This is a genomic window from Roseibium sp. MMSF_3544 (genome assembly GCF_030732845.1).
Lineage (GTDB): Bacteria > Pseudomonadota > Alphaproteobacteria > Rhizobiales > Stappiaceae > Roseibium.
In genome coordinates, this window is record NZ_JASHKA010000003.1 from 345,461 (window position 1) to 403,131 (window position 57,671).

The 57,671-nt window shown below is 57.3% G+C and carries 48 protein-coding genes and 1 tRNA gene (2 of these 49 running past the window's edge); 28 read left to right on the forward strand and 21 right to left on the reverse strand.

The annotated features are described in order from the left end of the window. Together RBB47_RS06325 and RBB47_RS06330 are read left to right on the forward strand one after the other, a co-directional pair. On the forward strand, positions 1-42 hold the 3' portion of the coding sequence (locus tag RBB47_RS06325; RefSeq protein WP_305984903.1) for a pitrilysin family protein. The gene continues 1,626 nt to the left of window position 1, outside the view; only the last 42 of its 1,668 coding nucleotides appear in the window; the start codon falls outside the window, past its left edge; it ends in the stop codon at positions 40-42. 1 nt (position 43) lies between these two features. Continuing rightward, positions 44-1,423, forward strand: a complete 1,380-nt coding sequence (locus RBB47_RS06330; RefSeq protein ID WP_305984904.1) for a hypothetical protein — start codon at positions 44-46, stop codon at positions 1,421-1,423. Positions 1,424-1,725: 302 nt separating this feature from the next. Here the strand turns inward: RBB47_RS06330 and RBB47_RS06335 are convergent, their stop codons facing one another. The 3 genes from RBB47_RS06335 to RBB47_RS06345 form a co-directional block, all read right to left on the reverse strand. Beyond that, a complete protein-coding gene (locus tag RBB47_RS06335) occupies positions 1,726-2,793 on the reverse strand; it encodes a metal-dependent hydrolase (protein WP_305984905.1) in 1,068 nt (355 codons plus the stop codon). Positions 2,794-3,166: 373 nt separating this feature from the next. Beyond that, positions 3,167-4,591, reverse strand: coding sequence for an adenylate/guanylate cyclase domain-containing protein (locus RBB47_RS06340; protein WP_305984906.1), 1,425 nt, complete (start codon positions 4,589-4,591; stop codon positions 3,167-3,169). Between the two features lie 108 nt (positions 4,592-4,699). Continuing rightward, complete coding sequence (locus RBB47_RS06345) at positions 4,700-5,623, reverse strand: DUF4437 domain-containing protein (protein ID WP_305984907.1); 924 nt, start codon at positions 5,621-5,623, stop codon at positions 4,700-4,702. 71 nt (positions 5,624-5,694) lie between these two features. Between RBB47_RS06345 and RBB47_RS06350 the strand changes: the two genes are divergently transcribed. Further along, positions 5,695-6,600, forward strand: coding sequence for a LysR family transcriptional regulator (locus RBB47_RS06350; RefSeq protein WP_305984908.1), 906 nt, complete (start codon positions 5,695-5,697; stop codon positions 6,598-6,600). Positions 6,601-6,610: 10 nt separating this feature from the next. Here RBB47_RS06350 and RBB47_RS06355 read toward each other — a convergent pair whose 3' ends face one another. The 3 genes from RBB47_RS06355 to RBB47_RS06365 form a co-directional block, all read right to left on the reverse strand. Next, the gene (locus RBB47_RS06355; RefSeq protein ID WP_305984909.1) at positions 6,611-8,182 is read right to left on the reverse strand and encodes a sulfatase; all 1,572 of its coding nucleotides are present in this window, start codon (positions 8,180-8,182) and stop codon (positions 6,611-6,613) included. After that, positions 8,179-10,077 (reverse strand): TRAP transporter fused permease subunit, encoded by a 1,899-nt coding sequence (locus RBB47_RS06360; protein WP_305984910.1) that lies wholly within the window; start codon positions 10,075-10,077, stop codon positions 8,179-8,181. Before RBB47_RS06360 ends, RBB47_RS06355 begins: the two co-directional genes overlap by 4 nt. A 78-nt stretch (positions 10,078-10,155) precedes the next feature. Then, positions 10,156-11,163, reverse strand: a complete 1,008-nt coding sequence (locus RBB47_RS06365) for a TAXI family TRAP transporter solute-binding subunit (RefSeq protein ID WP_305984911.1) — start codon at positions 11,161-11,163, stop codon at positions 10,156-10,158. A gap of 89 nt (positions 11,164-11,252) precedes the next feature. Here RBB47_RS06365 and RBB47_RS06370 point away from each other — a divergent pair, with 89 nt between their 5' ends. Continuing rightward, a complete protein-coding gene (locus RBB47_RS06370) occupies positions 11,253-12,164 on the forward strand; it encodes a LysR family transcriptional regulator (protein WP_305984912.1) in 912 nt (303 codons plus the stop codon). 25 nt (positions 12,165-12,189) lie between these two features. Here RBB47_RS06370 and RBB47_RS06375 read toward each other — a convergent pair whose 3' ends face one another. From RBB47_RS06375 to RBB47_RS06390, 4 genes are all read right to left on the reverse strand, one after another. Then, positions 12,190-13,674, reverse strand: coding sequence for a cytochrome-c peroxidase (locus RBB47_RS06375; RefSeq protein ID WP_305984913.1), 1,485 nt, complete (start codon positions 13,672-13,674; stop codon positions 12,190-12,192). A 21-nt stretch (positions 13,675-13,695) separates the two neighbouring features. Beyond that, complete coding sequence (locus tag RBB47_RS06380) at positions 13,696-13,818, reverse strand: hypothetical protein (RefSeq protein WP_305984914.1); 123 nt, start codon at positions 13,816-13,818, stop codon at positions 13,696-13,698. Between the two features lie 33 nt (positions 13,819-13,851). After that, entirely contained in the window at positions 13,852-14,460 is a 609-nt protein-coding gene (locus tag RBB47_RS06385) for an N-acetyltransferase (RefSeq protein WP_305984915.1), read from the reverse strand. 68 nt (positions 14,461-14,528) lie between these two features. Next, the gene (locus tag RBB47_RS06390) at positions 14,529-15,206 is read right to left on the reverse strand and encodes a hypothetical protein (RefSeq protein ID WP_305984916.1); all 678 of its coding nucleotides are present in this window, start codon (positions 15,204-15,206) and stop codon (positions 14,529-14,531) included. 404 nt (positions 15,207-15,610) lie between these two features. Here RBB47_RS06390 and RBB47_RS06395 point away from each other — a divergent pair, with 404 nt between their 5' ends. The 8 genes from RBB47_RS06395 to dgoD all read left to right on the forward strand — a co-directional run bounded on the left by RBB47_RS06395 (position 15,611) and on the right by dgoD (position 23,903). Continuing rightward, positions 15,611-16,234, forward strand: coding sequence for a TetR/AcrR family transcriptional regulator (locus tag RBB47_RS06395; protein ID WP_305984917.1), 624 nt, complete (start codon positions 15,611-15,613; stop codon positions 16,232-16,234). Positions 16,235-16,506: 272 nt separating this feature from the next. Further along, positions 16,507-17,535, forward strand: a complete 1,029-nt coding sequence (locus RBB47_RS06400; RefSeq protein WP_305984918.1) for a LacI family DNA-binding transcriptional regulator — start codon at positions 16,507-16,509, stop codon at positions 17,533-17,535. Between the two features lie 226 nt (positions 17,536-17,761). Then, on the forward strand, positions 17,762-19,015 hold the full coding sequence (locus tag RBB47_RS06405; protein ID WP_305984919.1) for an ABC transporter substrate-binding protein: 1,254 nt from the start codon (positions 17,762-17,764) through the stop codon (positions 19,013-19,015). A gap of 67 nt (positions 19,016-19,082) precedes the next feature. Further along, the gene (locus tag RBB47_RS06410; RefSeq protein WP_305984920.1) at positions 19,083-20,042 is read left to right on the forward strand and encodes a carbohydrate ABC transporter permease; all 960 of its coding nucleotides are present in this window, start codon (positions 19,083-19,085) and stop codon (positions 20,040-20,042) included. Next, entirely contained in the window at positions 20,042-20,863 is an 822-nt protein-coding gene (locus tag RBB47_RS06415) for a carbohydrate ABC transporter permease (RefSeq protein WP_305984921.1), read from the forward strand. Before RBB47_RS06410 ends, RBB47_RS06415 begins: the two co-directional genes overlap by 1 nt. A 2-nt stretch (positions 20,864-20,865) precedes the next feature. Then, complete coding sequence (locus tag RBB47_RS06420; protein ID WP_305984922.1) at positions 20,866-21,870, forward strand: ABC transporter ATP-binding protein; 1,005 nt, start codon at positions 20,866-20,868, stop codon at positions 21,868-21,870. An 18-nt stretch (positions 21,871-21,888) separates the two neighbouring features. Further along, the gene (locus tag RBB47_RS06425) at positions 21,889-22,773 is read left to right on the forward strand and encodes an NAD(P)-dependent oxidoreductase (RefSeq protein WP_305984923.1); all 885 of its coding nucleotides are present in this window, start codon (positions 21,889-21,891) and stop codon (positions 22,771-22,773) included. Continuing rightward, the gene (gene dgoD, locus RBB47_RS06430) at positions 22,770-23,903 is read left to right on the forward strand and encodes a galactonate dehydratase (RefSeq protein ID WP_305984924.1); all 1,134 of its coding nucleotides are present in this window, start codon (positions 22,770-22,772) and stop codon (positions 23,901-23,903) included. The genes RBB47_RS06425 and dgoD overlap by 4 nt, the downstream gene beginning before the upstream one ends. Positions 23,904-24,025: 122 nt before the next feature. On the opposite strand, the gene RBB47_RS06435 is transcribed toward dgoD, so the two are convergent. Continuing rightward, positions 24,026-26,113, reverse strand: a complete 2,088-nt coding sequence (locus RBB47_RS06435) for a bifunctional diguanylate cyclase/phosphodiesterase (RefSeq protein ID WP_305984925.1) — start codon at positions 26,111-26,113, stop codon at positions 24,026-24,028. A 327-nt stretch (positions 26,114-26,440) separates the two neighbouring features. Between RBB47_RS06435 and RBB47_RS06440 the strand changes: the two genes are divergently transcribed. Further along, complete coding sequence (locus RBB47_RS06440) at positions 26,441-26,857, forward strand: septal ring lytic transglycosylase RlpA family protein (protein WP_305984926.1); 417 nt, start codon at positions 26,441-26,443, stop codon at positions 26,855-26,857. Positions 26,858-27,223: 366 nt separating this feature from the next. Here RBB47_RS06440 and RBB47_RS06445 read toward each other — a convergent pair whose 3' ends face one another. Next, complete coding sequence (locus RBB47_RS06445) at positions 27,224-28,780, reverse strand: cryptochrome/photolyase family protein (protein ID WP_305984927.1); 1,557 nt, start codon at positions 28,778-28,780, stop codon at positions 27,224-27,226. 297 nt (positions 28,781-29,077) lie between these two features. Between RBB47_RS06445 and RBB47_RS06450 the strand changes: the two genes are divergently transcribed. The 7 genes from RBB47_RS06450 (at position 29,078) to RBB47_RS06480 (ending at position 37,708) form a co-directional block, all read left to right on the forward strand. Continuing rightward, positions 29,078-29,154, forward strand: a tRNA-Arg gene (locus RBB47_RS06450). Between the two features lie 354 nt (positions 29,155-29,508). After that, entirely contained in the window at positions 29,509-30,423 is a 915-nt protein-coding gene (locus tag RBB47_RS06455; RefSeq protein ID WP_305984928.1) for a hypothetical protein, read from the forward strand. 94 nt (positions 30,424-30,517) lie between these two features. After that, the gene (locus tag RBB47_RS06460) at positions 30,518-33,601 is read left to right on the forward strand and encodes a DUF2169 domain-containing protein (RefSeq protein WP_305984929.1); all 3,084 of its coding nucleotides are present in this window, start codon (positions 30,518-30,520) and stop codon (positions 33,599-33,601) included. Beyond that, on the forward strand, positions 33,594-34,715 hold the full coding sequence (locus tag RBB47_RS06465) for a pentapeptide repeat-containing protein (protein ID WP_305984930.1): 1,122 nt from the start codon (positions 33,594-33,596) through the stop codon (positions 34,713-34,715). Before RBB47_RS06460 ends, RBB47_RS06465 begins: the two co-directional genes overlap by 8 nt. After that, on the forward strand, positions 34,715-35,119 hold the full coding sequence (locus RBB47_RS06470) for a PAAR-like domain-containing protein (RefSeq protein ID WP_305984931.1): 405 nt from the start codon (positions 34,715-34,717) through the stop codon (positions 35,117-35,119). Before RBB47_RS06465 ends, RBB47_RS06470 begins: the two co-directional genes overlap by 1 nt. Positions 35,120-35,195: 76 nt before the next feature. Beyond that, a complete protein-coding gene (locus tag RBB47_RS06475) occupies positions 35,196-35,837 on the forward strand; it encodes a DUF3540 domain-containing protein (RefSeq protein WP_305984932.1) in 642 nt (213 codons plus the stop codon). A gap of 11 nt (positions 35,838-35,848) precedes the next feature. Next, positions 35,849-37,708 (forward strand): tetratricopeptide repeat protein, encoded by a 1,860-nt coding sequence (locus RBB47_RS06480; RefSeq protein ID WP_305984933.1) that lies wholly within the window; start codon positions 35,849-35,851, stop codon positions 37,706-37,708. Positions 37,709-37,726: 18 nt separating this feature from the next. Here the strand turns inward: RBB47_RS06480 and RBB47_RS06485 are convergent, their stop codons facing one another. Further along, positions 37,727-40,510, reverse strand: coding sequence for a VWA domain-containing protein (locus tag RBB47_RS06485; RefSeq protein ID WP_305984934.1), 2,784 nt, complete (start codon positions 40,508-40,510; stop codon positions 37,727-37,729). A 378-nt stretch (positions 40,511-40,888) separates the two neighbouring features. Here RBB47_RS06485 and RBB47_RS06490 point away from each other — a divergent pair, with 378 nt between their 5' ends. Further along, complete coding sequence (locus RBB47_RS06490) at positions 40,889-43,213, forward strand: hypothetical protein (protein ID WP_305984935.1); 2,325 nt, start codon at positions 40,889-40,891, stop codon at positions 43,211-43,213. Between the two features lie 64 nt (positions 43,214-43,277). Here RBB47_RS06490 and RBB47_RS06495 read toward each other — a convergent pair whose 3' ends face one another. The 6 genes from RBB47_RS06495 to RBB47_RS06520 all read right to left on the reverse strand — a co-directional run bounded on the left by RBB47_RS06495 (position 43,278) and on the right by RBB47_RS06520 (position 48,754). Continuing rightward, on the reverse strand, positions 43,278-43,670 hold the full coding sequence (locus RBB47_RS06495) for a hypothetical protein (RefSeq protein ID WP_305984936.1): 393 nt from the start codon (positions 43,668-43,670) through the stop codon (positions 43,278-43,280). Between the two features lie 72 nt (positions 43,671-43,742). Next, positions 43,743-44,081, reverse strand: a complete 339-nt coding sequence (locus tag RBB47_RS06500; RefSeq protein WP_305984937.1) for a hypothetical protein — start codon at positions 44,079-44,081, stop codon at positions 43,743-43,745. Between the two features lie 31 nt (positions 44,082-44,112). After that, positions 44,113-44,658 (reverse strand): ATP-binding protein, encoded by a 546-nt coding sequence (locus RBB47_RS06505; RefSeq protein ID WP_305984938.1) that lies wholly within the window; start codon positions 44,656-44,658, stop codon positions 44,113-44,115. Positions 44,659-44,661: 3 nt separating this feature from the next. Then, positions 44,662-47,061, reverse strand: coding sequence for a SpoIIE family protein phosphatase (locus RBB47_RS06510; RefSeq protein WP_305984939.1), 2,400 nt, complete (start codon positions 47,059-47,061; stop codon positions 44,662-44,664). Next, the gene (locus RBB47_RS06515; RefSeq protein ID WP_305984940.1) at positions 47,058-48,236 is read right to left on the reverse strand and encodes a class I SAM-dependent methyltransferase; all 1,179 of its coding nucleotides are present in this window, start codon (positions 48,234-48,236) and stop codon (positions 47,058-47,060) included. Before RBB47_RS06515 ends, RBB47_RS06510 begins: the two co-directional genes overlap by 4 nt. Next, positions 48,233-48,754 (reverse strand): ubiquinone biosynthesis methyltransferase UbiE, encoded by a 522-nt coding sequence (locus RBB47_RS06520; protein WP_305984941.1) that lies wholly within the window; start codon positions 48,752-48,754, stop codon positions 48,233-48,235. Before RBB47_RS06520 ends, RBB47_RS06515 begins: the two co-directional genes overlap by 4 nt. Before the next feature lie 249 nt (positions 48,755-49,003). Between RBB47_RS06520 and RBB47_RS06525 the strand changes: the two genes are divergently transcribed. Continuing rightward, on the forward strand, positions 49,004-49,924 hold the full coding sequence (locus RBB47_RS06525) for a PP2C family protein-serine/threonine phosphatase (RefSeq protein WP_305984942.1): 921 nt from the start codon (positions 49,004-49,006) through the stop codon (positions 49,922-49,924). 26 nt (positions 49,925-49,950) lie between these two features. On the opposite strand, the gene RBB47_RS06530 is transcribed toward RBB47_RS06525, so the two are convergent. Then, positions 49,951-50,379, reverse strand: a complete 429-nt coding sequence (locus RBB47_RS06530; RefSeq protein ID WP_305984943.1) for an ATP-binding protein — start codon at positions 50,377-50,379, stop codon at positions 49,951-49,953. A gap of 46 nt (positions 50,380-50,425) precedes the next feature. Further along, positions 50,426-50,791 (reverse strand): STAS domain-containing protein, encoded by a 366-nt coding sequence (locus RBB47_RS06535; RefSeq protein ID WP_305984944.1) that lies wholly within the window; start codon positions 50,789-50,791, stop codon positions 50,426-50,428. A gap of 212 nt (positions 50,792-51,003) precedes the next feature. Here RBB47_RS06535 and tssA point away from each other — a divergent pair, with 212 nt between their 5' ends. The 6 genes from tssA to tssG form a co-directional block, all read left to right on the forward strand. Next, the gene (gene tssA, locus RBB47_RS06540; RefSeq protein WP_305984945.1) at positions 51,004-52,719 is read left to right on the forward strand and encodes a type VI secretion system protein TssA; all 1,716 of its coding nucleotides are present in this window, start codon (positions 51,004-51,006) and stop codon (positions 52,717-52,719) included. A 151-nt stretch (positions 52,720-52,870) separates the two neighbouring features. Beyond that, positions 52,871-53,395, forward strand: a complete 525-nt coding sequence (tssB, locus tag RBB47_RS06545; protein WP_305984946.1) for a type VI secretion system contractile sheath small subunit — start codon at positions 52,871-52,873, stop codon at positions 53,393-53,395. A 71-nt stretch (positions 53,396-53,466) separates the two neighbouring features. Then, positions 53,467-54,948, forward strand: a complete 1,482-nt coding sequence (gene tssC, locus RBB47_RS06550) for a type VI secretion system contractile sheath large subunit (protein ID WP_305984948.1) — start codon at positions 53,467-53,469, stop codon at positions 54,946-54,948. An 87-nt stretch (positions 54,949-55,035) separates the two neighbouring features. Further along, positions 55,036-55,449 (forward strand): type VI secretion system baseplate subunit TssE, encoded by a 414-nt coding sequence (gene tssE / locus RBB47_RS06555; RefSeq protein WP_305984950.1) that lies wholly within the window; start codon positions 55,036-55,038, stop codon positions 55,447-55,449. A gap of 24 nt (positions 55,450-55,473) precedes the next feature. Beyond that, positions 55,474-57,222 carry a type VI secretion system baseplate subunit TssF gene (gene tssF / locus RBB47_RS06560; protein ID WP_305984951.1) on the forward strand — a complete coding sequence of 583 codons (1,749 nt, stop codon included), beginning with the start codon at positions 55,474-55,476 and terminating at the stop codon, positions 57,220-57,222. After that, positions 57,219-57,671: the 5' portion of a type VI secretion system baseplate subunit TssG gene (tssG, locus tag RBB47_RS06565; RefSeq protein ID WP_305984952.1), read on the forward strand. Its footprint extends 576 nt past the window's final position; 453 of the gene's 1,029 nt are visible here — the first part of the coding sequence; its start codon is at positions 57,219-57,221; its stop codon lies off the right edge, out of view. The genes tssF and tssG overlap by 4 nt, the downstream gene beginning before the upstream one ends.

Consider the following 57,671-nt stretch of genomic DNA (forward strand, 5'->3'; position numbering starts at 1 on the left):
CCATCAGCGACTTCGGTCGTTTTGGCCAAAAAAGTAGACTAAAATGCAATCAGTCAATCGCAAACTTTTCTCCTTCGTTTTGGTGTTTGCTTGCTTGATTTCGGTGCAGCAAGTACGCGCGGAGCTCGTTGCGTCGGCCACCGGCACGAAGTTTGTTTCGCTTACACCGCTTCGCAACGGCATTTCCGCGATTACCCTTGTATGGCCGATAGATCCTCCAACGCACGATCGTGTAACCGAGATGAAGGCCGGTCTCACAAGCGTCATGTCAGGAGGTACGAAAAGCCGCTCGCCTTACGAGATTGATGCCCAATTGCGCCTAAAGGGCATCGAGCAGAACGCCACGATGAACGGGCAGAACATTTTGCTGACAATTGCTTCGCCAAATGAGGCTTTTCCCGAAGCACTTGAACACCTCGAGGAAGTCTTGCTTCAGGCTGCATACGCAAGAGGCTGGTATCAGAGAGAACTTCAGCAAAACAGCCTTAAACTAGCAAGCAAAACCGGAAGACCGTCAGATGTTCTAAACGAAATTGCGCATTTCCTGATGTTCAAATCGGGAGCTCAAACCAAGGCTGGAAGCGACGGCGAGTTTCGTTTTGGCCGCCCCAGTCAGGTGATCCTGAGATCCGGCGATGAAAAACTGGAGCGCAGCGTCTTTGAACTGCTCAAGAAACTTCCCGAAGAAAGGTGGAACATTCGTTTGGCGAAATGGGCCACCGCGATCACCGACACAGATGAGCGGCCCTTTGCCTTGCCGACTGGTGCGATTCATTTCGAGGACCCCGACTCCAGCGAAATGCTGATCCTCTTCGTCAAGGCAGAAGAGTATAAGGACGAAGCTGGCCAGATCGGTGCGAACCTGTTGACAGACTATATCGGCGGCAACTCAGGCTCCGAAATGTTTCGGATTATTCGACAGGAATTGCGTGCAGCTTATGCCCCACAGTCCACGTTCAGTGTCATGGACAAGAATAGGGCAATTGCTTCGTTCAGTGCGACGGTTGCGGCAGATAATTGGCCCGAAATACATGGTAAAATCACGGAAATTTACAAAGCTACGCGGGCTGGCAAAATCGACCTAGAAGGATTGAAGATACAGCATGATCAAATGAAACGACGTTTTGCAGATCAGTTCTTCAGCAATCCCATCTCGGGTGCACGTCACTACTTAAATGAATACCCTGACGGAGCTAAGGGGGCTATTAATCTTCCGATTTTTGAAGCGCTCGAAACGGCATCTCCCGAAAAAATCATTTCTGACTCGGAAGAGTATTTGCCGCCGTTGGAAGAATATCTACTCATTTTAATTGGCGGAGGCACCGCACCGAGCGAAGCACAGAATTCAAACGGTTATTGCGCCTTGCCAAAGAACACCCCCCTTAGTTTTTGCCTCGATGAATTGTCGAATGTTTCCAACTAAGAGAACCGACCGATAGCTGGTAGAGCCTGAGTTGGCTGTCTGGTAGCCGAAAACGCCAGCAAGCCCAAAGTCATCTTCCGCCTTGGTCGGTTGATGCGCAAACTCCTTTGCCAAGATCTCCAGGCACAATCTGGACGCTGGCAGAGTATTCCAGCACAGCGGGTGACGGAGACTGCTCGGCAATCTGAGTTCGCGGGCTCGCTCCGCTAGAACGCTAAACGTCAACAACGACCGGCGCCTTGTGGTTGAACCTGTGCGACAGGTTCTAGACTGGCGGTGTTGCTGAATTGATCAACGAGGTCCTAGCATCCGGCACTGTCATCAGCTGCAACATTTTCGAGAAGTTTTTGTTCGGATGCCCTGGTCATTGGCCGCCCCAGGATACGGTTACCCAGCCAGCTCAATTCGGTGCCCGCATTCGATATGCCGGGAGCGATGAGATCAGGTGCGATCTTATTGGACTTGCCGTCGGCATATTCGGCTAGTGCAAATCGGAATATGTAGGTTGGTGTCAGGCCCAGGCGATAATCAGAGGCAACAATTCTGCCATCGATCAGGTCGGTCCTGACAAAGCCATCACTGAACCAGACCATCTTTTTGTATTCAGGGTCATCGACAACACACGTGACAAGCGAAGAATCAAATTCATGCGTATAGATGACGGCATCTTCATCACGGTCGAAAAGCGACACATACAGGTTATGATATTTGCCGTCACCTTGACCAATTACACGCCAGAGTATGGTGTTAAAGGGTGAAACCACGGTCTGAATCTTTTTTGTTTCAATGCCTCTGTCTGCGAAAATGGCTTGTCCTCGATCATGGATATGCTTTTGGACGATGAGGCCAAATGCCAGATAGCCGGCACTGAAAACGAGTGACGACAATAGTATCTTTTTCAAGCCTTTAGACCAGTTTGCGCTGGCGAGCGCCCAAGCGACGGCGACAAGCAATGGAACAGTGAAAACGGGATCAATGATGAAAATGGACCCCGTCCCGACGGGATCGGGATAGAAGGGCCAGAAAACCCTTGCGCCATAGGCATTCATTGAATCAATCAACGCATGGGTTGTGAGACACAGGAAAACGGTTAGCCAGACAAGTTTTCTTTGCTGCCTAAGGGTTTTAATCGAACGGACAATCCCTTCACCTATTACGGGCGTTAAAACCAAGTGAATGAAAAACGAGTGTGACCAGCCACGGTGATATACAAATTGATCGACTTTCGTCTCGAAAGGGATCAGGACATCCAAGTCGGGCAAGGTCCCCAATAGCCCCCCAAGCAGCACTGCCTTTCTTGGGCCCATTTTCGATCCCAGGCAAGCAGCAGAAACTGCTGCGCCAAGGGTAAATTGTGTAAGTGAGTCCACTAGCTACATACTCTTTGAATTTGGATCTTTGTCGGGTGCGGGTGCAATCGACACGCGATACGGCTCATGCGCCGTTTAAGGCGACAGGTTCCGCCGTAGATCTCTCGTTGCGGGGAAACATCCACTATTGACCACCACGGAATTCCAACCAGCGCACCGACTTGGTGGCGTGCTGATCGATTGGAGAGCGGCCAAGCAAAGAAGCGATTTTTCCAAATCGCGCGTGGAGAATGGCGTTGAACGAAATTTGCTTTGGGGACAACGGATTTCTGGCCCGCTCATCCGGTCGGGCCGTCCGCTCGCTTCGAAGATGCCGTGATTTGCAGGCCTGGTTTTGACATAACTTTTCCTTTGTCTTTCACCGGCGTCCATTTCAGTCGTGCCCACCAATCTGTTTAGCGGGCTGTTCAATCGTCGATTTGCGAGAAGCTGCAGCCATGGATCGCATCGTCCAGACATCTACAGCCTCTCGACGCCCGCGGATTTCAAACTGTCCCGCTCTGTAAAGACCTGGCACAACGTCAACCGGATCCGCCGAGCTCGCCTTGACCGCCTCAACAAGCTCGTTGCTGACGACGACCTCCGTGCCGATTTTGCGGGTCAGCTTTTCCAGGCGGCTCGCGACGTTCACTGTGTCGCCGAGCACGGTGTATTCCAGCTTGTGTTCATCACCGATGTTGCCGACGACCGCTGGCCCGTAGTGCAAGCCAATCCCCACGCCGACCGGCGGTTCGCCTGCCATTTCCCTTTCCGCGTTCCAATCTCGGATCGTTTCGGCCATCCGCGTCGCGCATCTCAGGGCCCGCACAGGATCATCCGGCCGGGCGCGTGGGGTGCCGAAATGAACCATCACGGCATCACCGATGAACTTGTCGATCGTTCCATCCTGCTCGAAGGCAACCTTTGCGAGACGTCCGTGAAAGGTGCGCAATAGTGCGATCAAGTCCTGCGGCGGCAATCTCTCCGAGATCGATGTGAAATCGACCATGTCGGCAAAAAGAACCGCCACCGGACGGTTCCCAGGCTTGTCGGGCTCCCAGCGGCCCTCTGCGAATTCGCGCACGATATTGGGCGAAAAATAACGGGACAGGATCGCCCGCTGTGCTTCCGCCTCGACCTGGCGGCGAACCAGCTCTCGCGAGCGGACCACCACGATTGTCAGAATGAGGGAAATCAGCACCAGAAACACGACCTGGTTGGAGAGCCGGGCAAGGCCAACGGCGTTCGGGTCGAGAACCTTGGCAAGAGCCATCTCCGCGCCCATGCCCTCGTCAAGCACATCGCCCGATGTGAACGGGATGGCGTTTGGACGTGTGGCTACCCAAAGATAACCCATGCTCCAGAATGCCGCGGCTGCAAGCCCGGTCCAGATCACCAGTGCGGGTTTGTAGCTGAGTGCCATGCTGACGACGAACACGCCGATATAAAGGAAGGCGGGTGTCCGCAGGTTCATCTGCTGCGTCCACCCTTCAAAATCAAAGGGGGTCGGTACAATCAGAACAAAACTGAGCGCTGCTGCATCCAGGAAAACGAACCCCATCACCAGACCGGTATTCACCGTATACCGATGCCGGAACGCGTATGGCACGATCCCAACGAGCGCAAACGCGAGGATCGCGCTCACGTAAAGAGACGAGCGTTCAAACGGAAGCGTAAGCGACACCCAGATCGCCAGAATGAGAAGCACCGCATTGCGGCTCCAGAAGACATAGGCAAGTCCCGATGCCTCCTCACGCGCGATCGCTTCATTCACGGATCGGGAGATCATTGGCCGGCGAACGACCTGAGAAAAAAACATCTGCCTGTCCCTTCACGGCCCCGCTTCAAAGCCGGCAGTACAAATGAAACGAGGCGCTTCAACCAGGGCCACGTCTCGTTTCAACGATTTCGGATACGCATTGGTCCTTCAGGAACGCGAGATGTCGTATTTGCCGATGGCACTCATGTAGAAGATGCAGGCATCCGTGCCAGTGCATGTAACCTCGTGGACTGTCGATGAGTCTGAGCCGAAATAGCTGCCCGGATCGAGTGGTGTGGCCTCAGTAGCGCCGGGTGCCTTATGGGTTGCGTTTCCTCTTATGACGACAGCGCGCAGCCAGGCATCTCCTCCCGTAATCGTTCCCTCGAAACCGGATGGTAGCTTCAGGAATGTTCCGTTCTTGCTGGCCTCGGCAGGCTCACCCCAAAGAAACGCCATCTTGGGTTCATCCGCTCCGGCGCCTGCCCCGGGCGCATCGACCCAGGACACATCGGCTGCTTCGATCCAGACAATGTTGCCAGCCTCGACATTCACAGGGAACTCGCCATTGGCGAACGCACGCTCCTTTGGTTGAACGAGGTAAGGCCCTTCCTGGATTTCGAGAAAGGCAGTCGAAAGCCCCGCATCGGCACGTGCGGCGGTTATGTGCGTTGCTCCGGCCGGTTGGGTCCAGAACGACCCCGGCCCCATCCACATGGGTTCTGCTGTGGGATCGTCATTGTGAACCGCGCCGCTGATGACCACGGCCCGATAAGTGATGTTGTGAATGTGCGGCGGAGAGCTGAACCCGGGTTTGAATTGGATGATCGTCCCAGTCGGAACGTCTTCACGTATGTCACCCCACAGGACACCCGCTTGCGGGCCCGCATCGCCGCGCGCAGGGTTCAAGGGTTGAAACGCGACCGCACTGCTTGGCACCACCTCCACCACTCCAGACGACGCTAGGTTCTCGGACGCAGCCAAAGGTGAGACGAGCGCAAGGACGACGGACGAGGCGGCTGCAAGGATGGAGAAGCGCATCTTGAAAATCCCGAATTCGAATGCGGCGCTATCGCCGCCGTGATGTCTCATGCTTTAAATAAGCTGCAGTTTTCGCTAATAATCCGCTGGAAATAAAAATTACTATTTGGAAAAAGCAAATAATGTCCCTCGACCTCAAATCACTCGAGCTGTTTGTTCGCGTGGCAACACTGGGCGCGATCGGCAAGGCCGGAGCAGAATTCGGCTTGTCTGCGACCGCCGCGACGCAGCGTCTTCAAGCCCTCGAGGCAACCGTTGGCACGCAGCTTTTTCATCGGACCACCCGCGCAGTATCGCTGTCGACCGATGGAGAGATTTTCCTTGCGCATGCAAAGCGTATTCTAGGCGATGTTGAAGACGCTCTTGCGGACATTCAGCCCGACCCGAGGGACTTGAAGGGAGAGCTGCGGGTCGCCTGTTCCGCATCTTTCGGCCGCCTGCACATCGCGCCATACGTGACCGAATTTCTCGAAAATCATCCCGGCGTCTCGCTCCAGCTCGTCATGAGTGACTCTGTCATAGACATCGTTGAACAAGGTCTCGACATGGCGATCCGCATAGGTGCGCTGGCACCGTCAACACTCAAGGCACGCAAGCTGGCTGTGAGCCCAAGATGCCTCGTTGCCGCGCCTCACTATCTGGACAAGTTCGGTGCACCCTCCACGCTGGACGACCTCAAAACCCACAACTGCCTCGCGCGGGAAGATATGCGAACCTGGTCCCTTGCAGCACCCGGCGGCGTAGTTCACGATGTAAAGATCAACGGCAATTTCTCAAGCACAAGCGCAGAAGCGATTACTGAGGCCGCGCTTTCCGGTCTCGGGATTGCACGCAAATGCACCTGGGAAATTGCCGACCAGTTGTCCGCAGGAACGCTAAAGCCGGTTTTGGCGGATTATTCCGTCTCGCCCTTCTGGAACGTGTTTGCAGTCCGACCTCCCTCGAAACTGCCCTCCGGGCGCGTGCGCGCCTTCACTGACTTTCTCGAAGCCAAGCTCAAGAAGATCCCAGCGCTGTGCGACGACTAGGGTCAGGACCCTAGGCGCGATAAGCCGGCAAAGGGGCCCGGTCCTGCAGCTCGATCATTCTGCGCAGCATCGTTTCCGTCACGGTTTGGCGGACATTGCTTGCGTGCGGTGCGTCGAACAGGTTGGTGAGTTCGTCCGGATCGTTCTGAAGGTCATAGAGCTCGTTCCAGTCCTCTCCCTGCCGCAGCGACATCCGGTAACGGTCGGTCACGACCGTTCGGACACGTTGCGGGCGATCAAAGCCGGTCATGGTGCGTTGGCTGTCTTCTTCCACAACGATGGCGTCTGGGGGTTCCGTGGTGAGCAGATCGCGGCCCTGAATACCGTTGAAGGGCTGGATCCCGGCCCGGGCGAGGATGGTGGCAGCTATGTCGATGGAAGACCCCAGGCCCTGATCGACGTTATGTTGGGGGGCAGTTGCGGGATCGCTCCAGATGAACGGCACCCGGATGATCCCCTGGTAGTGCAGCAGCAGTTTCAACATAAGGCCATGATCGCCCATGTAGTCGCCGTGATCCGACGTGAAGACGACAATCGTGTTGTCCGCCAGACCGAGCGTTTCCAGACGGTTCAGGACCCGGCCGATGGCATCATCGATCATGGTGATCATTCCGTAGGTCAGGGCGATAATGGCCCGGGCCTCGTCTTCGGTCACGGCGAACGGGTTCTGGTTGTCTCTAGGGTCCGTTCCCTTCTCCATCGCGTCCTTCATCGCCCTGATAGGTGGCAAGTCGCCCTGACCGAATGATGCCGGCAAAACCATGTCGGCGGGATCATACATCTCCCAATAACGCCCCGGTGGCGTAAACGGGTGGTGCGGATCCGGGAAAGACATTTGCAGGAAGAACGGGGCGTCCCGGTCCGCCTGATCAGCGAGCCAGGTTTCCGAACGGTCGGCGATCCATGACGTGGAATAGAGCTCCTCCGGCACAGCGGTACGCCAGGCCTGGGGCGCCTTGATGCGATTGTCGGGCAACGCGTTTTCAGGGCCAGTCAGCGCATCAAAATCCGGGCACTGGCCACGGGCCCACAAAAGGTAGTCCCCTGACGCCTGATCGCCGTGGTCGGCGGCGACTTCGACATGATCGAAACCGTAAAAGCTCCCCTTCAGCCGGTCGGCCAACGGCCTGTCCCAATTGGGTACGACCTCAAGATCGTATTCGGTCGAATGACGGTTGTTCTTGTAGGCATCGCGCAGGTGCGCCGATGGCGTGGTCAAACCGTCCCTGGCCTCGAACCGGTTGGTCGCGGGCAGGCCAGTAAAGCTTTGCAGGTGCGATTTTCCGATCAGGCCGGTGCTGTATCCGGCATCGCGCAGCAGTTCGACAAAGGTGGTGTGGTCCTTCGAAAGGGGAATACCGTTATGGCGAGCCCCATGCACCGAGCACATGCGCCCGGTCATGATCGAGGCCCTGTTGGGCATGCAGATCGGGTTGGCGACGTAAAAGCGTTCCCACCGTGTGCCGCCTGCCGCGATCCGGTCGATGTTTGGTGTCTTCACCACCTTGTTGCCGTAACAGCCCAGATGATCGGCCCTGTGTTGATCGGTGATGATGAACAGGAAGTTCGGTTTTTTGGTCATTGGGAAGCCTCGGCTTTGGGCCGGCCCGCACGGGCATCGAATGCAATGAGCGCGAGTCCGACTGCTATGGCGGGCAAGTGGATCATCGGATCGGTGGCGAGGCACGTGAAGGCGGCCGCGAAGCGGACCACGATCTCGGGCACGGTCAGCTTGCGGCGGTCAAAGCCGGACAAGGCTGACGAGAACAGCCAAATGCAGAAGCACGTGCGCGCCACGATCCAGAGGAAGGGCAGCAGGCTGAATTCCTCAATGATCAGGATCGTTGGGTAGAAGGCAAAGATGAAGGGAATGATAAATTTCGCCATGCCCAGGCGGAAGGACATGAATGCGGTCATCAACGGGTTGGCCTGGGCGATGGGTGCTGCTGCATAGGCGGCAATCGCGACCGGCGGCGTCAGCGAGGAGGCCACGCCGTAATAGAAGACAAACATGTGCGCAGTCAGCATCGAGACGCCAAGTTGCTGAATGGCCGGTCCCATCACCAGGATGATGATCAGATAAGCAGGCAACGTGGGCATCCCCATCCCGAGGACCAGGGCTCCGACCATGGCGACAAGAAGCGCCGAGAACAGGCTTTCACCCCGGATTGCGGCGATCACATTGGCCAGTTTGAGACCGAGGCCGGTGCTGTCGAGTGACCCTACAAGAATACCGATGGCGGCGATGGCGATCAGCAGCGTTGCTCCCGATTCAGCGCCCTTCAGGAAGGAGCGCCAGATACGGATCGGATCGGCCCGTACCTCCGGGTTTATGGTCGAAAGGACCAGCAGAACCACGACGGCGTAGAACCCGGCTGCGGACGTGGAGAGCCCGGCGAGAAGCGACCCGACAACCACGAGGATCGGTCCGACGAAGAGCACCGAATTGATCAGGTCGGTCCGGGTAATCTGATCATCGACGGTCATCTCCTGCACGTCGATGCCCTGGCGGCGGGCTTCGACCGTGACAGCCGCGAACAGGCTGAAATAGTAGAACAGTGCCGGCAACAGGGCGGCCACGATGATGTTGAGATACCCGACACCGGTCAGATCGGCCATGACCAGGGCAGCGGCTCCCATGATGGGCGGCATGATTTGCCCGCCGGATGAGGCAGTTGCTTCGATCCCCGCCGCGAAGGTGGGCGAGAACCCGCGTTTCTTGATCATGGGGATGGTGAAAGTCCCGGTGCCGACAATGTTCGCCACCGTCGAGCCCGACATGGTGCCGAACATCGAGGAGGCCAGGATGGCGGCGTGGGCTGGCCCGCCCCGCGTGCGGCGGGTCGCCAGGAACGCAAATTTCAGCAAGGTGTCGCCCGCGCCGGTGCCTTCGAGCAACACACCGAATATGATGAAGATGAAGACCGTGCTGAGCACGATGTTGGTGATCGAGCCAAACACACCCTTGTTGGTGTTGTACCAAAGCGCCTCGGCGACCTCCTTCAGCGAAAAGCCGGAATGGGCCAGGATGCCAGGCAGGTCCTGCCCAAAGAGAAGGTAGACCACCCCGAAGGTTCCGACGCCAAAAAGGCCCCAACCCCAGAGGCGACGGCAGAGTTCCAGGAACACGACAAGACCGGCCAATGCGGGCCAGGCGTCGCGATTGGTCACATCATAAAGCGCCGTCTCCATCTCGGTCTGAACGTAAAAGAACGACCAGATCGACCAGAGCCCCGCAAGGACCAGAACGACATCAATAGCGAGGTGCAGAGGCGTTGTTCCGCCTCGCCGCTTCTGCGAAACCGCCACCGCGACGATCAGGGCAAGCCCGAACCCGGCGGCCCGGTGCAGCTTGGGGTCGATCAGGCCAATGCCTGAACTGTAGAGCGTGATCAGACCCAGGGCGAGGCAGGCGACGGTTGCTGCAAGGCCGAACAGACGGGTCGTGACGCTGGCAGGGGAAGCCGCATCGGTCATGGCATGTCATCACTATCAATAGAGAGCAGAGAAGGTGCCGGGTGGCGGCGGGACCCGCCGCCCGGACATCACGAAGAACTAGGGACGAAGCGCGTCCGGTATCGTGATGCCTGCCTCGTCATAGTAACGCACGGCACCTGGATGCAGCGGCACATTGACCGACGTGAAAGCGGTGTCCCTGGTCACATCCTTGAGGAAGAAGGCGGTGGCGTGGACCTCGTCCAGGTTCTCCCAAAACGCCTTGGTGGCGTTGTAGACCACATCTTCAGAAACATCGGCATGGGTGCCAACGAACTGTGTGAAGCCAAGCGCCGTGATCTGGCCTTCGGTCAATTGACCCTTGTAGACGTCACCGTCAAACTGGATCATCCCGCGGCCAGGCCGGCCAAACAAGGCCTGCAGTTCCTCGTTTTCGATCTTGTCTTGCGGGATCGAAAGCACCCTGAACTCGCCGCTGAGCCCGAAGCGTTCCACATTGGCCGAACCGATTTCGGCCGGGCGCACCATCATGTCGATCTTGCCGTCCGCCAGGGCGGCGTAACCTTCTCCCCAGCTCAACCGAACGGCGGTGTAGTCTTCCCCGGCGACATAGCCCGTGAGGATCTTGATCAGAGCTTCCGACGTGGCTGAGGCCGATCCGGCGGGTGGGCCGGTGAAAACGGTCTTGCCCTTGATATCCTCCCAGCCTTCGATGCCGGATCCGGCAAGTGTCACCGGATGGTAGGCGCCGGCCTTGAAGCCGAGAATGGCGCGGATGTTCTTGGCCAGTTCCGGCGCCGCTTCTATCTTCTCGTACATCCGTTTTTGACCGGCCATCAGATTGACCAGCGACGGCACCGTCGAAAAGAAGTCGATGTCACCCTTGGCACCCTTGAGCATGGATTTGGTCAGGGTCTGGCCCGCATTGACCTGAATTTCCACGCCCGCCTTCCCGGCCTGGTTGGCGAAAGCCACGAACATGGTGTGCACCGGGTCACCGACACCCGCGGTTTCCCCCTTGAAGATTTCAGCAGAAGCTGCGCCGGGCAGCGCCAGCGTGATGGCGGCGGCCAAAGCTGCGCGACCCAAAAACTTGAAGTGAAACATGCTATCCTCCCATAGACGTTTCGACGACGTTACCAACTCCGATTGATGTGGAATAATCAAACTTTTGGCTGTATACATATCAATTAAGCATGAAACTTGATCCCAAACATCTGGCCCAACTCTCGGTCGTCGTTGAAGCTGGCTCCTTCCAGTCCGCCGCCAGTCGGCTGGGCACGACCCAACCTGCGCTGAGCAGGAACATGAAAGCGCTGGAGGAACGACTGGGGACGCCGCTGTTTCAAAGGGAAGGCCGCCGGTCGATCCCCAACAACCTCGCGCTGCGGCTGGCCCGCAACGGGCTGGCCATCCGATTAGCCGAGGAACAGGCAGGTATCGTTGCAGACCAGTCGGCAAAGGGCTCTGTGGGAGAGTTGCGCATCGGTGCTCCGCCAATTGTGTCGGGCCGGTTTCTGAGCAACGCCCTGACGCGGTTCATCAAGGCCAACCCGAATTGCAGCGTCGAAATTCGCACCGGCCTGGTTCACGAATTGCGCACCATGCTGGAGCGTGGGCAGGTCGATATTGTCTTCGGGCCAGAAAGTCTTGCCGAACCGGTCGACGGGCTGGAGTTCGAGGCGCTGATCGACGACGGTGTCGGCGTGATGTGCAGAGCAGGCCATCCATTGGCCTCGCGCAAACGGATCATGGCCTCGGATCTGGAAGCCCAGGTCTGGCTCGCCCATTCAAGGGGCAGCCTGCTGCGTCAGCAGACGGAAGCGGCCATGATCGCGTCCGGTGTCCGGTCGATGCAAATCGGCTGCGAGACGGATTCCATCCGCTCGGTCCTGGAGATCGTCGCGGAAACCGACCTGATTACCACAATGCCGAAGGCCACAACCGCTTCCTACCTGGAAGATCGTTTGGTGTTTCTACCGTTCGATCACCCCCAGTTTCACCGTCCCCTGGGCGCCATCCGGCGCGCGAAAGCGATGTCCAGCCGGATTGAGGACCGTTTTTTGAAACTGTTGAAGCAGAGGCTTGAACGCGAACAGCACCTTTGAAAGAGAAAGACGCGGCCGCCCCCTTTCAGTCTTTTCTTTTTGGCTGTGGCGGCAGTCCTGAAGGCACGTCGGCAGGGATCATCTCGCTTCGGTGCAGAACCGACAGGTCGGTAAGTGCATGAAGAAAGGCGACGAGATTTTCAATGTCTTCCTCTGAGAGTGAAACAGGCTCCAGACTGTTGGCATCGGCAATGCGCTGACGAAGTTCGGGTGTTGCCAGTACCCACGAATCCCGCAAATCAAAGGCATCGCGTCGATCAGGTTCCAACGGTTCGAAGCGCAATTGGGATCCGCGCGCCGCAAGGCGCTGAACATGTTTCAGGGAAGGCAGACTGACGTCCGAGGGATCGAAGACCGAAAGCCCTGCCAACGGATCAAGGTGGTGACGCACAACGTCCTCCAGAGAGGTGAAGGCTCCGCTATGACCCCAGGGGCCGGTTAAGGCGACGTTGCGCAGGGAGGGGGTGCGGAAAGCAAACATGTCTGCCGGATCGTTTGTGATGCGGTAACGCCCCTCATCTTCGGTTCGGCCCGGTAATCCGGTTCGCTGCAAATAGCCCATGTCGCCCCCGTGTCCTTTACCTGGGCCAATCTGAGGCACCGCTATGGCATGGAACTGATGGTCGGTCAGCAAAGGTCCACTGTGGCAACGCGCACAGCCGGCATCGCCATAGAAGAGGTTGAGGCCAGCCTGCGCCTCCGGGGACAACACAGACTTGTCACCGGTGCGCAACACGGTATCAAAAGGGCTTCTATCTGATCGGAACGCCGTGGTCTGGAAGGCGGCAAGTGCCTCGGCGACATGGTGGTAGGTCACATCCTTAGCCGCCTCAATATCGGCAAACCCGGCGCGCAGCTGGTCCAGATACTCGGGCACCGCCGCAACACGGCGAGCCACAATTGTCCAAACCTCGCGCCTGTTTTCGTGATGCGCAGCGTTGGCAATCGGGTTCTCACCGTACTGCCCCGCCATTTCAATCGGAGAGGTGACCGGAAAGAATGCCTGCGCAGCTAGTACGTTGGAAACACCGGCAGGCAAGTCTGACCCTGCCGGATTGCGGATCGCACCTGAGGCGTCATCCGGCTCCAAAACTTCGACACGCCCATCATGAAAGAGGGAGGTATAGCTGCGCGCACCTATGTTCCAAAGTGGCTGCGCGTTTCGTGGCACCCGGCCGGTTACCGGATCGACGGTCACGCGACCCGGTCCAGCACCGGCGCCACCTTCGCCGATACCCAGCGCAAGACCGTCGCCCGATCCGAACTCGGGATCATGGCAGGTACCGCATGAGATGTTTTTGTTCCCGGACAGGATCGGGTCGAAAAAGAGGTCTCGCCCAAGCTCCACCAATATCGCGTCGGGCGCGCCGTCGTACAGAAAATCCTGATCCTCCAATGGGAGTGGCAAGGGGAAGTGCGTTCTCTTGTCGGCGGCCTCGGCAAGAAGCGCGGTGAGCAGACCGACCGACAGCGTCGCGAGAACGATGGGGTTTGTATATTGAAGGGCCATTCCGCGTTTCCCGGTTCGTGGTCATTGCGCTTGTGCAAAGAACCAGATGCTTGCAACAACCAGCTCAAACCCAGGCGCGACCGCAGCGAGAAGCAGGACATGGCAGGCAACCGCAGCGGAGAGACTGAGCCAACAGGCCGTCATGACAGCGTCTTTCGAAAACCTCCGGCGGCTGCCTCAGGCAGAACGGCCCTCGATTGATTTCATCAGCAACAACACATCACCCGTGTAGTAGGGCGGAGTCGGGTGCAACCGCACAGGCTCGCTTGCCTCTCGATGATATCCGAGCCTTTCGTAGAGCCGGACGGCACCGGTGTTCTGCGCATAGACCTGGATGCTCATCTTGCCGAATCCGTTCATCCGCGCTTGATTTTCTGCAGCCGCCAGCAGCTTCGAGCCAAAGCCCTGGTTCTGTCCCTTGGCGAACACGGCCAGAGCATTGATGAACCAGGTGTCCACGGACAGCTTTTCCAGAGCAACGAAGGGGGCAATCGGCGCTGGCAGATCATCAGGATTTTCGGTGGGCGCTTCGGTGATTGCGTAGCTCAGCACCATGCCCATTGGAACTCCGTGCTGTTCGGCGATCAAAGCGTTCGTATAGGAAAAGCCGCCTGTTTCCCGTTTGGCTCGTTCTATTCCAACCTCGAGCGGTGTTTGCCCTTCAGTGCAGGCGCGGGTCCAAAGCCAGTTTGGGATCCCTTCGCCCGCGAGGTTGATCAGCTTGGCAAGACCTTCCGCATCAGAGCGCTCGGCCTGCCGAATCGAGAGTGTCGTTTGCACGTTCATTTTTCTGTCCTCATTGATGTCGGGTGCGGAGCCGGGCGGGAGTGCCGCCCGGGCTTCCGAGAGTCGCGTCAAGTTGACGGCGCGATGTGCTCATCGAAGATTGGCCCCACCGGAACACCGCTGTCCCATTCAAGCTGGTCTTCCTCGCCTGCAGGCGCCTGGAAATGGTCTTGACCAAGGAAAGCAGCGTCTTTTGCCGATGCCCTGTCCTTTGCGAGGTTTTCGAACGCGTAGGTCGCGCTCAACCCCCAGAAGTCGTTGAAGCCAAGTGTCGTCTGGATCAGCCCGCCTTCGATTTTGGCGAAGTCACCGGTTGCGCCGGTCACCGGGCGAAGGTTGGGCTGGCCGACATCGGCAATCTCGGTTCCCTGCGTCACGACGGTCGCACCGTCCTTGAACGCAAAGGTCTGGCGGCTGATGATCCAGACACCGGTGGTCGCGTTGCCACCCTCACCGACGAAATAGCCGTCGCACGTCCAGGTACCCAAAACGAGATCGGGGAACGCGGGGCTGCCATCCTTCAAGACACCCACGGTGCCCTCAGCCAGCGTGCCTTCGGGATAAATGTAGCCTTGGCTGACAAACGCATTGCCGTGTGCCGGCATCCCGTTTTCATGCACGGGGGCAGCTGCCATGTGAATGCGGGTGTGATCTTCAGCCACATCAAAGGCCATGGGGGCGTCGGCGTGTGCGAATGCTGTCAGCGACAGCACAAGAGCGGTTGAAGTGATGAATGTCTTAAACATGCAAATATCTTTCACTGAGATTAGGGTTTTAGGTTTCAGGCTGCTGTATCGGGATGATCAAGCGTCGCGATGCAGCCAGGTTGCCGGTGGTCGGTGCCGAAGCAACCGCCCCGAACACGGATGTTGGACAGGCGCGACAAAAGCCCCGCACTGAGCTTGCCAAGCTCGCCGGGAGAGGAAGAAACGGCGTGTCTGTCTAAGTGTTTCAATCCGCATCGAAGCTGTCCTTGTCCGTTGATGGCAAGGGAGTACTTCAGAAGCCGTGCCAGCCGATAGTTGTCGCGTGGTCTGGTTGTCTCGTTTCTTTTTTTGCCGTAATTTCAATGAGTAATCTGAAGTGAGATGATCACATTCCTCACCGATGCATTGTCAACTGGACTCGCGGTACAGTGGGAAGGCCAGCAATGAACCAACAAGTCGACACGCGCACCAGGATCCTCGACATTGCCGAGGCGGCTGTTCTGGACAAGGGGTTTGAGGCAACGTCAATCGACGAGATTGTTGCGGGTGCGGAGATTTCGCGTGGAGGCTTTTTCTACCACTTCAAGGACAAGAATGCCCTGGCCCGTGCGATGCTGGAACGGTACATCGCAACCGAAGATGCGCTTTATGACGATCTGTTCGCGCGCGCCCGTGAACTGAACGACGACCCGCTGCATTGCATGTTGATCGGGCTGAAGCTTCTGGCCGAAATGCTTGAGGAAATGCCAACGGGTCATCCTGGTTGCGTGATCGCGTCCACGGCGTATCAGGACAGGCTCTTCGATGAAGGCGTCCGCGAATTAAACAGGCAGGCTATTCTTGGCTGGCGCAAGCGGTTCAGGGGGATGTTTGAAGAAATCGCCCAGGTCTATGAGCCCCGGGAACCTGTCAATATGGATGCCTTGGGCGATATGGTGTCCGGGGTCGTTGAGGGCGGCTTGGTGCTTCAGCGTGCCCTGCGCGAACACAACAACGCGTCTGAACAAATCATGCTGTTCAGGACATTTCTGAAACTGCTCTTTGCGCCCAGACAGCAACCTGTCTGAGCCTGCAGCGACGACAATCGACCTAGCGTCAGGTTCCATAAATTAAGCCGAACTTTTCGGTCTGAAGCCCGACCCGCTGCAGACATTGCCACAAGTCGTCAAGCGTTCCTTCGTTGACAGTATCCTGGTCGAAGTCGCCGCCTCAACGGACACTCGATTTCGACGTATTCAATGCACCATATTGAGGCGATGCCCTCATTTTTTTGAATTATACGCATCAAACCATCCTATCTTTCTCGCTTCGGTGGGCCCATTTTGAAGACGGAGGAACAATGTCGAACGTAACCTTGAAAGATGTCGCAGATGTTGCGCAGGTTAGCTTGGCGACCGTCGATCGTGTGCTTCACGAACGCGAGGGGGTCAGTGCAAAGGCGCGCCAACGTGTGAAAGAAGCGATCCACGAGCTCGGTTTTGGGCAATTGCCCTCAAAGCTCAGGATCAAAAGCCGGGGCCGGCTTCGTCTGCTGTTTCTGCTGCCGAAACTAGACACGGGTTTCGTTCGTCAAATGGTCGCCGATATCCAGAGTGCCAAACGGGCGGTTCCCGACGTTGAGATCCTGGCCGAAATACGTCGCGTCAGGCTCCTTGACGGAAACGAACTCATCAAGTCGCTCGAAAGCGTTGAAAGAGATAAATATCAGGGGGTCGGGCTGTTCGCCTTTGATGCTCCCGGCGTCCGCGCAGCGATTGATGAGACGATCGCCCGTGGTATCCCGGTCGTCACGCTCGTCTCGGACATCCCCTCGTCTCAACGCGTAAACTTTGTCGGGATCGACAACATGGCGGCGGGCCGAACTGCTGGCCGTCTGATGGGCAAGTTTCTGCGCGGCGTGGCCGGTGAAATCGGTGTTTTGACCGGCAACTCCCAGATCAGGGATCATCTCGAACGTCACATGGGCTTCAGACAGGTTCTCGGCACGCACTACCGCGACCTGAAGCTGTTACCGGAAATCGAAGGGGACAGTGTTTCGGCGCGAAACCGGTCGATCGTGATCGACCTCATCAGAGATCACCCCAGGCTCGTCGGCCTTTATGCAATCGGCGGCGGAAACTCAGGTGTTATCAGTGCCTTGCGGGAAATGAATCCTGTAACGCGGCCTGTCGTGATCGCACATGAACTCACGAAGGAAACACGCAAGGGCCTCAGCGAGGAACTGATCGATGCCGTCATTGCGCAGAAAACTGGGCATATGGCGCGAAGCGCCGTGCGGCTTCTTACTGCCGCGTCTCTCGATGACGACCCGAACCCGGAACAGGAGCGCATCGGGATCGACGTCTTTGTTGCGGAGAACATGCCGTAAAGAAACCATAGATCTCGGTCCGTAGGAAAGACGGGCCCAATGCCTGAGCGGAAAACCAAAGCAACCGTCAGGCCCAAATCAGCCAGTCGCGTAGATCGCAACGCCTTTCCCCGCACAGCACAAAGCAGCTGGAGCGAATGGGAACCTGTGTGTCCGCGCCGACGGAAAGGACCAACGATCCGAAGACAGAAATGCGAAACGCAAACGATAGGAATGGAGGAAACCGATGAAACTTAAAGCACTCGCCCTAATCAGCACACTCGCGCTCATGTCAGGTCACGCGGCGGCGGACGTCGAAATTGATGTCCTGTCCATCAACCGGGACAGCGCGACCTGGAAGCAGATGTATCTGGACCTCGTTGAGGAATACAACGCTCAACACGATGGCGTAACGGTCAATCTGGAATTCATGGAAGACGAGTCTTTCAAACAGAAACTGCCGACACTGCTGCAATCCGACGCTGCGCCGGATCTTTTCTTCAGCTGGTCCGGTGGCGTCTTCTACGAGCAGGCAGACCAGGGCTTCCTGCGTCCGCTCGATGATGTAACAGCCGCCGAATGGCAAGACGAACTTTCGGCTGGCGGCATGGCGGCACTTTCTTATGACGGCAAGTTCTACGGCGCGCCGGAAGCCTCGCAGAATGTTGCCATCTGGTACAACAAGGATATTGCCAAGGAACTCGGACTCGATCCGACGAAGATTGAAACCTATGACGACCTTCTGGGTATGGTGAAAGCCGCCAAGGAGGCTGGCGTGACCCCGTTTACCGTCGGCGGTCAGGACAAATGGCCACTGCATTTCTTCTATTCACTGCTTGCCATGCGCATCATGGGTCAGGAGGGGATGGCCGCATCCGCTGCTGGCGAAAACGGCGGTTTTGCCAATGAAGACTGGGTGAAGGCGGGCGAGGAATTCGTCAGGCTCATTAAGCTGGAACCGTTTCAGGATGGATTCATGGGCGTGAAATACGACCAGGCAACCGGTATCTGGGGCGATGGCGGCAGTCTTTTCCACCTGATGGGCGACTGGGACCTGGGCGCCAGCCGAGCGGCAGCCTCAGATGGCGGCCTCAGCGACGACCAGCTCGGCGTTATTCCTTTCCCGATGATTGAGGGCGGCAAAGGCAAGGTAACCGATACGCTCGGTGGGGCGTCTGGGTTTGTCCTGACCCGGAACGCTCCCGACGAAGCCGTCGATTTTCTAAAGTTCTTCCTCGGTGAAAAGGCGCAAAAGCGTGCTGCGTCGGAAGGCATATACATACCGACGGCGCCGTCAGCAGGCGGCCTCGTGGAAGACGTTGTACTGAAGCAGTTTGCCGGGATCGGCGGGGCTTCCACCTACCACCAGCTCTTCCTGGATCAGTTCTTCGGATCCGAACTCGGCGGCGTGATCAACGACGTCTCCGCACAGATGGCGACCGGAGATATCACTCCTCAGGAGGCGGCCGCCCTGTTGGAAGAGACCCGTCAATTCCAATAGATCCTCCCTTGGCCGTCACCCTCGGGCTCCGGCATTTCGCCGGAGCCTGAGCACAAGGTTTCTCGAAATGCTCGCCCAGAACGACATCATCGCGCCCAGTCAAACGCAGTTCCAGCGCCTATTTGCTAACGGCCAGCTGAAGATGGTCCTTATCTTCGTGCCGCCTGCGATCCTCGTCTTCACTATGTTTGTCATATTGCCGATGATCCAGGCAGGCCTGTTTGCGCCCTACAAATGGTCCGGATACGGACCTGTGCCTTGGGCTTTGAACGAGGTAACCGGAAAGGATTTCGGACGCTGGGTCGGATCGCAGAACTTTGAACGCATGCTGTCGCACTCAGCTTTCAAGCAGGCCTTCATCAACACGCTGCTCGTGATAACCGTGTCGATCGCGATCCAGATCCCGATCGCCATGACCATGGCACTGATGATCTACAAGAGCAGCCGGATCAATACGATCTTCCGTCTGATTTTCTTCCTGCCCTACATCATGGCGGAAGTTGCGACGGGCCTGATCTTCTCCTTCGTGCTTGATGGAAATTACGGCCTCTCGAAGTCCTTTTCGGACCTGATGGGCTGGGACAAGGCCTTCTTTCCGCTCGCGGAGAAACCCTGGGCGTTCTACTGCATCCTCGGTGTGATCGTCTGGAAATACTTCGGCTTTCACATGATGATCTTCATCGCCGGGCTGCAGAGCATCAATTCGGAAGTGCTGGAAGCGGCCAAGATCGACGGTGCCAAGACGCTTCAGACCGTATTCCTGATCAAACTGCCGCTGCTTTGGCCATCAATCACGATATCCGTTTTCTATGCGGTGCTCGGCGGACTTCAGGTCTTCGATCTGGTCATGCCGATGACGGCGGGCGGCCCGTCCAACTCGTCGCACACGCTTGTCAGCTACCTCTACATGTTCGGCTTCATCCGCCTGAATATTGGCTATGGCTCAGCAGTCGGCGTGTTCCTGTTCGTGACCGGGGTCGCCTTTGCGTTCCTTTACCGCAACACGGTTCAAAGGGGGCAATCGTAATGTTCAGTTGGAAAGAGAGCGGCCGGATCATCGTACTCCTGTTCGTTTCATCGCTGATCCTGGTTCCACTTTCAGCCACTGTGCTCGGCGGCTTCAAGACCACCGGGGAGATGCGTGTCTCTCCCTTCGGTTTGCCAAGGGAGTGGATTACGGAAGTCTATGCCGAGATCCTGGCCGACTCGAGTTTCTGGCGCTATCTCTGGAATTCGTTCCTGATTTCCATTTTGACCGTGGCCCTGACACTGATCTTCGGGTCGATGGCAGCTTATGCCTTTGCGCAAGCGAAATTCTTTGGCGCGAACTTTCTCTACAGCTACCTTCTGCTCGGGCTGATGTTTCCCTTTGCCGCCGCCATCCTGCCGCTGTTCCTCACTGTTCGGGATCTAGGCATTCTGGATACGCCCTGGGGTGTGATCCTGCCTCAGGTGGCATTCGGGCTGGCGTTTTCAGTCATGTTCTTCCGGACGTTCTTCGCACAGATGCCGGATGAGCTCTTCGAGGCAGCGCGTGTAGATGGCTGTGGTTACATCCGCTTCTTCTTCCTGTTCACGCTGCCCCTGTCGACGCCCATCCTGGCGACGATTGCGACCTTCGTCTTTGTCCAGAGCTGGAACAACTACCTGCTGCCCCTGATCATGCTCAACGACAGGGAAGGCTACACCTGGACCCTCGGCGCGATGGACTATCGCGGCGAGTACTCGTGGGAATGGAACAGGACGCTAGCCTTCGTGTCGGCCACCCTTGCTCCAGCAGTCGTCTTCTTTCTGGCAGCTCAAAAATACATCGTCGCGGGTCTCACCGGCGGCGCGGTGAAAGGATAGAAATGGCAGAAGTTATCCTGAACCAGGTCCGTAAATCATACGGCGCCGTCGAAGTGATACCGGACCTGTCGCTCGTCATTCCCGACGGTTCCTTCACGGTTCTGGTCGGGCCATCCGGCTGCGGCAAATCCACCTTGCTGCGCATGATCGCCGGTCTGGAAAAGACAAGCGCCGGCCAGATCATCATCGACAGGGAAAACGTGACCGGTGCGGAACCGGACAAGCGCGGCATCGCCATGGTGTTCCAGTCCTATGCACTTTATCCGCACATGAGTGTTCGGCAGAACATCGGATTTGCATTGCGACTGGCAAAGCGACCCAAGCCGGAGATCCGGCAGCGCGTCGAGGAAGCGGCCGAAATCCTGCAACTAGAAAGCCTTCTCGACAGGAAACCGAGAGAATTGTCAGGCGGGCAAAGACAACGTGTAGCGATTGGGCGGGCAATCGTTCGAAACCCAAAAGTCTTCCTGTTCGACGAGCCCCTTTCCAATCTCGATGCCGCACTTCGGACCCAGATGCGCGTGGAACTGGCTGAACTGCACGCCAAGCTGGATGCGACGATGATCTACGTCACGCATGACCAAGTCGAGGCCATGACGATGGCGGATCAGATCGTGATCATGAAGTCCGGCGTCATACAGCAGGTCGGACAGCCTATGGAACTTTACAACCAGCCGGAAAACCCGTTCGTCGCCGGCTTCATCGGCTCACCCAAGATGAACCTGCTGGAAGGAAGCCTCGCCCGGGACCAGAACGCGGCAATCGTTGGTGTTCGCCCGGAACACATATCGATTTCGCAAGAGAGCGGCGAGTGGCACGGCAAGGTGCGCCACGCGGAGCATCTGGGTTCTGACACGGTCGCCTATATCGATGCCGACGACATTGGCTCCGTCACAGTGCGCCTTCAGGGCGAAGTGCCGATGAAGACAGGCTCACCAATCTGGATGACGCCGGTCAAAGGGAACGTTCATTTGTTCCGCCCCGACGGATCGGTCGAACGCGTTTGACAATGAAAAGGGTTCACGATGAAGAAAGTGATCGTCACCGGAGGCAGTGGTGGTGCCGGCAGCGCGGTTATCGGGCATCTGCTCAAGCATGGCTACGAGTGCATCAACCTGGACATGAAACCGCCGGTCGAAGCGCGTTGCCGCTTCATTCAAGCGGACATGTCAAACTATCAGTCGGTTCTGGCAGCGATGGAAGGCTGCGATGCCGTCGTCCACTTTGCGGGCAATCCAAGTCCGGATGCGGACCACATTGAAGGCGCAGACCGCTTCGACAACAACACTGTCGCCTGTTTCAACGCCTTCAATGCAGCGATGGCCAATGGCATTAAACGGGTCGTCTGGGCAAGTTCAGAGACCATTTTCGGGTTTCCGTTCGTCGCCAATCAACCGCTTGAAGTGCCGGCCTACGAAGACACGCCCCGGTCACCGCAGACCGCCTATGCGATCTCAAAGGCCGCCACCGAAGACATCGCAAAGATGATGGCTGACCTCTACGGAATGGTTTTCGTGGGCTTGCGCCTGTCCAACGTTCTTTATGACGACCCGGACCATCCGCAAAACTTTCAGTCGATCCCGGGCTACTGGCAGGACATAAACGCGCGCCGTTTCAACACATGGGGTTACGTTCATTCAGAGGACTGCGCAGAGGCTGTCCGGTTGTCATTGGAAGCGAACCTGAGCGGCGCCAATATCTACACGATCGCGGCGCCCGATACGATCATGAACATTCCCACGCGCGAGATCGTCGCAACGGTTTGGCCAGACCTTAAGATCCGCAACGGACTCAGCGGCAGGGATGCCTTCCTGAACAGTGATAAAGCGAGCATCGAGCTTGGCTGGACGGCGAAACACACGTGGGCCAGCGTATTGGGCAGAGACCCTGACACAGGTGAATTGCAGTGATCATCACCGACATCAAAACCTTCCTTCTGAAGGAATGGCGGACCATGTTGTTCGTCCTCGTCGAAACAGATGAGGGCATCTACGGCATTGGTGAATCGGGCCTGACAAGCCGCGAATATGCAGTCGAAGGCATGGTTCGGGACCTGACATCGCTGCTCGTTGGCAAGGATCCCTTTCGTATCGAACACCATTGGCAGACGATGTGGCGATCCGGATTTCATCCATCAGGACAAGTGTTGTCGTCGGCCATCGCTGCGATCGACATTGCGCTTTGGGACATCAAGGCAAAGGCGCTCGGGGTTCCGGTTTACGAACTTCTCGGCGGGAGGACGCGCGATCGCGTCCTGACCTATTGCCATATCGGCGGTAAGACCACCGAAGAGACAATCGCGCAAGCAAAACGGAAAGTTGCAGAGGGCTGGAAAGCGATCCGTTGGGAGCCGACTTATCGCAGCGACATGATCATGCGCGGGCGCGAGGCGACGGAACGTGCAATTGCCGAATTTGGCATTCTGCGAACGGAACTCGGACCTGAAATCGAGCTTCTGTTCGACATCCACACCAAGCTGTCGCCGTCGGAGGCGACGTTCTTCTGCAAATCCGTCGAGCAATATCGACCCTACTTTCTGGAAGACGCCTTGCGATCGGAGTATCTGGAAGGATATTCGAAACTTCGTCATCACACTGCCGCGCCTTTGGCGGCCGGTGAGCAGCTCGCCTCCAAGTGGATGATGCGCGAGCTCATCGAGAAGGATCTTGTCGACTACATACGTGTTGATGTCTGTATTGCCGGCGGACTCAGTGAGGCAAAAAAGATCGCTGCAATGGCAGAAACACACATGATCGATCTGGCTGTCCACAACCCGATCGGTCCGGTCTCGACAGCAGCCTGTCTGCACCTGAACCTCAGTTGCCCGAATGTGGGGATACAGGAACTTCCCAAACGTCCGGGAGAGTCTTTGCCTAATCTTTTGAAAACCGATCAGACGTGGGCAGAGGGATATTTGACCAGCTCGGGCGCACCTGGTCTTGGAATTGAGATCGATTTGTCGGCCTTGAACAACCACCCGTTCGAGCACGAACACCTCCCGCTCCTTCACAAGGAGGATGGGAGTTTCGCCAACTGGTAGTGCCCTATCAGCGCCAATTCCAACCCGGCTTCCAATCAACTTAAGCCGTGGAACATTGCCTCATCGCGATCTACGACAGCCGAAAGGATGGGTACGGCAGAAATGTCGCCCCGACGGTCCTCTCAACTCCTGACGTCGGACCACGGTGCTGGTCTGCCGAAGTGAAAGCCTTGCGCGGCTTCAATATCCAGTGACCGCAACAGCTCGGCCTCCACCGGGGTTTCGATGTGCTTGGCAATCACCTTGATGCCGAGGTCGCGGGCCGCGGACAGGAGACCGTTCAGGATCGCCGCCTTGGCAGGATCGTGAATCACCTGCTGCGTCAGGCCCGATTCCAGCTTGAGCCATTCAACCCTCATGCCTGTCAGGCGCGAGAGCACTGGCCAGTGGCCAGCAAAATCATCGATAGCGGTCTGACATCCGAAATCCCTGACAAACCTGAAGAAGGATTCTACCGTCGCCGGTTCGCGCAGGAAGTCCTTTTCAGCAATCTCCAGGCACAGTTTGGATGCCAGCAGCGGATTGACAGACAACCGGTGATGAAGACTGTCACGGAAATTGGGATCGCGGGCCGATTCTGCCGAAACATTCATCGTCAGCAGCGATCTCGTGGCCTGTCGCTCGGCGGCATCCAGAACCCTGTCGAGCGTCCAGGCATCAACCTGTGCAATGAAACCCGACCGCTCTGCTGCAGAAATCCAGGCGCGCGATGACATTCCCTTGGCCCGGTCTCCCTGCAGCCTCAGCAGAATTTCTGCGCCGCAGACCTCACCCGACCTGAGCGACACGATCGGCATCGAATAAAGCGTCAGCTCCTTGCCGCAGAAGCTCTCCGGCTCCGGAACGCTTTGCGTTTCGCCGCCGACGGACGGGCAGTCTTCGGCCTTGACCCCATGGAGCTGGATGGACCGGCCGCCGATCCGCTTGCCGCGCAGGCAGGCATGATCGGCCAGGCCAAGTAGCGTGGCCGCATCCGTATCTTTCAAGGCAATGCTCTGATCCAGGAAGGCGACACCAACTGATCCGCTGATCGTGAAAACACGGTCCTTTATCTCCAGTCTGATCCCGGCGAAACCCTCAAGTATTTTTTCCGCGAATTCGAGCGCGGCCGCCTCGCTGTTGACCGGCATCATCGCCGCGAACTCGTCTCCGCCTATTCTGGCGACGGTACCGAATTCACCAAGCGTGAGTGTCAAACAGGCGGCGACCCGCAGGAGCATATCGTCACCCGCGTCGTGCCCGCCGAGATCGTTGACCTTTTTGAACTCGTCAAGGTCGATGTAGTAGACGGCAAGGCCCGCGTTCTGGTCGCTCGACATGCGGTCCAGCTCGCGGCGGAGCGACCTCGTGAACGCCCTGCGGTTTTCCAGCCCGGTGAGCGGGTCCTGGTATGCCAGGCGCCGGTTTTCGGCGATTTCGTAAGGGCTATCGACGTTCCGGCGAATGATTGCCATAATCGAACCCGCCCCGGTTTCGCCCGCCATCGGGACCAACCGGATCTCGCATGTCGTCTGCCTGACCAGGTTCAGGCCGAGGTCCTTGCTGCGCGTTTCTGGGACATGCAGGACCTGCGGCAGGTTCCCGACAATCTCGTTGAGACGTTCAACCAGATGACCTGCGTCGTAGGAACTGCCCACCGAGTCCAGAAGTCTGACGGCGATGCTTTCAACAGTCTCTGCCGCTTCAAAAACCAGAATGTCATCCGGGAAGTGTTCCAGAACGCCCACGTCCAGCCGCGTTCGTTGACGTCCGGACAGATTGGCGTCCGCCAAGGTGTGCCGGGCAGCCGCATTTGCGTCGACCTCACCGGTCTCGAACTGGACGAGAACGGCTTCGCTTTCCTGTTTCAAAAAGACATGCGATGCACAGGCCATGTGCTGGCAGAACGTGTCGCCCGATGACAGACTGACAGCGCCGCTGACCTCTGCCGGCAGACCGTTAAAGGCCGCTGACAATACCAGCTCGCACCGTTTCCAGCTTTCCGTTGACAATAGCGATTTCAGATCCGCCGGAACGCTACCAATGCCGTGGTGCTCACAAGCTGCCACAAACTGGGTGTTGTGAAGCAGAATTCCGCCGTCACGTGCGATATATGCGGCAGCAAACGGAAGCACTTCCAGCAGGGACGCATGAAATGCCGTAAGCGTATTGCTCTCCGCACGACCGGGTTTTTCCCGCCGGTCACGTTCCAACCGTTGCCCGATTTGCACCAGACCGCCCTTTCAAAACAATCAATTTGATTGACGCAAACTCAAATACACTGCGTCGCCCCTTGGAAATTATTACCACAGAATAAACGCTAAATTGGCTTCAGCAAAACAACTCACAACTCTTAAAAAGATTAAGGTTAATGCGAAATTTACTAATTATTTTCAAATTTAATTCAAATGTAATTTTCTCTCTACTCAGATTCTTTTAAAATTTATCTCTTGCCTTATTTTGATCATTTACGTGCCGTAAGGGCAGCCCGCTGTTTTTGGGGCGGCCGGGCAAAGAGCAGTGATCCGGGCCCCAGCGACACCTTCAAGGGGTTCGTGATGAAAGATGTTTTTTGTATTCCCGCCTATCGGTTGAGTGTCTTGGGCATTGCCGCATTTCTATCTATGGGTGCAACGGCAATGGCCAAAGAAGACCCGTTTCAACAATGCGGAAAAGCGTCCTGGTACAAACTCGGCGGCAAGACGGCGAGCGGTGAGCGCGCCAATCCGCAAGGGATGACGGCCGCGCACAGGACGTTGCCTTTCGGCACTCTTGTGGACGTTACCAATCTCTCAAACGGCAAGACCGTGACCGTCCGGATCAATGACCGCGGCCCCTTTTCCAAAGGCCGCGTGATCGATGTGACATTGGCCGCTGCCAGGGAGCTTGGCTTCGTAAACAAGGGCATTACACGGGTCCGCGTCAGCAGCGCGGATGCCGGCGGTGGAAACAAACACTCGCAAAAGTGTCAGTGACCTTTTCGCATCGCTGCTCGGTCATGACAGCAACAGGCCTGCCGGGATCATTGGGGAACCCGGCCAATATCCTGATTCCAATAGAATAAATTCAAGCGGCATTAGTTTCATGATCGACTCAGTATGAATAACGATCAGTCGCATTACAGTGAATCAAAAAATAAAATATTTTACGGTAATGACTTTCGTAGGAGATGCCGTTAATGTTGCCGCCGTGGTCGATGGGGCCACGTGCACAGTAACTTTATTCGCGCAGTCTTCGGGCTGCGCGTTTTTTTTAGCTGGCGAATAACTTGCCTCCGTTCATCAGACATTGCTGTATCTGACAAGGAGATGCGCAGTGCACCTTGGAAGCAGCGCAGGCGCTCAGACCATTTGTCCGCTATCCAGTCGCTCAAGAAAGCTGGCAGCGCTTTCCAGGAGAGATTGTCTCTTGTCCTCGTCCATGCGCGACCAGGTTGCGTAGATCTGGTTTAACCTTGGGTTGCCTTTCAGCACGCGTTCGTTCCGATCAAGGAAATTCCAGTAAAGTGCATTGAAGGGGCAGGCACCCGGCCCTGCCTTCTGGCGCACGTCATACTGGCAGTGTCCGCAATAGTCGGACATCTTGTTTATGTAGTTGCCGCTGGACACATAGGGCTTGGATGCCAGCAATCCGCCATCAGCGAACTGGCTCATGCCGATCGTGTTCGGCATTTCCACCCATTCATAGGCATCGGCATAGACCGCCAGGTACCATTCGTGAACTTCATGCGGATCGATGCCTGCAAGCAGAGCGAAATTGCCCGTCACCATCAGGCGCTGAATGTGATGGGCATAGGCTTCGTCCAGCGTCTCGCCGATCGCTTCGGCCATGCAATTCATATGCGTTTGGCCGGTCCAGTAGAAATCCGGTAGCGTCCGGTCGGCGCCCAATGCGTTGGAGGCCGCGTAGTCGGGCATCTTGAACCAATAGAGGCCGCGCACATATTCCCGCCAGCCGAGGATCTGACGGATGAAGCCCTCGGCCGCATTCAGCGGCACCTTGCCGTCCAGAAAGGCGACCTCGACTTTGCGGCACAAAACCATCGGATCGAGCAGACCGGCATTCAGATATGCGGACGTGACCGCGTGAAACAGGAATTTTTGTCCCTGCAACATGGCGTCCTGGTAAGTCCCGAAATCAGCCAGGGCGTTTGTCAAAAACCCATCAAAGGCGTCTTCCGCCTGCGCACTGGTCACGGCAAACCAGAACGGCTCGAGCTGACCCGGATGATCGGCGAACCTGTCTCCGACAAGCTGCAACACCTCCTGCGTTATCGGATCAGGTTTGAACCTTGAAGGTTCGGGCATGAAGAGATCGTTCTTGGCAGGTTTCCGATTGTCCGCGTCGAAATTCCACTTGCCCCCGATAGGCTTTTCCCCGTCCATCAGAAGCCCGGTTTTCAACCGCATTTCCCGGTAGAAATACTCCATGCGCAACTGCCGGCGTCCGGCCGCCCAGCTTCGAAACCCGGCCGTTGAACAGATGAAGCGGGTGTCCTCCAGGATCTCCACTGGAACGGCAAACCCGTTCTGCCAGGATTGCATGTCGTCCAGCACGCGCCATTCACCCGGTTCCGTCACCAATATGCGCTTGGGCGCATGCCGCTGAACGGCGCGGGCAAGTTCGCCTTGAAAACTGCCAGTGTTTCCCGCGTCATCGAGCCTGACGTAATCGACGGTCCAACCGGCGGCTTGAAGCTCGCTCGCAAAATGGCGCATGGCGGACAGTAGGAAGGCGATCTTCTTCTTGTGGTGCGGCACATATTTGGTCTCCTCCCGGACCTCGACCATCAGGACGACGTCCTCCTGCCAGTCCGCTCGGCGGAGACTTGAAAGGCTTGGTGTGAGCTGATCTCCAAGGATCAGAACAAGATTGCGGCAGCCGGATGGATTGCTCATATGGCCCTTTATTGATTGTGCTGTCGGGCCCTATACGCGGAGGGATGGGCTCCCTATCACCGGCTGCGGCATTTTTTCTGCCCGGCCCGCCGCGCAACTCGCCCGCGATGGTCCGGCCATCCCGGACTGGCTCCGACGCAACCCTTGGCGGCACAGACAAAGAAACGCACAGACGAGACATCAGCGCTTGGCCGCTTCCGCAATCTTGTCCAAAGGTGCAGAAAGCCATTGCCCGGACGAGCCGGATCTAGTATCAGACCCCTCTATCCGCCGCTTTCCTTAGAAGCGGCCTGACACGCACCCGTAGCTCAGCTGGATAGAGCGCTGCCCTCCGAAGGCAGAGGTCAGAGGTTCGAATCCTCTCGGGTGCGCCAGATCTTCCTAAATCCGGTTCCACACGCAGAAAACGCCTGCGCTGACGCCACGACATCAAAAAAAAGCCACAAAATTCACACAACCGGACCGGGGCGCTTTCCTGCGTGTAAACCACGGTAGACGCTCCGTTAGTTTTGCTTTGTTCTCCAAGCGTACCGGCAACGCGCTTCGTTGAAACTTCCCCGACGCGATTGAATTTTGGCGTTGGCGTGATTAAGTCGAACATCACAACTTTATGACGATGCCGTTGTTTGCGTCACAAGTCATAACCGGCTCGAAAGGTTAATGAATTTCGTACCGATTGACTTGTGTCTCACGAGCAAAACCAAGAACAAGACTTCTGGAGAACAATAATGGCCCGGAACCCTCGTCGAAACTCGGTGTGTGCAAGGCGGACCCTTTTTTACCTTGTACCGTCGAACAGCAATTCCGAAACAACCGACAACATCGGTACGCTCCTGCGCCTTGGCGAATATTCCGATGTCGAGCAACGGGCCTTCGAAAACCGGCATCACGACGAGATCTTTCCCGAACAGCACATCAACGACGAAGAGGACGACACCTCCGTCTACACCAACGCTGCCGGCGGCTCCCAGGGGATCATGATGTCCTGCGACGGCCGCATCCTGATCAAATCAGCCGAGCGCATGTATCTGGAGACAGGGAACTACCACCAGAAAACCGACGGCAATTACACGCTCGACGTTGACGGTGACCTGACCGCCGTCGTTGAGGACAAGATCGATATCAGCACGGAAAAAGGCGACATAAACATCACCAGTGCGAGCAAATTGAAGGTCTCGGCCCAGAAGGAAGAACGAACGCTTCACGACAAGTCAGAGCACACTTACAAGAAAACTCACAAGGTCAAATACAAAGACTGCTACTTCAGCGACAAGTTTGGATATGATCAAAACGCCGTTTACGGCTTCAGCTCGCTCTCTTATTACGGCGGCATCATGGAGTCGGTCTATGGCGTGCGCATGCAATTCGATAAATTCAACTTCTTCAGCGACTGGGTCTGCCTGAACTGGAAAGGAACCCAGATCGACCTGAAGGGGATTGTCATGAAAAAACTGACCGCCAAGTTCGGGTCGACCGACTGTTCGGCCGAGCTGGAAGAATTGAGCGTTCACTTCAAGGGATTGCAGGCCGGCGCAAAACGCCTGGAAGCCCAGCGCAAGGAGCTCGCCGTCAAGAGCGGTCAGGTCGATCTGCAAAACAACCAGATGGGCGCAAGGCTCGTCGGTATCGAGTGCGTCGTCTGACCCTCGCGAATGTTCCAGGCCAAGCTCGCAGTGAACTGAAGAAACACGTCCGGGCCGCTTTCGACAGATCGGTCCCAATAAGGAAAAAACGCCCTTGCCCGCGATCATCAAACCGTCCCGGGTTTCCGTAGCGCACCAGAGTGAACTGACGCGGGACGGCGCATTGACCACGGTCTCCGCCTACGTCCTCGTTGATCTGTCCGACACAGGCCGCCTGCTGACCGAGCAGGCGCTGTGGCCGATGGTGGCGGACCAGATGCCCAACGGGGCGGTGTTCGACAAGGGGCAACTCAAGCCGAAAGCTGAGCTGATCGTGGCCGGCAGCGCTCTGTCTCCCACCGAAGATCCCGTCGAAAGCATCCACGTTTCCGTCCGCTTCGGCGCTTTTCAAAAGCAGGTGCGCGTCTTCGGCGACCGCTACTGGGTACTGACTGATAAGGGCGTGCAGATGAGCCGGCCCGTCCCGTTTCAGGCCATGCCGATCGGAGATGTGCAGGCGTTTGGCGGCAAGGGTTCCACCGCCAATCCACGCGGCAAGGGCCTCGCCGCCGGGGCCATTCTGGACGCCGGATTTGATGCTCCGCTGCCGAATGTCGAGACACCGAGCCGCTTGATCAAGTCAATCAACGACCAGCCTCTTCCGGCCCATTTCGGTCCGCTGCCCCCTGACGACCCGTCAAGGCTTGGATATCTGGGAACCTATGATCAGCATTGGATCGATCATGTCTCGCCGCTAAAACCGGACGATTTCAATCCGCTCTATCATTGCGACGCGCCGCCGGATCAGCGTTTTGACGGTTTCTTCGAAGGTGGTGAAAGCTTCTCGGTAAAGGGGATGTCGAGAGGTCCTGACAGTATCAGCGGCACACTTCCCCGCCTGACCGCCCGATGCTTCTACCAGCTTGGAAACAGCGACGGTCTTGTCGAGACAGCCATGCGCTGCGACACGGTCACCTTGTTCCCCAACGTTCGCAAGGCAACTCTTGCCTTTCGCGGGCTCATCAAGGGCCGGGACCGCTTTGCCGAAGACATCACCGCCGTCATGGTCGCGCTGGAAGACAAGGATACCGCGCCGCGCAAGCATGCTCACTACAGCGATGTTTTTCATAAACGCACATCGAAGGACGAGGCGCACAAACACGCGCTCTCCGATTTCCAGCTGATGCCGCAAGTCGATCCTGAAGTGATCGAGGCGAGACGGGAGGCCAAGCTGGAAAAGGCGGCTGCCGATCGCCAGAAGTTTCGTGACAACCAGGCCTGGGCGACACGCAAGATGCTGGAGGACGAGGGCCTGCCGGGCGACCTGTTGCCGCCGGTTCAAACCGATATTCTGGATGACCTTCCCCTGATTGCCCAGCCGACCGCGGAAGAAATAGAAAACGGCGATCTGGACATGGCCGAGTTGCTGGATGACATCCAGGCCGTGGAAGACGCGCTTCTGGAAAAGCGGGACAGGGAAATGGTCCGCGCGGAGCTGCAGCGCCGGGCGGTGCTGGCTATAGCGCCGCCCGGCCTTGTCACCCCCAACATGAAGACGCCAGTCGTTGATGAAGACCTGCTGGCCAAATACCCGGATGTCGAGCTTGAACCAGAGCTCGTGGAAGGGCTTCAAAGCGTGAGTGGCCAGCTCTCGTCGCTGCCTCAGCAGGAGCGACTGGAAAACCCCGGCAAACCAGCCGACGGAAACGCTTTCGACGCTGAAGACGCTCTTTCGGACGAAGACATTGAAAGCGCCTACCAAAAAGCCGCAGCGCGCGCGCTGAAACTGCCGGAAGGTAGTCTGCTGGCGGATTTCAGGGCCGCGCTTCAGGACATTGACCTCTCTGTACTCGACGATGTCTACGAAGACCCGGCGCAACCGGCAGGTCCCTCCAGCGATCCATTCGATCTGATGCTGGCGGAGCTGACGTCACAGGCCGACAAGCAGGACGCCGGCGGGTCTGCCTTTCCTTTGGATAAAAAGGGCAACCTGCTGGAGGCGCTGACGGAACGGGCTCAGGCGCTGGAACCGGCAGGATTCGAGCCTCCAACGGGTGAAGGCCCCACGGGCGCAGCGCGCTCGTTCATGGAAACGATCAGCGAGCAGCTCGAAAGTGCGGAGCAAACGGTCGACGAAAGCATGGCATTCGCCCGCCGGAACGCGCCTGCCCCCCTCTTTCCGATAGATGAATTGCCGCAACGTATACCGGTTAGACTCGGTGCACTGATCGCCGGCAAACTGGATGAGGGGCATAACTTCAAGGGTGCGGACCTGGCGGGAGCGGACCTGCGCGGTGTTGACTTCAGCGGTCTGGATCTTGGCGGAACCTATTTTGAAAAGGCCGACCTGACCGGTGCCCGCTTTGCCGGTGCGAATTTGAGCGGCGCCGTCTTTGCCGGCGCTCTGCTGGACGGTGCCGATTTTTCAGATACAGATCTGACAGAAGCCAATCTCAGCAAGGTCAGCGCGAAAAATCTGCGCCTTGACGGCGCCAGGCTGCAAGACCTGCTGATCTATCAATCCGATTTATCCGGCGCATCCGGCACCAGGGTGAATATGGAGAAAGTCCGTTTCATCGAAGCAACCCTGGACGGGCTGCAGCTGCGGCAAAGTCAGGTCACGGACTGCCAGTTCCTGTCGGGCAGCGCATCGGGTTTTACTGCCAGGAACTCAAGACTGCTCAGAACGATGTTCGTTATGTTGCCGATGACGGCCGCCGATCTGTCCGGCAGCGATCTGGAGCGCGTCGCGTTCATGGAGGTCCAGGCGCCAGGTGCGAATTGCAAAAACGGCAAGTGGCAGTCCGTCGGCTTCATGGGTGCATGTAATCTCGCCACCTCGCGCTTCGACGGTCTGAGTGCCACGGACAGTTCTTTCAACACGTCTGAAATGGCCGAGTGCTGTTTCCTGAGGGCGAAAGGCAATGGGTGTTTCTTCAACGCCTGTAATCTTCAGGCGAATGATTTTCGTCTGTCTTCGTTCCGCAACTCCCTGTTCGGACGTTCGAACTTCGAAGGAAGCGACTTTTTCGGCGCCAACTTCTTCATGGCGGCATTGACCGGCGCCAACCTGCAACATTGTTCAATGCGCGCGGCCAATCTCTATGCGGCCGATTTCCTGGAGGCCAAGCTGACGAGCTGCGATTTCACAGGGGCCAATCTCGGAATGACACTGATGGGGCAACCGGCCCATGCCTGACTTTCCGGACAAGAAACCAATCACGCTTGAAGACGTCATCGCGTTCCATGCCCATGAGCAACCGATCATGTTCAAGACCGCGTCCGGTGTCTCGTTTGCCGGCCTTAGTCTCAAAGGTGCCCGTTTCATCCAGTGCGACCTGTCCGGTTGCGATTTTTCCGGTGCGGATCTGTCCGAGGCGCAGGTCATTTCCTGTACGCTCAAAGACGCGGTGTTCAACGGCTGCAACCTGATAAACACGCAGCTGGTCGAATGCGATCTGTCCGGCGCTCAATTGAAGCAGACCCATACAGAGCGGCTCCAGGTCATTTCGGGTGATGCCAGCGAAACCTCATTCGCCGAGAGCACGTTCGACCAGGTGTCTTTCGCACAATCGATTCTGACCGACGCCGACTTCTCCGACTGCGGATTTTACCGGGTCGCGATCCTGGCTGCGGACCTCAAAGGCGCCCGGTTCAGAAATGCGGTGCTGTCAAACTTCATGCTGACAGATGCAGACCTCAGACCCGTGGACATTTCAGGTGCGTATATCGACGTTGCAGTCTTTGCGGACGCTGACCTCTCCGGTCTCGATCTGTCCGGGCAGTCCTGGCAGCATTGCACCTTCCAAAAGGGCGCCTTCAAGGGCACCAAAATGGATGGCGCGGAACTGGACTCCTCCGTGTTCGCCGAATGTGACTTCGAAGGCGCAAGCTTGCGGAACGTTTCGGCGAACATGACGGGTTTCACGAAGAGCCGCCTGGACGGTGTCGATCTGTCCGGCGGTCAGTACTCCATGGCAAATTTCGCCGGCGCCAGTCTGTCCGGTGCCCGATTCAACAAGTCACAAATGTTTTCGTCGGTGTTCATGGAAGCTGATTGCCGCGCCGCCCTGTTCGAGGACTGCGACCTGAGACAGGCGGAATTTTCCCACGCCGATCTCTCGGGTTCTTCATTTTCGACCAGCTCGTTTGATCATGCTAAGTTTCACGGTGCAAAAAACGACAAGGTTGTGATGCTCGGCACATCGGGAAGCCGAATAGAGACCGATACAGAACGTCTGCTCGCAGAACGCTACAGCCCCGACAAAGTCGCTCTCGACAGCGATACTCCGGCAAGAAGGGAGAAAATCTGATGCCGTTCGTCAATTCGCAGGGACCGCTCCCGGGAATGGACTTCGCAGTGCCGGACGTCTATCTGCAGACAACACCGGCAGGACCTGTCCCGGTTCCGCTGATGTCGATGGGCTACCGCGCAACAGAGATCCCGACCTGTTTCCGGTCTCTGGTCATGTGCATGCCCGCTCACAACATGACCAACGTCGCACCGGTCACAATCAGTGGTCCCGGGCCCGGCGTCGCCTCCGGGATGGTCTGTTCCAACAGCCGCAACATCAAGGGTTCCACCAAGCTGTTCCTGCAATGCATGCCGGCAACCCGTTCCCTGATGGACCCGACCGCACAAAATGGGCTGTCGCCGAATTCCATCGGCACGACACTGGCGCCCTCACAATTTCGACTTATTAACCCGAGTGGCTGAACCGCGGACGGTTTCAAAGACACCTCCATGCGAGAGACCGAAACGGTCGCCACACCCGTCAGAAAGTGAACCGCTCATGACCAAAAAAACAGTGCAGCAAGCGGACGCAAAACTTCAGACTGTTTACAACGCCGGCGTTATCGGCGCCGGACTGGAGACCGGTGCGGTCAAGGCACTGGTGACGGAGCGCGAAGCGATGATCACGCTCTCCAGCGGAGAGCAGATACACGCCGTCCAATCCGCCAGCTGCCTGCTCGCTCCGGTGATCGAGGACACGGTGCTCGTCTATCGCGGCCCGGAGCAATCCTTCATTCTTTCGGTCCTGACCAGAACCGCGTCGGTCACCGCGGAAATCGGTGTCCCGGATGCAAAAGACATTGCGATGAAGGCGAAGGGCCGCCTGGCCTTGTCGGCCCCCGACGTCAACGTCAGCGCGCGCCGGATGACTGTGGTCGCGGAGAACCTGATGCAGTCAGGCAAACAGCTCGTCAGCAACTTTGGCCACGCGCTCGGAACGTACGCGGACAAGATCGTGAACGCACGCACGATCACGACAACCGCACAAAGCCGAAGCAGCTCGGTGAAGGAAACCGAAACCCTGAAGGCAGGCATTCTGGTGCAGAGCATTGACAGCGTCGCAACTCAGAACAGCGAGATTTCGATGATTACCGCCGAGGAAGATGTCCGCCTGGATGCAAAACGCGTCAGCGTCGGCTGAGCGGACGAGCCATGCTATTCGTGGAAGACAGGCTGCAGGCAGCCAGAGACCATGCGGCGGCCGGACGGCATGACAACGCCGCGCTGTTGCTCGAGAGCATTCTTGATGTATCCCCAGGTCACTCGGAAGCGCTAACCGGTCTCATCGAGGCACGGCTCGCGATCGGAGACATCGCAGCCGCCCGCGCCGCTTTGGACAAGGCGACACCCGCAAGCGAACAAAACCCGGGTTTCCTGACGCTGGCGGCGAAGGTTTCCCTCCTGAGTGAGAATGAAACCGGTGCCGAGCGCCTCGTTGACCGCGCGCTGGCGGTGGATCCCTTTCACGTGCAAGCTGCCCTGCTGAAGGCCGAGTTTCTGGCGCGCTCCGGCGCTCTTGCCGATGTCGAAGATCTTCTGAACGAGGTTCGCGCGCGTAGCGAAAACCACGACGTTTTGCACCGGATCGCGAGCCTTTATTTCAGCCACGGCTTGTTCGGTCCCGCTCTGGCGATTTCCCAGCAGGCGCTTGGGTTGGCACCGGAGGATGCGCACATTAATGCGCTTGTCGGACAGGTGCTGTCCGCCCTGGGCGATCATGGCAAGGCAGAACCGTTTCTCGAAACGGCGCACTTGAAGGATCCCGCAAATCCGAAATTCCTGATTTCGATCGCAACCAACTCGGCTGCGACCGGCCAGATGTCCGAAGCGATGCGATACGCGGAGCGGGCCAAAACACTTTACCCCGACCTGATGCCGGCCTGGCTGTGTTACATCAAGATAAAGTCGGACTGCGGCCAAGCTGTCGAAGCGCTGAAAGAATTCGCACCGGTGGCCAAAGGCGCAAAAGACCGGATGGAGGCCACGCTCACGCTGGGAACCGCATATCGTCTGGCTGGTGAACCGGAAAAAACGCTGCAATTGCTGGAGCCGTTGCTCGCCAACGCGGACCACCTGGAAAGCCCTCTGAGGGCGCAACTTACAAGCATTCTCAAGGAAGCCTACCTGTTGACCGGTCAGCTCGACAGATTGCCGGCGATCCTTGAAAAACCGCTCGTGGCCAGTCTGCAGATCTCAGATGGCGAAGCCTATGACCACAAGGATCTGGCAAACGGTTTTACCTCTGCCGCATTGATCATAGACCCGGCCTTGAGCAACCTTGAGTTCATGGTCATGGCGCGCTTCCTGGGCGAGCCCGCGCGCAGCCGCGACGCTCCGCTGATAGGACCATCGGCCCGCTCAGAGCTGGCACAGCTCTTCGGCCACCGGAGCTATATTGCGAATGACATCCCCGACGCTGTTGCGCCGCCGTCTGATGTGACCATTGCCGTCCCTGTCACACAGGTCCTCGCTCTGCCCGCCGTGATGCGGGGTGGGGAAACCGGAAAGGTTCCCTATCTGCCGGTTCGCGAAGATCTGCTTGAGCGCTGGCGCGAGGCCCTTTCAGAATTTCCCAGACCCTGGATCGGTCTTGCCTGGAACGAGTCTCCAGCCGGCCTGACCCTCGATGGTTTACTGTCGGTGCTGCCCGAACTTTCGGGAACACGGGTGAGCGCGATCTGGGACCACAGCCGGACGCAGCTTGACGGTCATCGCGGCATCATCGATGCCGGAAAACATGTCCGGCACATGCAGGACATGGCTGCCCTGATCCACGCTTTGGACTTTGTTGTCGGACCTGACGGAATTGTGCTTCATGCCGCTGGGGCCGCTGATACGCCGGGCATCGCGCTCATTCCCCACATTGCCCCATGGTACTGGTACAGCGAAGAGAACCGGAGCCTTTGGTATCCGAGCCTGAACGTGATCCGCGCTCCACGTGCCGGGCACTGGGCAACCCTTTTACCCGAAATGGCGGGTGAGCTCGAAGCGCGGATCAAAAGCCGTCTTTGACGACCGGGGACACCGGGCTCAATCGAGCCCGGTGACCGACAATGTGCGGGTTCCCATGATCTGCCTGTCACTGCCGTTGATGTAACGGATCACATAGCTGCCAGGCGCACTGGGCACGCGGACCTCCACCGGATTGCCACGGTTCACGAACGTATAGGACAGGTAACCGTTGCCGTTCGGCAGGCCCGGAGGCGCAATGTCAATCCAGTCGGACTGGTGTCCCGGTCCTTCCCAGGCGACTTCAAGGGTCTCACCGGCCTTGATCTCATCGACAGCGTTCAGGCTGATGCCGCCGTCGCCGACGACGAGCTGCCGCTTGCCCATGATCTGCCGGTCACTGCCGTTGATGTAGCGGAGCTCGTAGGTGCCCGGTGCACTGGGAGCCCGCACGGTCAGTGGATTGCCGCGGTTCACAAACGTATAGGACAGGTAGCCGTTGCCGTTCGGCAGGTCCGGCGGCGCAATGTCGATCCAGTCGGACTTGTTTCCGGGACCTTCCCAGGCAACCTCCAGCGTCTCACCGGCTTTCACCGCATCAAGTGCGTTCAACTTGATACCGCCGTCACCGACGACAAGCTGCCTGGTCGCCATGATCTGCCTGTCACTGCCGTTGATGTAACGGATATCATAGGTGCCTGGTTCACTCGGTGCCCTCACTGTCAGTGGATTGCCGGCGTTCACGAAGGTGTAGGACAGATAGCCGTTGCCGTTGGGCAAACCCTGGGGCGCGATATCGATCCAGTCCGACTTGTTCCCGGGGCCTTCCCAGGCAATCTCCACAGTTTCACCGGCCTTTACCGTGTCGAGCGCATTCAGGCTAAGGCCGCCCTCGCCAACGACAAGCGTTTTGGTCCCCATGATCTGGCGGTCACTGCCGTTGATGTAACGAAGCTCGTAAGTGCCCGGTGCACTGGGAGCCCGCACTGTCAGTGGATTGCCGGCGTTCACAAAGGTGTAGGACAGGTAGCCATTGCCGTTCGGCAGGTCCGGTGGCGCAATGTCGATCCAGTCGGACTTGTGTCCTGGTCCTTCCCAGGCAACTTCGACGGTTTCACCGGCCTGCACCGTATCGAGCGCATTTAGGCTGATGCCGCCATCGCCAACGACAAGCGTTTTGGTCCCCATGATCTGGCGGTCGCTGCCGTTGATATAACGGATCTCGTAAGTGCCAGGAGCACTCGGGGCCCGCACTGTCAGTGGATTGCCAGAATTCACAAACGTGTAGGACAGGTAGCCGTTGCCGTTCGGCAGGCCCGGTGGCGCAATGTCGATCCAGTCGACCTTGATCCCGGGGCCCGTCCAGGCGACTTCGAGGGTCTCTCCGGCTTTAACCGTGTCGAGTGCGTTCAGACTGATGCCGCCGTCACCGACGACAAGCTTCCGGCTGCCCATGATCTGGCGGTCACTTCCGTTGATGTAACGAAGCTCGTAGACGCCTGGCTTGCTGGGCGCACGCACCATCAGCGGATTGCCGGAATTCACAAACGTGTAGGACAGGTACCCGTTTCCGTTCGGCAGGTCCGGCGGCGCAATGTCGATCCAGTCATTTGCCCCTCCGGGCCCTTCCCATGCAACTTCGAGCATATGCCCGGCAGGAATCTCGTCGAGCGCATTCATCCGCGCGCCCGGCGCAGGTTTCCCGACTGTAATCTTGCGAGTTGCCAGCAGTTTTCCGAACTGAGCCGAATAGTAACGAAGCTCGTAAGGGCCTTGCGTATCCGGAGCGGTCATGGTGACCACGGGCCCCGCTGAAACGTCGACGGTCTGTACATAACTTGACCCTGGTACCGAACCCGGCCGGGCCAGTTGGATCTGATCCTGCGCGGCTGCCGGTCCGGTCCAGCTGACCGAAAACGTCTCGAGCGCCGGAACCGTGTCCTGCGCCTGGATGGTCGCGTCCGGCAACTGCGCTTCAAGTGCAATGCGGAACGGAGAATTGCGAACATCGCCAATCTCGATCGTCGTTGCGCCCTTGTAGGGTCCGGCCACTGCCTCGACCCGATAACTGCCGCTTGGGACATCCGCAACGTCGAGTGCTTCGGAGCTGCTCGCCGTATTGATTGCAACGTTGCCGCCGCTGATTGACCAGGTGACCGGCCCTGGAACCGGATTTCCTTGCGCCGCATCGACTGCGATGAAGGTCGCCGGGTTGAGTGCGGCAACCTGTTCGAATGCAGTGGAAAGCTCCTCTGCATTGCTCGCGGTCACAAAGAGACCACCCGTGTTCTCGGCAATGCAGCTCAGCTGGGCGCGTTCCTCGGGCTCAGCAACGTCGAAGCCGATCACATGAGCGGTGAAGTCGACGCCCAACCCTTCAAGTTCCCGCGAGACGGCACACGGGTCCAGGTCGCACGTCTCAAGGCCATCGCTCAGCAAGATGACGGTGGCCTTTTCTTCGGTGAACCGTAGCTCTTCGGCGGCCATCCTGACTGCCGCCGTCAGGGGCGTTTTGCCCTTCGGCGAGACGCTGTCGAGCGCGGCGGAAAACTGGCCAACGTCGAGCGGCTTGGGCGGGATGAGCACTTCGATGTCACCACATGCACCTTTTTGCCGATGGCCATAGGCGATCAGCCCCATGTCAACATCACGTTCGGCCCAGCCGGGAAGGGACTGTTTCATGACCTCGCGCGCGATCTCGATTTTCGTCTTGCCCCGAATCTGGCCCCACATGGAGCCGGAACCGTCAAACACAACAATTGCACGCTCGGCGGCCTGCACCGCCGTGGCCTTTGCCAGCATCAAAATCGGAAAGAGAACGGCCAAAATAGCCAGGGAGAGGTATCGGTTTATGTCACGCGACATTCTAAACCTCATAAATCAAAGCGGTAACAATATTAACGCGCAGCCACAGCACCAAGATGCGCGAGCGCGCAGCGGAAATTACTCGGCGGCATTATGCACACCAGACATCAAAGACACCAGTCAGAAAGAGGTGTCACGACGTAGCAAGAACGTAGTTAGCCAATAATTCTACCTATTAATGTGTTACACATCACTGTTTTTATTTTAGGTAATAAGTAAAAGTAATTTTTCTTCAAAAATGTGACGACAATCATATTTTGATTTCCAGTTGATTGCTATCTTACTTCTGAATAATTCATTTTCTTCGAGGTAATTGTCTTGTTCGTCAAATTTATTCGCATAAGTCTTTCGGCGTTTTGTCTGTCGACGACTGCCTCCTTGGCAAAAGCAGATTGCGGTCCGCTTCCTACGCTCGGCGAAGAGGAGATGAAGGCGCTGCCAACCGATGAGTGGCGCGCCTATAACCTGCGGAACTGGGAACAATTCATATGCCGCTGGACCGATTACTATGCCTCGGCCGAACGGTATCGACCGCCCGCCGACGCCGATTATGTGGACGCGGTGCTCAGTTCATTTCATGAATCCTATAGCGTTGTGAAAAACCGAAAGACCATTCCGCCGGTCGAACAGTATATGGCCCGTTTCCGGGAACCGGAGCGCATGAAACCGCTCGGGGAGCTTTTCACCTATTCCATGCTGGCGGGCGACCTTTATCGCGAGGACACGTGCCCCGTTCCCAAGCAGGGGAAATACTGCATCGAGAATTCGTTTCTCACGCAACTGGAAGCCACGGGCAAGGACGGGCGCGCCGAAGTCGCCCGCCTGGCACAGGAGTCCCGCATACCGCCGATCGATCCGTGGTTCCTGATCGGCAATGTCGCAGTCAGGCTTAGTCCCGAGGTTGAGCAGGAGCGCCGCGACCTGGTGAACAGGCAGCGCGAGGCAAAGGACGACTACGAGTACTTCAAGGCCAGACGCGACGCCTTGTCGGATGAACTCGCAAAGGCGATCAAAACGCGAAATGACAACGTGCGGAAACTCGGCGAAAAGCCAGCCAAACTTCTTGAGGAGATCGTCGAACTGGAGACGAAATCCAGACCCGATCCTGCACAAATCCAGTCAGGCAGTCGCTACCGCGATCTCACGGCGCAGATCAAGCACGCAGCCGAACGCCGCTCGACAATCAAGAGCCGCATCAAACACCTGAGGACCCATTACCCGGCGACGGACGGGTTCGCTCAAGATCGCATCGCTGATCTCAAAGCAGAAGCTGCGACGCTGAAGAAACGGGAGAGCCGGTGGGCAAGCGAACGCTCCGGTCTGTTTGCCCCCAAACTGACCAGTATCGAGCGCGATAAGCTCAAGAAACTTGCGGATGACTACAAGCTGGAACGTGACGACGCGACCAGGCGGATTGCCGTTGAGGACAAGCGGCTGGGCCGGGTCCGGACCCGTGGGGAGCGGGCCGAAGCGAATTTCAGAAACGCCGAAACGGCACTCGCGGATGCCGACGCGGCCCTGGCGCGCTGGCAACGTCCGAACATGGCAAAGATTGATCAGATCCTGACCGAGGACGCCGAAATCCTGGTCACGGGCGAGCGGGCAATGGACGATCTGGTCGCTCTGAACAAACTCATTTTCAAATTGGAGCGCGAGCAAATCGGCAAGAAGCGCACAATGCACAATGAGCAGAACAGCGTCGACGATGCCAAGTTCCGTCTGGAAAAAAGCACCAAGGATCTCATCAGTGCGGAGAGATGGTCGGTCGCAGCTCAATATGTCGTCGAAGCCGGATCATCTCTTCAGGATTTGTTTAAAGCCGCGTCTGCAGGCCCTTACGGCTTCCTGATTGAGGCTGCCCGCCAGGAAATCATGCTGGTTGCCATGCCACCGAGTTTCGTTACCACCGATGCCAAGGCCACACCGGCACCAGACTTAGACAAAAAAGCGATTTATGACTTACAGCCGATTGAGGTCATGGATTTCTCCAAATGGGGCGACAGGTTTGGAAAGCAGGCGCTTAAGCAGCTTGGGTCGCACCCTTTCAAGGCGGCGACCGAAGGACAGGCAAGGATCTGGAACAAGGCACAGATCGATGCGCTTCAAAGAGCGGCCATCAGTGGAATACCCGAAGTTGCAGATCACATTGCAAAACTCGAAAAGAGGGTTAGCGATGCGTCCGAAAAACTCGGCAAGATGAATCCGAAGAACATCAAGGATTTCACAAAGTTGGCAGGTAAGGACTTTGCCAAAGGCGTGGCGAAGTCGTTGATGAAAGAGCAAATCAAACAAACACTTTCCGACGTGATCGCCAAGCCGTCGTTCAATAACTACCTAAAGTCTCAAATGGCTTTCACATTGGCGCTCGTCAAATACCAGGCGGCCATTGACGACTATTGGCTTCACCAGGGCATGATTGACGGTCTGAGATCGGCGCGCGACCAGTTGCGGGGTCAGCTCGATCCTGACGACGGAACGGTCAAGAAGCAAAACGATCCGTTTTACGCCGACCCGCACTATTCCTTCCGCCTTGTGTTTGAAGATGGTGTCGATCCCAAGGACCTGCGGATCCGGGTTACCTTCGGCGATGTCGAGCTTGTCCGTGACGGTACCAATCCGGTCTGGGCGATGCCTGAAGATGCCCGGTCCCGCTATGGGCGCGATCTGCCGGAAGAATTGCCGCTCGTGCTTGAGTTTGAATGATGCAACGGCTTTGGACGCGGAGTTGTGCCATGCACAGCGGGGTCGCGGCCTGGACGTACAGCGCCTAGTTAATGATGGCTTCGCAGCGGGCCTTGGCCGCTTCGATGTCGCCGTCGTCGCTCTGGGCTTCGATCAGCAGAATTTTGCCTTCGGCGGTCGACAGAATGGCCAGATTGCAGCTGTCCACCGGACTTGTTGAAACTTTCGAAAAGGTCTTCTGGTTGTTGTTTGACCAGTAATAGACGAGTTCTTTCGGGTCTGCGCTGGTCAGAACGCGGCCTGTCGCATCGGTTCTGAGTTCCTGCTCCATGCCGATGACCTGATCCGGCGGCCCGAATGCCTCGAAGAATTCCGCGGTGGTTTTGCCAACGTAGTCGCTCTTCAGCGATGGGTTTTGAGACCCGGACTGACAGGCGCCAAGAAGCAGCGCGGTCGCGATCGCGCAGGATATCTGCAATTTCCGTGTGGCCAGCCTTGATCCAGCGTACCGACTTAAACCTGAAGCTGATTTGGCGGAAGACACTTCAAGTCAGCTGATCGTCAGCTCAAGCGACGGATGCAGGCGTTGCAGGTTACGCAGGGACTTCGATTGCCACGGGATCGCCTTCGATCCAAGAACGCGCACGCCGACATCGGGCTGCTTTCTGATCTCGATCGTGAATTTTGCGAGCAGGTTGATGCCGGAACTGTTGAGGAACTCAAGCCCGGTCAGATCCAGCGTAATGACTTCCGGCTTGGACGACAGAACGGAATTCATGATTTCAAGAATGGGCGCATAAGCGTCGGTTCCCGAAAGCCGCATCGTTCCTTCGTAGTGGATTGTCGAAGCTTCAGTCCAAACGCGATAATCGTTCGTGCTGATTTCCATTTTGGTTTCTTCCTTTGGAATATGTCGGCGGTCAGGAGAGTCGCAAGGATGCAAAGGTCGTCAGTTCCACGCCTTCACTTACATGCTCCGAGGTGAAAGACCAGCCCAATTTCGCGCCGTAGTCGCTCATGAGCGTGAGAAGACCTAGCCCTGAACCAGACGAATCCGGGTTCAGCGCATTTTCCTCGATGCGTTCCAACAATAATTCTCCCGGTTCGCGCTCCAGCAGAAGCGTCAGGTGGCCCTGAAACTTTTCCGCGGTCTGCGCATCGATCAGGTTCACGATCTTGATCTCGAACATATCTTCATCCAGCGTGCTGACGAGTTCGACATCACCACCGTGCCGGAATTTGATCGCATTCTCCAAAATCTCATTGATCATATAGCTGATACTGTGACGCGCATCGACAGGATCTATGCCACTTCCGCACGACCTGCTGAAATATTCCCCTATAAAATCGGATGTGACACCGCAATGATGCCAACTCAGTTCAAGAGGCTCGGCTCGTAACTTGAGGGCGAAGCTGGTCGCATCACTGCCGTTGGAAGCCACCGTGTTACCAAAATCCTGGACCATACCCTACCTATGCTTCAAGACAACAAGCGTGATGTCATCAAATACTTTGTGTGCCCCGATATGAGACTTCACATCATTTATGACCGCTTCCGCAATACCTTTTGCTGATTTCTCGCGATTTTCCTGAGCGCTCTCGCTAAGGCGATCAAGGCCGAACATGACGCCCTCTTCGTTCTCCGCCTCGGTAATGCCGTCCGTGTGGAGAATGAGAACGTCCTCGGGTCCAAAGTTCAGATCGAGTGTTGCGACAAAGGGTGAAATGTCGGCTTCGAGCCCGACCGGGAAGCCCAGGTCGATCGTGTCGATGCGTTCAGTCTCGCCATTCGCCCGAATGATCAAAACTTCCTCGTGCTGGCCGGACAACGTCACCTTGCCGTTCTCATAGTCAACAAAGGCGAGTGTCAGGTGCTTGTCCGACCTGGTCCTCGTGATGTTCTTGTAGACCGCCCGGTTCAGAACATCGAGGAAGGCAACAGGATCCCTGTCGCCCTGCTCCTGAAGCGCACGCGCGACCGATTGCACCATCAGCATCAGCACGCCGCTTTCCAGGCCGTGACCGGTCACGTCGCCGATGCCGACCTTGATGTGATCACCGTCGAAGAGAACGTCGTAATAGTCGCCGCCAACCTCGTCGGCAGGTTCCATGAAGGCTGCGATTTCGATCTGCGGGATGTTTTCCAGCTCGCTGAGGCGCGGCAGGACCATTTCCTGGATGCGCTTGGCCACGTCGAGTTCGGCGCCCAGCCGGACGTTTTCCGTTTTCAGACGCTTGTTCAGGTCGACGATCTCGCGATTGGCCGTCTCCAGTTTCCGCGTGCGCTCTTCAACCAGGTTTTCGAGATTTTCTGTGTGATAGCTGATTTCCTCGGCCATGCGGTTGAACGCGAGGCCCACAGCGGCAACCTCGTCCTTGGTCGGGATCGAGACACGCACCGAGTAGTCCTTGTTCTGCAAGGCGCGCGCGGCATGGGAGAGTTGCGACAGGCCCTTCGTGATACGGCCGGACACCGCATAGACTGCGAGCGTCACGATAAACAGGCTGACCAGCAGAACAACGATCTGCCAGTTCACGATGCGCTGCGTCGCCTCCGTCAGTTCCTGCTGAACGGCGGTGAGAGACGCATAAATCTCGTCATTGGCAACCATGAAGCCGAGGGTCAGGTTCTCCGAGACAATCTTCTCGCCGTCCCACAAGTTGATAGGAGCCAGCTCCTTGAGAATGACCGTGTAGCTTTCCTCGCTGCCGTCCGGGTTGGTCCCGAGGCTGAGGGAATCGATCACCGTTCCGGTATTGTGCGGCAGCTCAAGCTTTGCGACTTCAGGAAACTGGCTTTGCTCCAGAAAGCGGTTGATCCCGGTAACGCCCTGGCCTTCACCGCCGACGGACACAAGACCGAGAACCTGTGCTCCGGCGTCGCTCACGGCCAGCACGTTTCCGTTCGATGCAGTCAGGAAACCGAAGCCCGTCTCTGCGATCTTGACGTTTTCCACCAGGCTCGACAGCTGGTCGAGCGTGATGTCGACCGCCGTCATGCCGGCGACGTCGCTGCGGTCTTCAGTCCAGAGCGGAAAGAAAAAGCTGACGATCTTGGCCCCGGTGATGGCATCGATATATGGCGCCGTCCCGACGATATCGCGGGGCACCGGACGATTGGCCGGGTTCTCGATCCAGCTCTGCCAGCTCTCATAAACACCGGGAAAGAAGAAATCCCAGAAATTGTCTTCGTTGTGGCCCGGGTAAAGCTTGTCGAAAGTCTGCGCCTGGTCCGTATAGGGCGTCGTCCGCATGATCGGGATGTCTTTTGGACCGACGTAATACATCTGCAGCTTGGGAGACCCGGTCTTCATCATGCCCGGAGCGACGAGATTAAACGCGGAACTGTCCGCGATCTGCGTCGACACATCCGGCAAGGGATCGCCCTGATCATCGAGAAGGTAACCCCAGACGCTGACAACCGATTCACCTGGTTCATTCTGCGACCAGTCCGCTTCCGGATTGAACACAAGCGTGTCTCCGAGCACCGGATCGAGCTCGACAGTCTGGCCGATTTCAGCTCCCGTCTTGGGATTGTCGATCAGCGTCTGCATCGAGGCACCCAGCGCTTCGACTTCGGAGAAGACCTGGTCGAGCAACAATTCGGTGCGCAGCGCCGTCGTGTCGATATAAGTGCGCAGATACTCCTCGGTCGCCGTCGTCAGGCCCTGGGCAACTTTTTCCGTTGCGTCCTTCGACAGTCGCTGCACGTTCCAGATCGCAACACCACCGGCCAGCATCAGGTCAAAAAGAACGGCCGCGCTTACGACAAGAATGAATTTGGCGCGGAAGCTGTGCCGCGAAAGCCGTCCGATACTTTCCGGTTCGTGCGTTTGTGGTGTGTCAGCTTTCACGTTTGCCAAACTCATTTTGGTTTTCGTCCCGAGGCAACCCAAATAGGCCAGCCCGCATAGCCTTTCGGATGCAGAGCCGCGAAGATGTGATCCTGAAAGCCTTTCCGGAAATCACGGATCTCTTCGTCGCTGTCGCCGCGTTCAACGGCCATCTGACCTGCGTAAACGTCTTCCCACGACTGGATGATGTCCGCAAAGTCCTGCGGATTTCCATCCAGGTTCGTGACCATGAAGGATTCCATCTGGATGTCTTCAAGGCCTGTGTCGGCCAGGAACCTGCGGCTCTTGGGACCGAACTCAATGTCCATGTTGAAATGGGCCCACAGACGCGCGACTTCCGTATATGTCCGCTGAATGGATTCCGAACGCGGCTCACCAAGGCAGTGAGAATTCTTCTCGTTCGTTATGTAGATCCTGCCACCCGGTTTGCAGATCCGGAGCAGCTCCTGAAGGATCAGCTCCGGACGGTCGAAAACCTGCAGGGAATGGCGGCAGGTCACAAAGTCGAACTGATCGCTCTCCAGCAGCATGTCGGACGCGTCGCCGAAGACATAGTCGATGCCGCGCACGCCGAAATCGGCAGCAACCTTGCGGGCGTAGTCCAGGCTGGAGCGGCTGTGATCCAGAGCAACCAGGCGCGAGGGCTGATATTCCTTTTGCAGCAGAACCGCAAAATCACCGATGCCGCAGCAAATGTCGGCGACCTGCATGTCCGGTTCCAGGCCGTGCCTTGCCAGGATGGTGCGCTCGTGGTGCCAGGTCAGCTTGGTCTGCGTCCGCAGGATCGGAATAAAACCGCCTTCTTCCAGGAAGGTCTGCCCCGGATAGAACTCGCTGTCATATTCACTGACCGTGATGCGGTCGGACATGGTTTCAAGAACAGAGAATTTGCGGGTTGCCCACCCAACGACGCTGGACGTGGTGACATGGACATTCAGGTCGCTGCGGCCGCGAACGAGATCCAGGATCTTGCAGGCGAAGGTCTGGAAAGCGACGTTGTTCATTCTGACCAGGCGGCGGACATTGACGTAGAACTTGCCGCTCACCTTCATGACCGACTGTTCCAGCGCCGCAATGCAGCTTTGCAGTTCATCCGGCCGCTGCGGACGCAGGCTGCCATGCAGCGAGAACTCCTGGTCGTTCTCGTTATAATTCCACGCAAACGCTTGAGCGGAGGTACTGGGGTTCATTCTTTGTTGTCCTCGAGCATCATCTCTGCAGCCAGATGTACTCTGCCGTCATCCAGCCGGTCGACGGTCATGCGCGCACCATAATCCACACCTAATTCAAGCAAACTGAGACTTGCGTCCGGCTCCGCCTCCGAAAACAGGGCATCCAGATAGAGCTTCTCGGCGTTTTTGTCGCTGACCTTGCCGATCGCGTCTTCGTACGCGCGGTAGGTGTCGTCATCAGCCGGAAAAACCAGTTCAACCCGATCCAGGTTGCCTTTTCTGTGCACCGAGCAATGAAGCGTGCCGTCATTACCATGCATCCGGAAAACGGTTTCCAGCAGTTCATTCACGGCTGACGAATAGAGATTGGAAAACAGCAGGGAATCCAGCCGGTTGTGACTTACCATTCGCGCCAGATACGCGGACATCAAATCGCAATGCGACCAGTCTGAGCAGAAGTCCTCAATATTCAAATCCATCTGAAGCATTTGCGGTATGTCGCTTTGCGAAAACAAGCCCTCAGAAGGTGACGGCATTTTTATTCCCCCGTTGGCGTAGCTCAGCGCACTATAAGATAGTGCTCGGCAGTATTTCAAAGCAGATGGAAATTACCGTCAGCCGGACGCGCGTCATCGATAATTCATGTATTTAACAATACGGTGTCGCTAGTTGCCAAGGATATAACAACTTCGGTTAATGATTGTTTTTATTCCCGAATGGCGGCGATACACTGTTGTGAGTTCGAGAATCCTTCCGATCGCCGGTTTGGGCAGCATGAGAAGATAATGACAAGTGACAGCAACACAGTTCCCGGCGCGGCGGTTCACGATGCCGAACTTTCGAATTTACGTAGGGAGCTAGAAGACCTTAGAGCCGAGCACGCCGATCTGAAGCTGCTTTACGAAGCGACCATCGAACATGGTGAAGCCGTCGAGGACCAGCTGGCCGAATACAATATTCTGCTGACCAAAACGCAGGAACGGCTCGAGGCGGAACTGCGTGACGCGGGCAACTATGTGTATTCAATTTTGCCGGAAAAGAGGCCGTCTTCGCCTCATGCCGACTGGTTGCTGGTTCCTTCAACGGAATTGGGCGGTGATTCGTTTGGCTACCACGACCTGGATGAAGACCATTTTGCGATCTATCTCATCGATGTTTGCGGTCACGGTGTCGGCGCCGCGCTCCTGTCCGTTGCGATCATAAATGTGCTGCGCGCCAACGCACTTGCCGATGCCGACTTCCGCACCCCGCCCGATGTGCTGGCAAAGCTGAACAATGCCTTCCCGATGGAACGGCAAAACAACATGTTCTTCACAATCTGGTACGGCGTTTACCAGCGCTCCAGCGGGCGTCTGTCCTATGCCTCCGGAGGCCACCCGGCGGCAATCCTGCTGAGACCCTCCGCAGATGGATGCGAGGTGACAGGTCTTGGAACACCGGACGGAATGGTGATCGGAGCGATCCCCGATATGCCGTTTGACGGCGGCACGTTCCAGATTCAGTCTGGCGACAGGCTCCTGGTGATCAGCGACGGCACCTACGAGATCGAGGATGACAAGGGCGTGACCCTGAGTTGGGACCAGCTTGCGGAAAAGACCAGAACGGCAAACGGGCCGATCGCCCAGTCGGTTTACGACTGGCTCGCCGGTTTCAACAACGACGCACCGCTGCCTGACGACTTTTCAATGATGGAATTCACCTTCTGACAAGCGGCGTCCGCCAGCACGTGAGGTCAGTCTATTTGATGCGGCAGGAGGACGATCGTCATGTTTCTGTCGCCGTCGCGCTTCGTGATCACCTGGTCGGCCAGCTGATGGACGAGGAACAGTCCGAGCCCGCCGATGTTCATCGTCTCGACGTCATCGGGCTCATCCGGCGCTGATGGGGAAACGCTGCTGTCGAACGGCCTTGCGCTGTCGACCAATGTCAATTCGACATGCTTGGTGCGCAGGGCCGCCGAAACGGCGATCACGTCGACTTCGCCACCGGGATATCCGTAGGACACGGTGTTGCTGAACAATTCTTCGGCCACCAGCATCAAAGAACGCCTCGCCTCGTCGGGCAGGTTCGCGGTCTCGGCGAAGTTCTCCAGCGCCGCATAGACGGCCGGCAGGTCCGAGAGTTCGTTTCGAACGGTTACCTTTTCGATTTTCGCCGCCATGAATTTGTTCCAACGGTCGTTTCGCTAAAGGTGGCGTCTTGAAGGGTCACGCTGATTGTCCAGCCAGACCTTTCGCATCGTCTTGCGTGTCCACGACTTTCAGAATCTTCAGGAACCCGGAGATTTTCAAAACGTCGAGGACGGACGGGTTCACCTGAAACAGGATCAGCTGGTCTCCCGACGGAGCCATGAGTTTTGCGATGATCAGGAGCGAGCGAAGTCCGAAGCTCGTCACGTAGTCGACATCTGCCATGTCTATGAGCAGCGCGCCGGATTTGTTGTCCACCAAGTCCCGCAAGTAGGTTTCAAAGGTCTTGGCGCTCATCGTGTCCAACTTGCCGGCCGGACGCACGATAGCAAATCCATCGGCAGCTTCGTGTCTGATCGTGATTTCTGCGGATTCCGCGGTCATAGTCAGCCTCTAATCGTGCCAGTCTGTTTGCGTGTGTTCGGTTCAATTTACCGGATATTTCCAAACGAAATTGGTTTTCGCGCGCCTTTTAAACAATTTCGCTCTGAAACTTGTGAATTTTATAAACGTGTCACACGCTAATCGTTACGAATTCGAGAATCAGTATAGTTATGATCGCTGATTCTCGCTTCCCCTCACTCCGGAGTACCGTGATGGCCGACGAAGAGTCTTTGGCAACACTTGATGATCCGAGAGCCGGCATAGGCCGCGCCGATCTGGAAACTCCGGACGCCCAGGAAGAATTCCGCGACTCCATGGAGTTCGAGGAACTGGAAAACGAATTCCGGAAGATGGAGACGGACGGCCCAACGGCCGTCAAATGGAAACAGCTCAACGACGACACGCTCAAGGTGCTGCAGACGAAATCCAAGGATCTCGTACTGGCAACGCGTCTCGCTTTCGGGCTCTTCGTCGAGGAAGGATATCCGGGACTGGCGGTCGGACTTGTCATTCTCAGGGACATGACCGATGCCCACTGGGACACCATGATACCGCCGGTGCGCCGCGAACGTGGCAGGGTTGGAGCCTATGACTGGCTCGCGGAAAAACTGGCGCCCTTCGTCGAGGGCAAGCCGCCCGAGGGACAGTACAACACCGAGATCTATGTCGCTCATGAGGCGCTTCTGGATCTGGACAATTCGCTAGAGCAAAAGCTTACCAAGTCGCAGGCCGCGCTGGGACCGCTGGTACGGGCACTTCGTCCGCTCGCAAAGGATGCGAAAGCCGCGCTCGAGGAAGCAAAAAAGGCCGAGGAAGCTGCCGAGGCAGCAGAACAGGCTGCAGGGGACGACAGTGCGCAGGACACCCCGCCGCCTGCGCAAGATGCAGCTGCCGAACCGGCGGCAACTGCCGCGGCGCCTGCTGCAGAACCTGCGCAGCCGCAACCTGCCGCACCGGCTCCACCAACACCTCAGGCACCGGCTACACCAGCGGCGCCTGTTGCAGAGATCGCCGTCGATACCTCGAATGCCACCGCCGCACTACAGGCGGTGTTCAATGCCTCGACGAAAGCCGCCACAACGGTTCGCCAGCAATCTCCCACAGATGCCCGCGGTTACTACGCCGCGCGCTTTGCGCTATGGGGCCGGCTTGAGGCGTTGCCGCCCGAGAGCAACGGGAAGACCGCACTGCCTCCGCCCCAGAAACCCAAGATTGCAGAACTGGCCGCCCTGGCCGGCGCTGGAAACAACGAAGGTCTCGTGCAGAGCGCCGAATCAGCGTTCGTTGCGTCGCCCTTCTGGCTCGACGCACAATACCATCTGGCCAGCGCCATGGGTGCACTCGGAGAGCCTTATGATGCGGCCCACCGGATAATTGTTGGCGAACTCGCCTGTCTGTTGAAACGGTTTCCCGGAATCACGGCCCTGTCGTTTAATGACGGGACCGAATTTGCCAGCGGCGAAACACGCGACTGGATTGCCCAGGAAGTCCAGGCCGGTGGCGGTGGTGGCGCTGTTGCCGGTTCGGGGGTTGAAAAGGCTTTCTCGGAAGCCGTCCAAAAGGCACAGGCCGGAAAAACACTGGAAGGGCTCGCCGTTCTGACCAGCTATGTGTCGACGTGCGGGGCGGGCCGTAAATGGTTCGAGGCGCAGCTGAAAATTGGCGACTACTGCCTGAGATTTGAACTTATACAACAGCTTTTTGCACTGCTGAATTCACTTCGCACTATCGCGGTGAAACGTGATCTGGCAAACTGGGAACCAGAACTTGCAATCGCACTTGCCCGACTGTCCTGGCAAAGTTTGGCGCATAAAAACGTGAAGCAGTTCCTTTCCGACGCGGATGCCCTTCAACTCCGAGCCAGCACTATGGAAACACTCGCATTGCTGGACGTCGGCGCTGCCGTCGAGGTGACCGGGAGGAAGTAAATTAAGAATAGCTTAAGGCAGAAAGGCCAAATTTCTCAGCCATCTAAATAGAACTGACACATCAGTAGAGTAGGAATGTCGCACCTGACGGATCGTGTCGCGAAGTTCTATTTACCTTCACGTCACAGCGTGTCTTATCACGGGGGACCTAATGTCTAAAGAAGCTTCAGTTGCACCTAAAGAACGGGTGAATATCAAGTATAAACCGGCGACAGGCGACGCCAAGGAGGAAGTTGAACTTCCGCTGAAAATGGTCATGCTCGGTGACTACACGCTGCGGCCGGACGATACGCCGATCGAAGACCGCACCCTCATCAACATCAACAAGGACAACTTCAACGAGGTCATGAAAAGCCATGAGCTCGGACTTGACCTTGCGACGGAAAACAAGCTTGTCGACACGCCGGAAGGTGAAGAGCCGAGCAACCTGTCCGTGTCGTTGAAGTTCGACAACCTGAACGATTTCACACCCGAGTCGATCGTTCGCCAAACGCCTGAACTCAACAGTCTGCTTGAACTGCGCGAGGCTCTCGTCGCTCTGAAAGGTCCGCTCGGAAACGTGCCGGCATTCCGCAAAGCGATTCAGAACGTCCTGGGTGATGAAGCAGCTCGCGACAAGCTTCTGGCTGAACTGACGAACGCGACCGGTTCCGAGGACGAAGGATCGTCCGAGTAACCCGAGGTTGTCCAATGCGGCGGGCCAAACCGGCCAGCCCGGTCCGACATTCAAATTGACGAGATTTAAGCATGACCGACACTGACGCACAGGGTGCAGCGGCCCAAACGGAAGAGCTCGACGCCTCTCTTCTGGATCAGATTCTTCAGGAAACAAAACTGGCGCCCACGGATGACGGCTATGATGTCGCGCGCAAAGGCGTCGCCGCGTTCATTTCCGAGCTTCTGAAGCCGACTGCCGGCGAAAGTCAGGTCAACGGTGCGGCCGTTGACATGATGATCGCCGAAATCGATCAAAAACTCTCCAAGCAGGTCGACCAGATCCTGCACCATGATGATTTCAAGACTTTGGAATCCGCCTGGCGCAGCCTGAAGTTCGTCATCGACCGGACCGATTTCCGCCAGAACATCAAAGTCGAAATGATGAGCGTCTCCAAGGACGAGCTCCTGGAAGACTTTGAGGACAGCCCAGAAGTCGTCAAGTCCGGCCTCTACAAGCACGTCTACACCGCCGAATACGGCCAGTTCGGTGGCCAGCCCGTCGGTGCGATTGTCGCCAACTACGACTTCGGCCCGAATGCTCCGGACATCAAGCTTGCCCAATATTGTGCAAGCGTCGGCTCCATGTCGCACGCTCCGTTCATCGCAGCGGCAGGCCCGTCCATGTTCGGTGTCGACAGCTTCGAGGAAATTCCAAACCTCAAGGATATGGAATCCATCTTCGAAGGCCCGAAATACGCGAAGTGGAATTCCTTCCGCGAGTCCGAAGACTCCCGGTACTTCGCGCTGGCGATGCCCCGCTTCATGCTGCGCACGCCCTACGGACCGGAGACCTCCCCGGTCAAGGCCTTCAACTATGAAGAGGAAGCGGAAGGCAAGAGCGACAACTACCTTTGGGGGAATGCCTCCTTCGCTCTGGCAACCAAGCTGACGGACAGCTTCGCGAAGTATCGCTGGTGCCCGAACATCATCGGACCGCAGTCCGGTGGTGCCGTCGAGGACCTGCCGGTTCACACGTTCGAAGCCATGGGTCAATTGCAGAGCAAGATCCCGACCGAGGTGCTGGTCTCGGACCGCAAGGAGTACGAACTTGCGGAACAGGGTTTCATTTCTCTGACCATGCGCAAGGGCAGCGACAACGCGGCCTTCTTCTCCGCCAACTCGGTCCAGAAGCCGAAGTTCTTCGGCAACACACCGGAAGGCAAGGACGCGGAGCTCAACTACAAGCTCGGCACGCAGCTGCCTTACATGATGATCATCAACCGCCTGGCGCATTACATCAAAGTGCTCCAGCGCGAGAACATCGGCAGCTGGAAGGACCGGGGAGAGCTTCAGTCTGAACTCAACAACTGGATCCGCCAGTACGTGTCCGATCAGGAAAACCCCTCCGCCGACGTGCGATCCCGCCGTCCGCTTCGCAAAGCCGAGATCACCGTTTCGGATGTCGAGGGCGAACCGGGCTGGTACAGCGTTTCGATGGCCGTGCAGCCGCACTTCAAATACATGGGTGCAGACTTCACGCTGTCGCTGAAAGGCAAGCTGGACAAATCCTAAGTCCCGGGCTGACGCCTCGGACCCCGAACCTGACAGGTGCCGGCCTTTGGCCGGCGCCTTTGCTGCTTGAAAGGAGTGTTTTCCCAGATGGTTGTCAGTCTGTTTCAGCGGCTCGAAAACGATGACGCGGGTACCAGCTACCGGAATTCGGACGAGTTCGAGGCAGCGGTCCTGGAAAGTGTTCTTGAAGACCTGAGAATGCTTCTGAACAGTTCAGCTGGATGTTGTGAGATCAGCCCGAACTTCGGTTTGTCCGATTTCAACTCGTTTACGAAATCCCATCAGGACACGGCCACTGAGATCTGCCGCGACATCGAACGGCAAATCAGGGAATTCGAACCCCGCCTGCGCAATCCGATCGTTCGAGCCGTGAGCGACCCCGACCGGCCCCTCGATTTCATCTTCAATGTGGAAGCAGAACTGAACCTCGGCGACAGCACAAAACGAATCAGATTCAATTCAATTCTGGACAACAGCGGACAAATCAGGGTCAGCGCCTAAGCATAAAGAGGGCAGTTTTCGGTAATGGCGATCAATTCCTACTATCGCGACGAGCTGAATTACCTGAAGGAAATGGGCCGGGTTTTCGCCAAGGCCAATCCGAGACTGTCCAAGTATCTTGCCGAAGATCCCCTCGACCCGGACGTCGAACGGCTGATGGAAGGGTTTTCGTTCCTGGTGGGACGCCTGCGGCAGCGCCTGGATGCGGAAATGCCCGAGGTTGCGCTCAACTTGCTCAAGCTGGTCTGGCCGCATTACCTCAGACCGGTGCCGCCCATCACACATATCGAGTTCACGCCGACCGAGGATTCTTCAGACGTCTCGACCAGGGTCCCGCGTGGTGCCTTTGTGCAAACGAAGGTTTTGAACGGAACGGCCGTGCGTTTTCAGACGCGGTGCGACTTGCATGTGCTGCCGATCAAACTGACCGGCGCAGAACTGGAAAACCGGCGGGACAGTTCCAAACTGACCCTCAGCTTTCGCAAGACCAGCGGCACCAATCTTCAGGCTTTGGCGGAAGCGCCTCTGCAGCTCTTTCTTGGCGCAAGCAACGACCCGGCTCTTTCGCGGGAACTTTATCTGCAGCTTCGGAAGCGGCTGGCTTCGGTGGAATTCGTGCCTCACAACGGCCGCGCGAAACCGGCCGACGTGACGGTTCAGCCTGTTGGCCTGAACCGCGAGGAATCCACGCTCCCCTATCCGGAAGGTGCCTTCGACGGCTTCCGGATCATGCAGGAATATTTCGCCTGTCCGGACTCCTTCATGTATGTCCGGCTGCGCGGTCTCGAGAGTTTCGCCGATGAGCCGGTTGAAGACTTTCAGCTCGTGTTCCACTTTTCGCAAAAATTCAACAATCAGGACCGGATCAGCAACGACGCAATTTCGCTGAATACGGCACCGGCCATCAACCTGTTCGAGACAGAAGGCCAGGCCCTCCAGGTTTCCCATGACAGAACCGAATATCCCGTGCGCGCCTCAGGCGACCGCTCGCAATTCAGCGTTCATCATGTGACAGGCGTGACTGGCTGGATCCAGGGCAGCAACAAGCGCGTCAATTACCAGGCCTTCGAATCCTTCACCCACGGGCGGTCAAGCGACGGTGAAGACTCACTCTATTACCGGACCGGTATCCGGCCATCGGTCCTTGGCAATGGCGTCGATCACTATATTTCCTTCGTGACGCGCCTGGACGAGACCGGCGTTCCTCCGACAGAGACGATTTCGCTCAGGCTCCTGTGCTCGAACGGCGAGCACGCATCAAGTTTCGGCGTCGGTACGGTCAACCAGCCGACCTCGACGACACCAGCGAAACTGCACTTCCGCAACATCACCCCTATCCAGTCGGAAGTCCCGCCACCGGTCGACAACCAGGTGCTGTGGACCCTTATCGCCAATCTGTCGCGCAACTATGCGTCACTGATCGACGTGGAAGCGTTGAAGACCGTGGTCGGTGCCTACGACTTCCGCGCCTATGTCGACAAGCAGGCTGCCCTTCAGCGGGATTTGCTTTTGCAGAATTTCCAGAAGTTCGACCGCAGGGCCGTCGATATTTTCCGCCAGGGACGGCCGACGCGGGCCTATGAAATCGCCTTATCGATGTCAGAGACGGCGATCGGCGGCGAAGCGGAACTGTATCTTTTTGGAACCGTCCTGGACCGTTTCCTGAAGTCCTACGCCAGCATCAACAGTTTGCACCAGCTTGCCGTCATCGGAACCGACGCCAACGTCATTCACCGCTGGCAGGCCTCTTACGGAGACGCGGACCTGCTATGACCGCCGAGCCGATCACAGAGCCGGAGGGGCACGCCACGGATCAGGCGCTCATGGAGCGGCTCGAGGGGACGCAGTTCTTTCAGGCCCTCTATCTGATCGGGCTGCTGCACCCGAGCCTTCTCAAGATGGGGCCCGGGCAAGATCCCGACGACGAAATCGTCCGGTTCCGGGCGAGCCGGTCGCTCAGTTTCGGTGCCAGGGATGTCTCCAGCATCGACTACGATCCGCAATCGGACCGCTACGACGTCAGGGTGAATTTTTTCGGGCTCTACGGGCCCGCCTCGCCTCTCCCGCCTTATGTCACCGAACGGATCATTGAACGGGACGAGCACCCTTCCGCGCTGGAGGACCTGCTCGACCTGTACAATCACCGGCTGATCACGATCCTTTTCGAGATCTGGCGAAAGTCGCGCCATTTCGTGCGCTATGAGGGGCATGGCCTGGACGCG

Bases quoted from the DNA above. Each gene is read 5' to 3' on its own strand.
- RBB47_RS06330 (WP_305984904.1), top strand. From the start codon at position 44: ATGCAATCAGTCAATCGCAAACTTTTCTCCTTCGTTTTGGTGTTTGCT.
- RBB47_RS06340 (WP_305984906.1), bottom strand. From the start codon at position 4,591: ATGTTTTTTTCTCAGGTCGTTCGCCGGCCAATGATCTCCCGATCCGTG.
- RBB47_RS06345 (WP_305984907.1), bottom strand. From the start codon at position 5,623: ATGAGACATCACGGCGGCGATAGCGCCGCATTCGAATTCGGGATTTTC.
- RBB47_RS06350 (WP_305984908.1), top strand. From the start codon at position 5,695: ATGTCCCTCGACCTCAAATCACTCGAGCTGTTTGTTCGCGTGGCAACA.
- RBB47_RS06355 (WP_305984909.1), bottom strand. From the start codon at position 8,182: ATGACCAAAAAACCGAACTTCCTGTTCATCATCACCGATCAACACAGG.
- RBB47_RS06360 (WP_305984910.1), bottom strand. From the start codon at position 10,077: ATGACCGATGCGGCTTCCCCTGCCAGCGTCACGACCCGTCTGTTCGGC.
- RBB47_RS06365 (WP_305984911.1), bottom strand. From the start codon at position 11,163: ATGTTTCACTTCAAGTTTTTGGGTCGCGCAGCTTTGGCCGCCGCCATC.
- RBB47_RS06370 (WP_305984912.1), top strand. From the start codon at position 11,253: ATGAAACTTGATCCCAAACATCTGGCCCAACTCTCGGTCGTCGTTGAA.
- RBB47_RS06375 (WP_305984913.1), bottom strand. From the start codon at position 13,674: ATGGCCCTTCAATATACAAACCCCATCGTTCTCGCGACGCTGTCGGTC.
- RBB47_RS06380 (WP_305984914.1), bottom strand. From the start codon at position 13,818: ATGACGGCCTGTTGGCTCAGTCTCTCCGCTGCGGTTGCCTGCCATGTC.
- RBB47_RS06385 (WP_305984915.1), bottom strand. From the start codon at position 14,460: ATGAACGTGCAAACGACACTCTCGATTCGGCAGGCCGAGCGCTCTGAT.
- RBB47_RS06390 (WP_305984916.1), bottom strand. From the start codon at position 15,206: ATGTTTAAGACATTCATCACTTCAACCGCTCTTGTGCTGTCGCTGACA.
- RBB47_RS06395 (WP_305984917.1), top strand. From the start codon at position 15,611: ATGAACCAACAAGTCGACACGCGCACCAGGATCCTCGACATTGCCGAG.
- RBB47_RS06400 (WP_305984918.1), top strand. From the start codon at position 16,507: ATGTCGAACGTAACCTTGAAAGATGTCGCAGATGTTGCGCAGGTTAGC.
- RBB47_RS06405 (WP_305984919.1), top strand. From the start codon at position 17,762: ATGAAACTTAAAGCACTCGCCCTAATCAGCACACTCGCGCTCATGTCA.
- RBB47_RS06410 (WP_305984920.1), top strand. From the start codon at position 19,083: ATGCTCGCCCAGAACGACATCATCGCGCCCAGTCAAACGCAGTTCCAG.
- RBB47_RS06415 (WP_305984921.1), top strand. From the start codon at position 20,042: ATGTTCAGTTGGAAAGAGAGCGGCCGGATCATCGTACTCCTGTTCGTT.
- RBB47_RS06420 (WP_305984922.1), top strand. From the start codon at position 20,866: ATGGCAGAAGTTATCCTGAACCAGGTCCGTAAATCATACGGCGCCGTC.
- RBB47_RS06425 (WP_305984923.1), top strand. From the start codon at position 21,889: ATGAAGAAAGTGATCGTCACCGGAGGCAGTGGTGGTGCCGGCAGCGCG.
- RBB47_RS06440 (WP_305984926.1), top strand. From the start codon at position 26,441: ATGAAAGATGTTTTTTGTATTCCCGCCTATCGGTTGAGTGTCTTGGGC.
- RBB47_RS06445 (WP_305984927.1), bottom strand. From the start codon at position 28,780: ATGAGCAATCCATCCGGCTGCCGCAATCTTGTTCTGATCCTTGGAGAT.
- RBB47_RS06455 (WP_305984928.1), top strand. From the start codon at position 29,509: ATGGCCCGGAACCCTCGTCGAAACTCGGTGTGTGCAAGGCGGACCCTT.
- RBB47_RS06465 (WP_305984930.1), top strand. From the start codon at position 33,594: ATGCCTGACTTTCCGGACAAGAAACCAATCACGCTTGAAGACGTCATC.
- RBB47_RS06470 (WP_305984931.1), top strand. From the start codon at position 34,715: ATGCCGTTCGTCAATTCGCAGGGACCGCTCCCGGGAATGGACTTCGCA.
- RBB47_RS06475 (WP_305984932.1), top strand. From the start codon at position 35,196: ATGACCAAAAAAACAGTGCAGCAAGCGGACGCAAAACTTCAGACTGTT.
- RBB47_RS06480 (WP_305984933.1), top strand. From the start codon at position 35,849: ATGCTATTCGTGGAAGACAGGCTGCAGGCAGCCAGAGACCATGCGGCG.
- RBB47_RS06485 (WP_305984934.1), bottom strand. From the start codon at position 40,510: ATGTCGCGTGACATAAACCGATACCTCTCCCTGGCTATTTTGGCCGTT.
- RBB47_RS06500 (WP_305984937.1), bottom strand. From the start codon at position 44,081: ATGGAAATCAGCACGAACGATTATCGCGTTTGGACTGAAGCTTCGACA.
- RBB47_RS06505 (WP_305984938.1), bottom strand. From the start codon at position 44,658: ATGGTCCAGGATTTTGGTAACACGGTGGCTTCCAACGGCAGTGATGCG.
- RBB47_RS06510 (WP_305984939.1), bottom strand. From the start codon at position 47,061: ATGAGTTTGGCAAACGTGAAAGCTGACACACCACAAACGCACGAACCG.
- RBB47_RS06515 (WP_305984940.1), bottom strand. From the start codon at position 48,236: ATGAACCCCAGTACCTCCGCTCAAGCGTTTGCGTGGAATTATAACGAG.
- RBB47_RS06520 (WP_305984941.1), bottom strand. From the start codon at position 48,754: ATGCCGTCACCTTCTGAGGGCTTGTTTTCGCAAAGCGACATACCGCAA.
- RBB47_RS06525 (WP_305984942.1), top strand. From the start codon at position 49,004: ATGACAAGTGACAGCAACACAGTTCCCGGCGCGGCGGTTCACGATGCC.
- RBB47_RS06530 (WP_305984943.1), bottom strand. From the start codon at position 50,379: ATGGCGGCGAAAATCGAAAAGGTAACCGTTCGAAACGAACTCTCGGAC.
- RBB47_RS06535 (WP_305984944.1), bottom strand. From the start codon at position 50,791: ATGACCGCGGAATCCGCAGAAATCACGATCAGACACGAAGCTGCCGAT.
- tssA (WP_305984945.1), top strand. From the start codon at position 51,004: ATGGCCGACGAAGAGTCTTTGGCAACACTTGATGATCCGAGAGCCGGC.
- tssB (WP_305984946.1), top strand. From the start codon at position 52,871: ATGTCTAAAGAAGCTTCAGTTGCACCTAAAGAACGGGTGAATATCAAG.
- tssC (WP_305984948.1), top strand. From the start codon at position 53,467: ATGACCGACACTGACGCACAGGGTGCAGCGGCCCAAACGGAAGAGCTC.
- tssE (WP_305984950.1), top strand. From the start codon at position 55,036: ATGGTTGTCAGTCTGTTTCAGCGGCTCGAAAACGATGACGCGGGTACC.
- tssF (WP_305984951.1), top strand. From the start codon at position 55,474: ATGGCGATCAATTCCTACTATCGCGACGAGCTGAATTACCTGAAGGAA.